Origin of the sequence: Maricaulis parjimensis (genome assembly GCF_016817355.1) — a bacterium.
GTDB classification, from domain to species: domain Bacteria; phylum Pseudomonadota; class Alphaproteobacteria; order Caulobacterales; family Maricaulaceae; genus Maricaulis; species Maricaulis parjimensis.
Window position 1 is genome coordinate 1 of the sequence record NZ_JADOTT010000001.1, and the last position, 57,671, is coordinate 57,671.

General features: G+C 64.0%; 48 protein-coding genes (1 of these 48 running past the window's edge). 28 read left to right on the forward strand and 20 right to left on the reverse strand.

Annotated features, from left to right (window positions below; all coding sequences use genetic code 11):
• Positions 1–313 precede the first annotated feature (313 nt).
• On the reverse strand, positions 314–577 hold the full coding sequence (gene rpsU / locus I0K07_RS15925) for a 30S ribosomal protein S21 (protein ID WP_138512595.1): 264 nt from the start codon (positions 575–577) through the stop codon (positions 314–316).
• 118 nt (positions 578–695) lie between these two features.
• Between rpsU and I0K07_RS00010 the strand changes: the two genes are divergently transcribed.
• Positions 696–1,373: a COQ9 family protein gene (locus I0K07_RS00010; RefSeq protein ID WP_203290616.1), complete on the forward strand. Its 678-nt coding sequence runs from the start codon at positions 696–698 to the stop codon at positions 1,371–1,373.
• A gap of 10 nt (positions 1,374–1,383) precedes the next feature.
• On the opposite strand, the gene prpE is transcribed toward I0K07_RS00010, so the two are convergent.
• The 3 genes from prpE to purE are packed head-to-tail and all read right to left on the reverse strand — an operon-like array spanning position 1,384 to position 3,832.
• The gene (gene prpE / locus I0K07_RS00015) at positions 1,384–2,196 is read right to left on the reverse strand and encodes a bis(5'-nucleosyl)-tetraphosphatase PrpE (protein ID WP_203290617.1); all 813 of its coding nucleotides are present in this window, start codon (positions 2,194–2,196) and stop codon (positions 1,384–1,386) included.
• A 38-nt stretch (positions 2,197–2,234) separates the two neighbouring features.
• Positions 2,235–3,314 carry a 5-(carboxyamino)imidazole ribonucleotide synthase gene (locus I0K07_RS00020; protein ID WP_203290618.1) on the reverse strand — a complete coding sequence of 360 codons (1,080 nt, stop codon included), beginning with the start codon at positions 3,312–3,314 and terminating at the stop codon, positions 2,235–2,237.
• Between the two features lie 5 nt (positions 3,315–3,319).
• Positions 3,320–3,832 carry a 5-(carboxyamino)imidazole ribonucleotide mutase gene (gene purE / locus I0K07_RS00025; RefSeq protein WP_203290619.1) on the reverse strand — a complete coding sequence of 171 codons (513 nt, stop codon included), beginning with the start codon at positions 3,830–3,832 and terminating at the stop codon, positions 3,320–3,322.
• Between the two features lie 158 nt (positions 3,833–3,990).
• Between purE and I0K07_RS00030 the strand changes: the two genes are divergently transcribed.
• Positions 3,991–4,737 carry a GGDEF domain-containing protein gene (locus I0K07_RS00030; protein WP_203290620.1) on the forward strand — a complete coding sequence of 249 codons (747 nt, stop codon included), beginning with the start codon at positions 3,991–3,993 and terminating at the stop codon, positions 4,735–4,737.
• Positions 4,738–4,743: 6 nt separating this feature from the next.
• Here I0K07_RS00030 and I0K07_RS00035 read toward each other — a convergent pair whose 3' ends face one another.
• Both I0K07_RS00035 and I0K07_RS00040 read right to left on the reverse strand, forming a co-directional pair.
• A complete protein-coding gene (locus I0K07_RS00035) occupies positions 4,744–4,956 on the reverse strand; it encodes a YdcH family protein (RefSeq protein ID WP_203290621.1) in 213 nt (70 codons plus the stop codon).
• A gap of 166 nt (positions 4,957–5,122) precedes the next feature.
• Positions 5,123–5,722, reverse strand: coding sequence for a UbiX family flavin prenyltransferase (locus I0K07_RS00040; protein ID WP_203290622.1), 600 nt, complete (start codon positions 5,720–5,722; stop codon positions 5,123–5,125).
• Positions 5,723–5,808: 86 nt separating this feature from the next.
• On the opposite strand from I0K07_RS00040, the gene I0K07_RS00045 reads away from it, so the two are divergent.
• From I0K07_RS00045 to I0K07_RS00055, 3 genes are all read left to right on the forward strand, one after another.
• Positions 5,809–5,997, forward strand: a complete 189-nt coding sequence (locus tag I0K07_RS00045) for a YdcH family protein (RefSeq protein ID WP_203290623.1) — start codon at positions 5,809–5,811, stop codon at positions 5,995–5,997.
• A gap of 89 nt (positions 5,998–6,086) precedes the next feature.
• A complete protein-coding gene (locus I0K07_RS00050) occupies positions 6,087–6,944 on the forward strand; it encodes a tetratricopeptide repeat protein (protein WP_203290624.1) in 858 nt (285 codons plus the stop codon).
• Between the two features lie 87 nt (positions 6,945–7,031).
• Entirely contained in the window at positions 7,032–7,829 is a 798-nt protein-coding gene (locus tag I0K07_RS00055; RefSeq protein ID WP_203290625.1) for an SDR family NAD(P)-dependent oxidoreductase, read from the forward strand.
• Between the two features lie 51 nt (positions 7,830–7,880).
• Here the strand turns inward: I0K07_RS00055 and ppa are convergent, their stop codons facing one another.
• The 3 genes from ppa to I0K07_RS00070 all read right to left on the reverse strand — a co-directional run bounded on the left by ppa (position 7,881) and on the right by I0K07_RS00070 (position 14,451).
• Positions 7,881–8,414, reverse strand: a complete 534-nt coding sequence (ppa, locus tag I0K07_RS00060) for an inorganic diphosphatase (RefSeq protein ID WP_203290626.1) — start codon at positions 8,412–8,414, stop codon at positions 7,881–7,883.
• An 89-nt stretch (positions 8,415–8,503) separates the two neighbouring features.
• The gene (gene gltB / locus I0K07_RS00065; protein WP_203290627.1) at positions 8,504–13,033 is read right to left on the reverse strand and encodes a glutamate synthase large subunit; all 4,530 of its coding nucleotides are present in this window, start codon (positions 13,031–13,033) and stop codon (positions 8,504–8,506) included.
• Positions 13,030–14,451 (reverse strand): NAD(P)-dependent oxidoreductase, encoded by a 1,422-nt coding sequence (locus tag I0K07_RS00070; RefSeq protein ID WP_203290628.1) that lies wholly within the window; start codon positions 14,449–14,451, stop codon positions 13,030–13,032. Before I0K07_RS00070 ends, gltB begins: the two co-directional genes overlap by 4 nt.
• A 431-nt stretch (positions 14,452–14,882) precedes the next feature.
• Between I0K07_RS00070 and moaA the strand changes: the two genes are divergently transcribed.
• From moaA to I0K07_RS00110, 8 genes are all read left to right on the forward strand, one after another.
• Entirely contained in the window at positions 14,883–15,899 is a 1,017-nt protein-coding gene (moaA, locus tag I0K07_RS00075) for a GTP 3',8-cyclase MoaA (RefSeq protein ID WP_238934357.1), read from the forward strand.
• Positions 15,900–15,903: 4 nt separating this feature from the next.
• The gene (locus I0K07_RS00080; RefSeq protein WP_203290630.1) at positions 15,904–16,155 is read left to right on the forward strand and encodes a MoaD/ThiS family protein; all 252 of its coding nucleotides are present in this window, start codon (positions 15,904–15,906) and stop codon (positions 16,153–16,155) included.
• Between the two features lies 1 nt (position 16,156).
• Entirely contained in the window at positions 16,157–16,630 is a 474-nt protein-coding gene (locus tag I0K07_RS00085; protein WP_203290631.1) for a molybdenum cofactor biosynthesis protein MoaE, read from the forward strand.
• A complete protein-coding gene (locus tag I0K07_RS00090; RefSeq protein WP_203290632.1) occupies positions 16,630–17,142 on the forward strand; it encodes a molybdenum cofactor synthesis domain-containing protein in 513 nt (170 codons plus the stop codon). The genes I0K07_RS00085 and I0K07_RS00090 overlap by 1 nt, the downstream gene beginning before the upstream one ends.
• Positions 17,139–17,618 (forward strand): cyclic pyranopterin monophosphate synthase MoaC, encoded by a 480-nt coding sequence (moaC, locus tag I0K07_RS00095; RefSeq protein ID WP_203290633.1) that lies wholly within the window; start codon positions 17,139–17,141, stop codon positions 17,616–17,618. The genes I0K07_RS00090 and moaC overlap by 4 nt, the downstream gene beginning before the upstream one ends.
• The gene (locus I0K07_RS00100) at positions 17,615–18,802 is read left to right on the forward strand and encodes a molybdopterin molybdotransferase MoeA (RefSeq protein WP_203290634.1); all 1,188 of its coding nucleotides are present in this window, start codon (positions 17,615–17,617) and stop codon (positions 18,800–18,802) included. The genes moaC and I0K07_RS00100 overlap by 4 nt, the downstream gene beginning before the upstream one ends.
• A gap of 76 nt (positions 18,803–18,878) precedes the next feature.
• Positions 18,879–21,368: a zinc-dependent metalloprotease gene (locus I0K07_RS00105; RefSeq protein WP_203290635.1), complete on the forward strand. Its 2,490-nt coding sequence runs from the start codon at positions 18,879–18,881 to the stop codon at positions 21,366–21,368.
• Positions 21,365–22,411 (forward strand): WD40/YVTN/BNR-like repeat-containing protein, encoded by a 1,047-nt coding sequence (locus I0K07_RS00110; RefSeq protein ID WP_203290636.1) that lies wholly within the window; start codon positions 21,365–21,367, stop codon positions 22,409–22,411. Before I0K07_RS00105 ends, I0K07_RS00110 begins: the two co-directional genes overlap by 4 nt.
• Before the next feature lie 80 nt (positions 22,412–22,491).
• On the opposite strand, the gene I0K07_RS00115 is transcribed toward I0K07_RS00110, so the two are convergent.
• From I0K07_RS00115 to I0K07_RS00125, 3 genes are all read right to left on the reverse strand, one after another.
• Positions 22,492–23,154, reverse strand: coding sequence for a TorF family putative porin (locus tag I0K07_RS00115; protein WP_203290637.1), 663 nt, complete (start codon positions 23,152–23,154; stop codon positions 22,492–22,494).
• A 264-nt stretch (positions 23,155–23,418) separates the two neighbouring features.
• Positions 23,419–24,756 carry an ammonium transporter family protein gene (locus I0K07_RS00120; RefSeq protein WP_203290638.1) on the reverse strand — a complete coding sequence of 446 codons (1,338 nt, stop codon included), beginning with the start codon at positions 24,754–24,756 and terminating at the stop codon, positions 23,419–23,421.
• A 559-nt stretch (positions 24,757–25,315) separates the two neighbouring features.
• Positions 25,316–25,696, reverse strand: a complete 381-nt coding sequence (locus tag I0K07_RS00125) for a YbaN family protein (RefSeq protein WP_203290639.1) — start codon at positions 25,694–25,696, stop codon at positions 25,316–25,318.
• 432 nt (positions 25,697–26,128) lie between these two features.
• Between I0K07_RS00125 and ilvD the strand changes: the two genes are divergently transcribed.
• Genes ilvD through leuB form a run of 9 tightly spaced genes read left to right on the forward strand, consistent with a single transcriptional unit; the run spans position 26,129 to position 36,509 of the window.
• Positions 26,129–27,862: a dihydroxy-acid dehydratase gene (gene ilvD / locus I0K07_RS00130; protein ID WP_203290640.1), complete on the forward strand. Its 1,734-nt coding sequence runs from the start codon at positions 26,129–26,131 to the stop codon at positions 27,860–27,862.
• Positions 27,859–28,884 carry a ketol-acid reductoisomerase gene (gene ilvC, locus I0K07_RS00135; protein ID WP_203290641.1) on the forward strand — a complete coding sequence of 342 codons (1,026 nt, stop codon included), beginning with the start codon at positions 27,859–27,861 and terminating at the stop codon, positions 28,882–28,884. The genes ilvD and ilvC overlap by 4 nt, the downstream gene beginning before the upstream one ends.
• Before the next feature lie 15 nt (positions 28,885–28,899).
• On the forward strand, positions 28,900–30,612 hold the full coding sequence (gene ilvG, locus I0K07_RS00140; protein ID WP_203290642.1) for an acetolactate synthase 2 catalytic subunit: 1,713 nt from the start codon (positions 28,900–28,902) through the stop codon (positions 30,610–30,612).
• 3 nt (positions 30,613–30,615) lie between these two features.
• Positions 30,616–30,918 (forward strand): ACT domain-containing protein, encoded by a 303-nt coding sequence (locus I0K07_RS00145; protein WP_203290643.1) that lies wholly within the window; start codon positions 30,616–30,618, stop codon positions 30,916–30,918.
• A complete protein-coding gene (locus tag I0K07_RS00150) occupies positions 30,900–32,489 on the forward strand; it encodes a 2-isopropylmalate synthase (RefSeq protein WP_203290644.1) in 1,590 nt (529 codons plus the stop codon). The genes I0K07_RS00145 and I0K07_RS00150 overlap by 19 nt, the downstream gene beginning before the upstream one ends.
• A 14-nt stretch (positions 32,490–32,503) precedes the next feature.
• Positions 32,504–33,460 (forward strand): branched-chain amino acid transaminase, encoded by a 957-nt coding sequence (locus I0K07_RS00155; protein WP_203290645.1) that lies wholly within the window; start codon positions 32,504–32,506, stop codon positions 33,458–33,460.
• Entirely contained in the window at positions 33,450–34,883 is a 1,434-nt protein-coding gene (gene leuC, locus I0K07_RS00160; protein WP_203290646.1) for a 3-isopropylmalate dehydratase large subunit, read from the forward strand. The genes I0K07_RS00155 and leuC overlap by 11 nt, the downstream gene beginning before the upstream one ends.
• On the forward strand, positions 34,876–35,454 hold the full coding sequence (gene leuD, locus I0K07_RS00165) for a 3-isopropylmalate dehydratase small subunit (protein WP_203290647.1): 579 nt from the start codon (positions 34,876–34,878) through the stop codon (positions 35,452–35,454). The genes leuC and leuD overlap by 8 nt, the downstream gene beginning before the upstream one ends.
• A complete protein-coding gene (leuB, locus tag I0K07_RS00170; protein ID WP_203290648.1) occupies positions 35,451–36,509 on the forward strand; it encodes a 3-isopropylmalate dehydrogenase in 1,059 nt (352 codons plus the stop codon). The genes leuD and leuB overlap by 4 nt, the downstream gene beginning before the upstream one ends.
• On the opposite strand, the gene I0K07_RS00175 is transcribed toward leuB, so the two are convergent.
• The 3 genes from I0K07_RS00175 to I0K07_RS00185 all read right to left on the reverse strand — a co-directional run bounded on the left by I0K07_RS00175 (position 36,506) and on the right by I0K07_RS00185 (position 41,739).
• Positions 36,506–37,486, reverse strand: coding sequence for an alpha/beta hydrolase (locus I0K07_RS00175; RefSeq protein WP_203290649.1), 981 nt, complete (start codon positions 37,484–37,486; stop codon positions 36,506–36,508). The genes leuB and I0K07_RS00175 overlap by 4 nt on opposite strands.
• A gap of 101 nt (positions 37,487–37,587) precedes the next feature.
• A complete protein-coding gene (locus I0K07_RS00180; protein ID WP_203290650.1) occupies positions 37,588–40,344 on the reverse strand; it encodes a TonB-dependent receptor in 2,757 nt (918 codons plus the stop codon).
• A 276-nt stretch (positions 40,345–40,620) separates the two neighbouring features.
• Complete coding sequence (locus I0K07_RS00185; protein ID WP_238934358.1) at positions 40,621–41,739, reverse strand: THUMP domain-containing class I SAM-dependent RNA methyltransferase; 1,119 nt, start codon at positions 41,737–41,739, stop codon at positions 40,621–40,623.
• Positions 41,740–41,933: 194 nt separating this feature from the next.
• On the opposite strand from I0K07_RS00185, the gene I0K07_RS00190 reads away from it, so the two are divergent.
• Positions 41,934–44,873, forward strand: coding sequence for a S8 family peptidase (locus tag I0K07_RS00190; protein WP_203290651.1), 2,940 nt, complete (start codon positions 41,934–41,936; stop codon positions 44,871–44,873).
• 217 nt (positions 44,874–45,090) lie between these two features.
• Entirely contained in the window at positions 45,091–47,643 is a 2,553-nt protein-coding gene (locus I0K07_RS00195) for an EAL domain-containing protein (protein ID WP_203290652.1), read from the forward strand.
• Positions 47,644–47,647: 4 nt separating this feature from the next.
• Here the strand turns inward: I0K07_RS00195 and I0K07_RS00200 are convergent, their stop codons facing one another.
• A complete protein-coding gene (locus tag I0K07_RS00200) occupies positions 47,648–47,875 on the reverse strand; it encodes a hypothetical protein (RefSeq protein WP_203290653.1) in 228 nt (75 codons plus the stop codon).
• Positions 47,876–48,101: 226 nt separating this feature from the next.
• Here I0K07_RS00200 and I0K07_RS00205 point away from each other — a divergent pair, with 226 nt between their 5' ends.
• The 4 genes from I0K07_RS00205 (at position 48,102) to I0K07_RS00220 (ending at position 53,371) form a co-directional block, all read left to right on the forward strand.
• On the forward strand, positions 48,102–49,595 hold the full coding sequence (locus I0K07_RS00205; protein ID WP_203290654.1) for a S10 family peptidase: 1,494 nt from the start codon (positions 48,102–48,104) through the stop codon (positions 49,593–49,595).
• A 118-nt stretch (positions 49,596–49,713) separates the two neighbouring features.
• Positions 49,714–50,193 carry an Lrp/AsnC family transcriptional regulator gene (locus tag I0K07_RS00210; protein WP_203290655.1) on the forward strand — a complete coding sequence of 160 codons (480 nt, stop codon included), beginning with the start codon at positions 49,714–49,716 and terminating at the stop codon, positions 50,191–50,193.
• A gap of 158 nt (positions 50,194–50,351) precedes the next feature.
• Positions 50,352–52,400, forward strand: a complete 2,049-nt coding sequence (locus I0K07_RS00215) for an amidohydrolase family protein (RefSeq protein WP_203290656.1) — start codon at positions 50,352–50,354, stop codon at positions 52,398–52,400.
• Positions 52,400–53,371 (forward strand): ornithine cyclodeaminase family protein, encoded by a 972-nt coding sequence (locus I0K07_RS00220; RefSeq protein ID WP_203290657.1) that lies wholly within the window; start codon positions 52,400–52,402, stop codon positions 53,369–53,371. The genes I0K07_RS00215 and I0K07_RS00220 overlap by 1 nt, the downstream gene beginning before the upstream one ends.
• Here I0K07_RS00220 and I0K07_RS00225 read toward each other — a convergent pair whose 3' ends face one another.
• The 4 genes in view from I0K07_RS00225 to I0K07_RS00240 are tightly spaced (each overlapping or abutting the next) and all read right to left on the reverse strand, a layout consistent with a single transcriptional unit that may run on beyond the window.
• Positions 53,372–54,865, reverse strand: a complete 1,494-nt coding sequence (locus tag I0K07_RS00225; RefSeq protein WP_203290658.1) for a S10 family serine carboxypeptidase-like protein — start codon at positions 54,863–54,865, stop codon at positions 53,372–53,374.
• A complete protein-coding gene (locus I0K07_RS00230) occupies positions 54,862–56,184 on the reverse strand; it encodes an APC family permease (protein ID WP_203290659.1) in 1,323 nt (440 codons plus the stop codon). The genes I0K07_RS00225 and I0K07_RS00230 overlap by 4 nt, the downstream gene beginning before the upstream one ends.
• On the reverse strand, positions 56,181–57,134 hold the full coding sequence (locus I0K07_RS00235; RefSeq protein WP_203290660.1) for an ornithine cyclodeaminase family protein: 954 nt from the start codon (positions 57,132–57,134) through the stop codon (positions 56,181–56,183). The genes I0K07_RS00230 and I0K07_RS00235 overlap by 4 nt, the downstream gene beginning before the upstream one ends.
• Positions 57,131–57,671, reverse strand: partial view of an aminotransferase class V-fold PLP-dependent enzyme gene (locus I0K07_RS00240; protein WP_203290661.1) — the end only. It continues 725 nt past the right edge of the window; the window shows 541 of its 1,266 coding nt (coding positions 726–1,266); its start codon lies off the right edge, out of view — the gene reads right to left on this strand; it ends in the stop codon at positions 57,131–57,133. The genes I0K07_RS00235 and I0K07_RS00240 overlap by 4 nt, the downstream gene beginning before the upstream one ends.

Consider the following 57,671-nt stretch of genomic DNA (forward strand, 5'->3'; position numbering starts at 1 on the left):
GGCATTGCAGACGATCCGGCGGGGTGTCTGGATTTGAAGAAAGTCGAGATGTCCCGCAGGACCGTCTGCAACCCGGTGAAGCGGATTAAGCGACGGTCCGGCCGGACCCGCCTCAGCGCCACCCTGTTCCGGTCCGGTGAGCTCGCCGGGGCCGGGACAGTGGGGAGAGTCTAGGCGCGGTCTGAAGGGGTGAGGATAAGGCGGCGGTTATCCCTCGCCCATCAAGGGCGAAAACCCACCCCCAAACAAACAAAAACGCCGCGCCCTTTCGGGCACGGCGCTTTTGCGAAATTCATCGTGAGTCTGGCGACCCTTAGCGACGACCGCCACGCTTGGCGATAAGGCCTTCGCGCTGTGCCCGCTTGCGGGCCAGCTTGCGCGCACGGCGAATGGCTTCAGCCTTTTGGCGAGCCTTCTTCTCCGACGGCTTTTCATAATGATTGCGGCGCTTCATCTCGCGGAAAGTACCTTCCCGCTGCATCTTCTTTTTCAGCGCGCGGAGCGCTTGCTCCACATTATTATCGCGCACAACGATCTGTACGATGGCTCTCTCTCCATTATCTGGACGCGAGAACAATCCTCACGTCGCTAGTTCGCCAGAGGCGGGGCTACTACCAGAGCTGCGACGTCGTGTCCACACTGCCAACACATACAGGTGTGGTGACGATGCACGCGGCGTGGTCTAGAAACAGGTCATGACCGAGACAGCTACGAATTCCCGCTCGCACAAGTATACCACACGCGAGGCCCTTCTCCAGCCCATGCTGGCGCATGCGGCCTTTGATGGCTGGAGCGCGGCAAGTTTCGAAGCGGCGCGCCGGGACGCCGGTGTCAGCGCTGGCGAAGCCGAGCTCGCCTGCCCGCGTAAAGAACTGGATTTGCTGGCACATTGGTCACGCAAACTGGACGAGGCCGTGCTCGATGCGGTCAAGTCGGCCGACCTGTCGACGATGAAGATCCGCGAGCGGGTCCGCTTCGGCGTGATGGCCCGTCTGGAAGCCATCGGTGAACATGAGGAGGCCGCAAGGCGCGCCCGTGCCCGCCTTCTCCTGCCTGATGCCGCCGTGGAAGCGCCCCAACTGCTTTGGGCGACGGCTGACACGATCTGGCGGGCCATTGGCGACACATCGACCGATGTGAACTTCTATTCCAAACGGACGATTCTCTCCGGCGTATACGGCTCCACCCTGGCCACCTGGCTGGGCGAGGCCGATGCGGAAAAGCCGGAGGCCCAGGCCTTTCTCGATCGCCGCATCCAGAATGTGATGAATTTCGAGAAGACGAAGGCCCAGCTTCAGAAAATGACGGCGGATTTGCCGGACATGGCCGGCCTGCTCGGCAAGCTGCGCTACGGGCCCGGCCCGCGGACCTAGACCGCTCCCACTAGCCGTCCGGACCGTTGGTCGGCCAGCGCGGCGAGTTGAACCATTCCTTGTGGGCCGGCACCTGGAAGAGCTTGCGCTCGGGCCAGGTCAGGGCGGTGAGATGCCCGCCGAAACAGCAGCCCGTATCAATACACAGGACATTATTGCGCTCACGCACATCGGGCTCGGCGACATGGCCGTGCACCACGGTGGCGGGACCGGAATAATTGCGCGCCCAGTCGAGCCGGATCGGCAGGCCGTGCTCATCGCGCTCCCCGGTTGTCTCGCCGAACATGGCAAAGCTGCGAACGCGCTTGCCCGTCTCGCCATGCATGTGGGCGTGCAGACCGGCATGGGCGACCACCAGCTGTCCCCGGTCCAGCACGAGATGGTCGGGCAGGGTGTGCAGGAAATCGGTCACCGCATCGCGGAACTGCCGCGTCTCGCGGGAAAACTGCTCGATCGTGCGCTCGATCCCGTGGGACAGAACAACGGAATTGCCGACCAGCCAGCGCCGGAATTTGTCATCATGATTGCCGACGACGGCATGTCCGCGCCCGGTCTCGACCAGATGCATGGCCAAGCGCAGCACATCCGGCGTCCGGGGCCCCCGGTCCACCAGATCGCCCAGCAGGACCGGCTTGCGGCCTTCCGGGTGCGTCACCTCATAGGCGCGCTGACCTTCCGGGCCGTCGAATTCCAGCTGGTAGCCCAGCATGTCGAGCAGGATTTCCAACTCGCCGGCACAGCCATGCACATCCCCGATCAGGTCGAACGGGCCCACATCGTCAAAATGCGTATCCGGCGGAAGGGGTGACAGGTCTGAAGGCATGCCCCGAGTTTGGACGCAGCCGGTCCGAGATCAAAGCCCTAAAGCGGCGATAACCGGTTCACATGACCCATTTTCCGGCCGGAGCGGACTTCGCGCTTGCCGTAGAGGTGGAGCCGCGCAGCCGGGTCGGCGGACAGGGCTTCCCAGGCCAGTGCATCCTCGCCGATCAGATTGGTCATCACACAGGCGGAATGCGGCGCCGGGTCACCCAACGGCCAGCCGGCGACGGCCCGCATATGCTGTTCGAACTGGCCGCAGCCGCAGGCATCCATGGTCCAGTGACCGGTATTGTGGACGCGCGGCGCGATCTCATTGACCACCAGACCCGCCTCGCCGAGGTCGAACAGCTCAACCGCGAACACGCCGACATGCTCCAGCCCATTGCCGATCGCTGTGGCGATTTCCAGGGCGCGGGCCTGGATGGCGGCATCGACGCCGGACGCCGGCGCGGTCGAAGTCTTCAGGATGCCGTCGCCATGGACATTCTCGGCAAGCGGATAGGCGCTCACATGGCCATCCACCGAGCGCGCAGCGACAACAGAGAGCTCACGCGTGAAGGCGGCGGCGCCCTCCAGGATGGCCGGCTGCTCGCCAATGGCTTCCCAGGCGGCGCGGGCATCGCTGCCATCGCGGATCCAGGCCTGGCCCTTGCCGTCATAGCCGAAGCGGCGGGTTTTCAGCACGGCCGGCACGCCCAGCGACTCGATCGCCGCTTCCAGCGAGTCGATATCATCGACCTGCGCGAAGGGGACGGTGGCGACGCCGGCGCCATTGATGAAGGTTTTCTCGATCAGACGGTCCTGGGTGAGTTCCAGGGATTTGCTGCCCGGGCGCAGCACGGAAACACGGGCCGCGGCCGCCACGGTCTCGACCGGGACATTCTCGAATTCATAGGTGATGGCGTCGCAGCGGCGAGCGAAAGCCTCGACCGCGCCGAGATCATCCCAAGGCGCACAATAGGACCGCGCGGCAACCCGGCTGGCCGGACAATCCGGCTCAGGCTCATAGACATGCACGTCGAAGCCCAGGGCGGCGCCGGCCGTGGCCAGCATGCGGCCCAGCTGGCCGCCGCCGAGAATGCCGATGGTGGAACCGGGGGCGAGCGGGCCGTTGGTCATGTCGTCTAGTCCTCGACCGTCACCGGGACACTGTCCGTCTGGGCCTGGCGCCAGGCGTCCAGGCGCTCCGCCAGCGCCGGATCCATCAGGGAGAGGATCGAGGCCGCAAGCAGGCCGGCATTTTTGGCCCCGGCATCGCCGATGGCCAGCGTGCCGACCGGCACGCCGCCGGGCATCTGGACGATGGAGAGGAGACTGTCCTGACCATTGAGGGCCTTGGACTTAACCGGCACACCCAGAACCGGGAGCGAGGTCATCGAGGCGACCATGCCCGGCAAGTGCGCGGCACCGCCGGCCCCGGCGATGACAACCTTGAAACCCTGCTCGCGCGCGGATTTGGAAAACGCCACCAGGCGATCCGGCGTGCGGTGGGCCGAAACGACTTGGGCCTGATAGGCAATGCCCAGCTCGTCGAGCATGGCGGCCGCCTTCTTCATGGTCGGCCAATCCGAACGCGATCCCATGACAATGGCCACGTCGGCCGTCTGCTGGGTAGATGTCGGCGAAAACTCGCTCATGACGCTTCCTGGTCAGAAAAGGAAGCGCGGGACCTTACCGTCAGGGCTGTGGAGGTCAAGACAGGCCTGTCAGACAAGGCGTTTTCTTTTCCGGCTTGAAGGTTTCTTAACCACACGTCTGCAGCTTGGAATCGAATAGATTCGAACTGGAACGAGCCATGCGCATCGGACCCTTGAACTCAGGCGGGAATGTTTCGCGGACCGGGAAATCGGAGTCCGGAAAATCGTCTGCGCGTTCGGGCGGTGCCAGCTCGGCCTCTGCGCCCCAGGATGCCGCCTCGATCATGGGCGTCCCGGAAGCGGAACTGACCCCCAATGTCCAGCGCGCCCTCCTCTCCCTGATGGGCGAGGTCGACCAGCTGCGCAAGGAAACCGAGCGCCTGCGCGGCCGCGTGCGCGAACTGGAATCCCTGGCCGATCATGACGTGCTTCTGCCGGTCCTGAACCGCCGCGCCTTCCTGCGCGAAGTCTCCAAGGCCCTGGCCCTGGCCGAGCGCCATAATGCACCGTCGGCCCTGGTCTATATGGATCTCAACGGGTTCAAGGCGATCAATGATGCGCATGGCCATGCGGCCGGCGATCAGGCCTTGCACCATGTGGCCCAATTGCTCACCGCCCATGTCCGCGAGACCGATGCGGTCGGTCGCCTGGGCGGTGATGAATTCGGTATCGTCCTGACCCTGACCGGACAGGACGGCGCTGAGGCAAAAGCCGCTGAGCTTGCTGAAATCATTGAAAAAACACCCTTCAACTACAAGGGTGAGGCGCTCCATGTCGGCGCGGCCTGGGGCTGCCGCCCGCTGCAGGCGGGTGGCCAGGCCGAACAGGCGATGGCCGAGGCGGATGCCGCCATGTATGCCCGCAAACAGGCCCAGAAGGCCGAAGCGGATCGCCGCCGCGCCTGATCCGGATCAGGCGATGATGTCAGGGGTGAGCTGGTCCTCGACCTCGGCAATCTGGTCTTTCAGACGCAGTTTTTCCTTCTTGAGACGCGCGAATTTGAGCTGGTCAACGACGCCATTCTCGGCGAGCGCATCGACTTCGCGATTGAGCGCCTCATGCTCGGCGCGCAATTCGGCCAGACGTTCAACAAGCGCCTCTTGATCGGGCGAAACTCCGTCCATTCCTGGGCCGTCTCTTTGCTGTTTCGGACAATAAAACCGGTCTGCCGAGCCCCGGGACCGGCGAGCCAGTCGCGGATGCCCGGTAAGCGGGGCGCGCACAATAGCGGCATTCGTTTCGCGAATAAATGCCTTGCGAGCGCTGCATGTGCGAAGGGTAAATTTCCCGCTAGCGGCGTCCGCCTTCGAGGTCCTCGCCCCAGCGCCGCGTGCCATCCCAGTCCAGATCGAACAGGTCGAGCGCGCGTCCGACAGACTGGTTGACCAGATCGTCGATCGTCTTGGGCATGGCGTAGAAGGCCGGCAGGGGCGGACAGATCACCGCCCCCATCTCCGTCAATGTCTCCATCGTGCGCAGGTGACCCAGATGGAAGGGCGTCTCCCGGACCATCAACACCAGGCGCCGCCGTTCCTTGAGGACGACATCAGCGGCCCGGGTCAAAAGGCTGGAGGTCACGCCGGTGGCAATCTCGGACATGGTCCGCACCGAACAGGGCGCGATCAGCATGCCCCGTGTCCGGAAGGACCCCGAAGCGATCGGCGCACCGACATCGGGCATTTTGTAGACATGGTCGGCGAGGCTGCGAAAGTCGCGGATCGACAGGTCCGTCTCATAGCCCAGCGTCATTTCGGCCGCCTTGGACGCGACCATATGGCTTTCGATCCCGAGCTCCCGCAGGGCTTCGAGCGCACGAATGCCATAGATCAGCCCGGACGCACCGGACACACCCAGTATCAGCCGCTCTGGCGACGGGTCCGCCTTCACCATCTTCTAACCCCGAAACGTTTCGTGAGTAGACATAGTGCGGAAAACTGCTTCAATCGAGGGTCCCATACCAGTAGAGGAGACGTTCCATGTCCATCGAAGCCCGCATCCGTGAGCTCGACGCTCGTCACACGCGCCTGGATTCCGAGATCGATGATCTCAAGAAGCATGCGTCCGCGGACTCTCTGGAGGTGGCCCGACTTAAGAAGGAAAAGCTCCGAATTAAGGAGCAGATCGAGTCCATGCGAATGTCGGTCGAGGCCGAACCAGCCGAATAGGCGACACGATCTGCAATGCAATTCAGGGCGGCCTTCTGGCCGCCCTTTTCGTAGGTTAGACTGGTTCAGAGTGGAATGGAGACAGGCCCATGCGGCAGCTTGCAGCCCTGATTGTGATGGCAGGCCTCGCGGTGTCCGGCGCACACGCGCAGAAGAACGGCGATGTGTCAGCGTGCATGCTTGGCCAGCTGGCCCTGTCTGACGCGGAAACAGAAACCGCTATCGAGCAATTCGAGCTCTGCCTGGAAACCGAAGACCTGACGCCCGATCAGGAAGTCGGTGTCTATGCGGCCATGGGTGCTGCCCTGCTCAATGAGGCGCGCTATCGCGAAGCCCTGAGCGCCTATAATTTCGCCTTCGCCATTATCGACACCCAATTGGCCGAAGTGGCCGAGCCGACGCTTTGGCGCAATCGCGGCATTGCCCGCCTGCAGCTGGGCCAGACCGAGGCGGCCCTTGCCGACCTGCAGCGCGCAGCGAACGAAATTCCCGATGATGTGATGACCCAGCTCAATCTGGGGATTCTCTACCAGGATCTGGGCCGGTCCGCTGACGCCGTAGTGGCCTATGACCGGGTGGTCCGTCTGGAACCGGACTGGATGGGTGCCTGGATCAATCGCTCCAGCGCCCTGCTGGACGCCGGCATGACGGGCGCTGCCGTGGAAGATGCGCGTCGCGCCGTCGAGCTGGAGCCGGACAATGGCACCACGCTGAACATGTTGTGCTGGACCCTGATCCAGGATGGCCGCGCCCAGACCGCCCTGCCCCTGTGCGAACAGGCCGTGGCCCTTGAGCCGGAGAGCGGCGCCATTGTGCACTCCCACGCCACCGCGCTGGAGGCCCTCGGCCGGCTGGATGAAGCCCTGCCGCTTTACCGCCGCGCCTGGCAGCTTTCTCCGGAAGACCCGGAAATCACCGAAGATTACCAACGCACGCACAATCCGTAATCCGGGCGACGGGCTCCGGCCATTGCCACACGCCCGGACCCGTGCAAGGTCTCTCCCCGGACGAATGATCAGGAAGAGGATCGGATCATGGGTGACAGGGTCGCCATTGTGACAGGCGGAGCCAACGGGATCGGCAAGGCCTGCGCCCGCCGCTTGTCGGAAGACGGTTTCCTGGTCGTGATCGCCGATGTCGACCGCGAAGCCGGCACTGCCCTGGCAGACGAGCTGGGCGCGGAACGCGAAAAGGCCCTCTTCGTCTCCTGCGATGTGTCCGACCGGCTCTCGGTGAACAATCTCCTGTCGGAAACCCGCTCCGCCTTCGATCGGCTGGACGTTCTGGTCAACAATGCCGGCATTGTCGCCAAGGGCGACATTCTGGACCTTTCGGAAGCGGATTTCGACAAGGTGATCGGCGTCAATCTGCGGGGCTCCTTCCTGGTCGCCCGCGAGGCAGCGCGCCAGATGGTCGAGCAGATCGAAGAAGCTGGTGAGCGCACGGAAGATGTGCGCCGGCGCTATGCCATCATCAACATGTCGTCGGTCAATGGCGTCATGGCGATCCCGGACCAGCTGGCCTATTGCGTCTCCAAGGGCGCGATCAACCAGATGACGAAATCCATGTCGCTGGCGCTGGCCAAGTATGGCATCCGGGTCAATGCGATCGGCCCGGGCAGTATCAATACGGATGTGCTGAAATCGGTGAACGACAATCCTGCCGCCATGGCCAAGATCATGTCGCGGACGCCGCTGCAACGGATCGGTGATCCGGACGAGGTGGCTTCGGTCGCCTCTTTCCTGGCCTCCAAGGATGCCAGCTATATCACCGGCACCACCATTTATGCCGATGGTGGGCGACTGGCGATGAACTATACAGTCAGCCCCTAAGAAAAAGGCCCCGCCAAAGCGGGGCCTGATCCGATTTCACAAGGTCGGGGCCTAAGCCTTGGCTTTGGCGCGCTCGATCGACTCGCTGACCAGCTGACGGGCCTTGGCGGCATCGCCCCAGCCGATCACCTTCACCCATTTATTGGGTTCCAGATCCTTGTAGTGCTCGAAGAAGTGCTTGATCCGCATCAATTGCGGCGGCGGCACATCGCCATACTCTTTCACCTCGTCATAGAGCGGCGAAAGCTTGTGGTGCGGCACGCAGAGGATTTTCTCATCCATGCCGCTCTCGTCTTCCATCATCAGCACGCCGATCGGGCGGGCGCGCACAACGCAGCCCGGCACCAGCGTCGTGTGGCCGATGATCATGACGTCGATCGGATCGCCGTCTTCAGACAGGGTGTGCGGCATGAAGCCGTAATTGCACGGGTAGGACATCGGCGTGTGCAGGAAACGGTCGACGAACAGCGTCCCGGCATCCTTGTCCATTTCATACTTCACCGGCTGACCGCCGACCGGGACTTCAATAATGACGTTGATGTCCTCGGGGGCGTTTTCACCCAGAGAAATTTTGTCGATCCGCATGGGACGCTCCTTGCAGCAATTCGTGCGCTCTCATACGCCGGAAGCGTTTGAGAACCAATGCCCTTGTTGCACTGCAATAGGGTTTTTCGTCAGGCCGTCCGGCTTTCATTGGCCGGTTGCAGGCGTGCGCGCTCGCGTTTGACCACTTCTGCACCGCGAAGATGCACGAAATCACCGCGCACCGTTTCCCAGCCCGCCAGGAGGCGGGCCGCAACGATCGACCCGGTGGCCTCTGCATGCGCCTCGATCAGCGCCTTGCATCGGGCTTCCGCCTCACCCTCCAGATCGAAGACCAGAACGGTTTCCGGATTGAGCCGGGCGTCCAGGCGACGGTCCGGGTCATAGACAAAGGCATCCCCGCCCGTCATGCCGGCGGCGAAATTATCGCCCACCGAGCCCAGGATGACAGCCGTACCGCCGGTCATGTACTCGCAGCCATTCGTGCCGCAGCCTTCGACCACCGTCTCGGCGCCAGAATTGCGGACCGCAAAACGCTGACCGGCCCGGCCGGCGGCGTAGAGACGGCCCGATGTGGCGCCATAGAGACAGGTATTGCCGATGATGGAATGGTCCTCATTGGCACTGGAGGCACCGCCATGCGGGCGTACGATCAGGGTCGCACCGGACAGGCCCTTGCCGACATAATCATTGGCATCACCATCCAGTTCGATCCGCAGCCCGCGGGCCGAGAAGGCCCCCAGTGACTGACCGGCCGAACCGCGCAGGCGCAGGGTGAGGTGATCCTCGCCCAGACCGTCTGCGCCGAACCGTGTCACGATCTCCGACGAAGTCCGCGTACCCACGGCGCGATCGGTATTCTTCACGCCATAATCCAGCTGCATCTTCTCACCCCGGTCAAAAGCCGGGGCGGCATCGGTGATGATCTGTTCGTCCAGGCTGGGCGAAACCGCATTGCGCTGGGTCCGCGAAGAGCGCGCCGGGCGTTCCACGGCATCAGCGCGGGACATGATCACCGACAGGTCGAGATCATCCAGGGCTTCCGATCCGCGCGAGACCTGGGTGAGCAGATCGGCACGGCCGATCACATCTTCCAGTGAGGTCGCACCGAGCCGCGCGAGGATCTCGCGGACATCCTGGGCGAGGAAGGTCATCAGATTGACGACGTGGTCCGGGAAGCCGCCGAAACGGGCCCGCAGGTCATCATCCTGGGTACACACACCCACCGGGCAGGTATTGGAATGGCACTGGCGCACCATCAAACAGCCCAGCGCGATCAGCGAGGCCGTACCGACACCGAATTCCTCAGCCCCCAGCATGGCCGCCACGACAATGTCGCGACCCGTGCGGATGCCGCCATCGGCGCGCAGGGTCACACGATCCCGCAGCCCGTTGAGCGACAGCATCTGGTGGGCCTCGGCCAGGCCAAGCTCCAGCGGCCCGCCGGCAAACTTGATCGAGGTCAGGGCCGCGGCACCCGTCCCGCCGACCGAGCCGGAAATATTGATGATATCGGCATTGGCCTTGGCCACACCGGCCGCCACAGCACCGACACCGGCCGCTGCCACGAGTTTCACACCGACCCGGGCGCGCGGATTGATCTGTTTGAGATCATAGATCAGCTGCGCCAGATCCTCGATCGAATAGATGTCGTGGTGCGGCGGCGGCGAAATCAGGCTGACACCCGGCGTGGCATGCCGCATGCGGGCGATGAAGTCCGTGACCTTGAAGCCCGGCAGCTGACCGCCCTCGCCGGGCTTGGCGCCCTGGGCCACCTTGATCTCGAATTCACGGCACTGGTTGAGATATTCCGCGGTGACACCGAAACGGCCGGACGCGATCTGCTTCACGGCCGAATTCATGTTGTCGCCATTGGGCATCGGCGTGTAGCGCGTGGGATCCTCGCCACCCTCACCGGAGACCGATTTGGCACCGATCCGGTTCATGGCGACATTCAGCGCCCCGTGCGCTTCCGGAGACAAGGCCCCCAGCGACATGCCCGGCGTGACGAAACGGCGGCGGATGCCATTGATGGATTCGACACGGTCCAGGCCGATGGACGGACCGATCCGGCGCATGTCGATCAGATCACGCAACTGGATCGGACCCTGTTGCTCGACACTGTCGCGATAGCGCTTCCAGGCATCGGCATCATTCTGGCGCACGGCCGCCTGCAGCTCGGTGACGACCTTGGCCGAAAGGGCATGGCGGTCACCGCTGGCGCGCTGACGGTAGAAGCCGCCGATCGGCAGGCGGGCCTCACCGGTCCAGGCCTTCTTGTGCAGGTCCAGCGTGCGGGCCTCCAGACCCGGCAGGCCGATCCCGGAAATCCGGCTGACCACGCCCGGCAGATAGGCTTCCACCAGCGCCCGGGACAGGCCGAGCACTTCGAAATTACAGCCCCCGCGATAGGAGGAGATGATGGAAATCCCCATCTTGGAGAGGATTTTCAGCAGGCCGCCATCCAGCGCTTCCTTGAGACGGCGTGCGCGGGTGCAGGCCCAGGCGTCCCCGCCCTGGGTCTCGCGGCCGGCCGTGATGGTGTCAAAGGCGAGATAGGGGTTCACCGTCGTCGCGCCGAGCCCGATCAGCACCGCGGCATAATGCGAGTCAAAGCATTCCGCAGCGCGCACATTGAGCGAGCAGAAATTGCGCAGACCTTCGCGGGTCAGGGTGGAATGCACCGCCCCGGCCACGAGGATCATCGGCAGAGCCACATTGGCCGCGTCCTGGCGGTGATCGGTCAGCACCAGATGGGCCGCCCCGTCACGGACAGCCGCCACAGCTTCTGCAATCACCTTGTCCAGCGCCTTGCGGAGGGCTTGCCCGTCTCCGGTCGCATCCTGGGTGGACAGGAGACAGTCAATCTCCTTGACCGCGCCGCCCATATGCTCGCGCCAGCGCTCATAGGCGCCATTGGAGAGGATCGGACTGTCGAGCACCAGAACAGAGGCCCGTTCTTCGCCCTGGGCCAGGATATTGCCGAGATTGCGGAACCGGGTTTTCAGCCCCATCACCCGGCCTTCGCGCAGCGGGTCAATCGGCGGATTGGTCACCTGCGAGAAGTTCTGGCGGAAGAAATGCGAGAGCGGGCGGTAGGTTTCCGACAGCACAGCCAGAGGCGCATCATCGCCCATGGAACCGACGGCTTCCTTGCCGTCTTCCGCCATGGCGTTGAGCACGAGCTCGATGCCCTCAAAGGAGAAGCCCGCCGCTGCCTGATGGCGCAGGCGTGCGTCCTCGTCAAAGACCTGCGGCTCCGCACCCGGCCCGATGACCGGTTCGATATCTTCCAGCTCACCCAGCCAGCGGGCATAGGGATGCTGTTCGCTCAGCTCGTCGAGGATTTCGTGCTCGCGATAGAAACGGCCTTCCTCGATGTCCAGGGCGATCAGGCGACCCGGCGTGATCTGGCCGCGCTCGATGACCTTGTCCTGGTCGATCGGTGCCATGCCGGTTTCCGAACCTGCGACCAGAACACCGGATTCCGTGATGGCATAGCGCATCGGGCGCAGACCATTGCGGTCCATGCCGGCAATCGCCCAGCGTCCATCAAAGGCGGCAATCGCGGCCGGCCCGTCCCAGGGCTCCATGACCGAGTTGCAGTATTCATACATGCGCGCCCAGCCTTCCGGCATGACATCGGCACGCTTGGACCAGGCCTCGGGGATGAGGATGGTCTTGGTCATCGGTGCTGACCGGCCGGCACGGACCAGGATTTCGAACGCTTGGTCGAGGGCGGCACTGTCGGACGCGCCGGACTGGATCACCGGCCGCACATCGCGCTCTTCACCCGGGAAAGCCGTCTCCACAATGTGGACTTCGTGGCTCTTCATCCAGTTGATATTGCCGCGGATCGTATTGATCTCGCCATTGTGGGCGAGCATGCGGAAAGGCTGGGCCAGACGCCATTCCGGGAAGGTGTTCGTGGAATAGCGCTGGTGGAAGATCGCAAAGGAGGACACGAATTCCGGGTCCTGCAGATCGCGGTAGAAGGCGTCGATATCCTCGGCCCGGAACAGGCCCTTATAGATGATGTCGCGCGAGGAGAGCGAGCAGACATAGGTGTCGCGCAGGTTTTCCTCACGGGCCCGGCGCTCGATACGGCGGCGGACGATATAGAGCATGCGCTCCACACTCTCGATGTCACGGCCGCGCGGATCGCGGAACAGAACCTGTTCAATCTCCGGCAGGGTGGCGCGGGCCTTGTCGCCCAGTACCGACGTGTCGACCGGCGGCTGGCGCCAGCCATAAAAGGCAAAACCCTCGCGCAGGATTTCCGCCTCGATGATCGCACGGGCGCGCTCGCGGGCGGCAAAGTCGGTCCGCGGCAGGAAGACCATGCCGACGATGACATCGCCGCGCTCCGGCTCGTGACCGGTGCGGGCAACAGCGGCCTTGAAGAAGGCCTGGGGCACGCCGACACGCAGGCCGGCACCATCACCCGTCTTGCCATCGGCATCCACGGCACCGCGGTGCCAGACAGCCTTGAGCGCATCAATGGCGAGCTCGACGATCTCACGGCGGGCCTGCCCTTTCATGTCGGCGATCAGGCCGACACCGCAGGCATCGCGTTCGTCCTCGGGGCGCCACAGACCGGACGCTTCCAGCGTATTCAAACCGGCCTGAACCTTGGCCTTGTTCCAGGATTGTTGGGTCATTCGGCTGCTCCCAGAACCTGCAGTCGATTATCAAGGTAGGAGGTGATGGACCGGGCGGCATCCATGCCGTCGCGGATCGCCCACACCACCAGCGAAGCGCCCCGATGCAGGTCGCCCGCAACGAAAACTCCGTCCAGACTGGTCATCTTGGTCGCGGTGTCGCCTTCCACACGCCCGTCGCGATGGACGGAGAGGTCGGGTGCAGAAAAGGCTTCCGGAATGTCTTCCGGCGAGAAGCCCAGGGCAGAGACCACCATGTCGGCGGCCACGTCGAAGGTACGGCCCGGCTCCGGCTCGGGCGCGCGGCGGCCGGAGGCATCCGGTGCGCCCAGGCGCATGCCCTGGACCCGGACAGCCTGGATGGCTTCACCCTTGGTGAGCACAGCCAGCGGCGAGGCCAGCCATTCAAACACGACCCCCTCTTCCTCGGCATGTTTCACTTCGCGGGCAGACCCCGGCATGTTCTCGCGGTCGCGGCGATAGAGGCAGGTCACGGATTTCGCGCCCTGGCGGATCGCGGTGCGGACGCAGTCCATCGCGGTGTCACCGCCACCGATCACGACGACATTCTTGCCCTCGGCATTCAGCGTCGGATCATTGTCGCGGACATCGCCCAGATCATCCCGGTTGGAGCGGGTGAGATAATCCAGCGCAGCGATCACGCCATCACCGGATCCCGGGCAGGTCAGTTGCCGCGCAGCATAAACGCCGGTCGCGAGCAGGACGGCATGATGCTTTTCACGCAATTCCGGCAGGCTGGCATCGCGTCCCACTTCGAAATTGAGTTTGAATTCGACCCCGCCCTCGGTGAGCCGGTCGAGACGGCGCTGGACGACAGACTTGTCGAGCTTGAAGCCCGGAATGCCATACATGAGCAGACCACCGGCGCGATCGGACCGCTCATAAACGGTCACCTCAAACCCGGCTTCACGCAGGCGCTCAGCCGCGGCCAGGCCGGCCGGTCCGGAGCCGACAATCCCGACACTCGCGCCGCGCGCCGGGCCCACCTTGATCGGCTCGACCCAGCCTTCACTCCAGGCCGTATCGGTAATGTACTGCTCCACGGAGCCGATGGTCACGGCGCCGTGTTTGGATTGTTCAATAACGCACGAACCTTCGCACAGACGGTCCTGCGGGCAGATACGGCCGCAGATTTCCGGCATGGTCGAGGTCGCGGCGGAAGTCTCATACGCCTCGCGCAGACGGCCTTCGCCGGCCAGCATCAGCCAGTCGGGAATATTGTTCTGCAGCGGGCAACCCGACTGGCAGAAGGGAATGCCGCATTGCGAACACCGAGACGCCTGGCCGGCGGCTTTCTGAGGGTCGAACGGGCGATAGATTTCCTTGAAATCCTTGCGCCGTTCCGTCTCAGAACGCTTCTCCGGGTAGGCTTGGTCGATATCCACAAATCTAAGCAATCCGCTCTCCTCCTGGTTCGCGAGCGCGACAATCCAGCACAGTCTTCGCGTCTGCACAAGACGGAGCACTGCGGTGATATTGGTACATTTTGCCGCAATAGTGTGTATTGCAGAATCTATTTGCGCGAAATTAGCTGAAATATCGAGCGGACAGCACGAATTACTCTTTCAATCCCACCCGTTCCACCGCGATGCAACACAACGAATCCGTGCCCGCAAAAGAACTGACCGGACATCGTCCCGCATATCCGCAAACGGCACGTGGATGCTGCCAGACACGGTCTGGCCACCGGAGGATCGTTTCGCCTGCCACGATCACCCCTGCGCAAACCTCCGTGAGGTGGCATCGATTTCAGACCCCGGCCCGTCTAGATTTGTCGAAAGGCGGAACCGAAACCGGTCCCGTGCATCACCTGCGAGGAGCTGACGGCTTGGACGGAAGCCTGACATCAACCCAGACACGCCCACTGATCGACCGGTTCGGGCGGGAAATCCGCTATCTGCGCCTGTCGGTGACGGACCGGTGCGACCTGCGCTGTGTCTATTGCATGGCCGAGCGGCCGGACTTCCTGCCCAAGGCGCAATTGCTGACGCTTGAGGAACTCAGCGCGATCGCGGAACACTTCGTGGCACGCGGCGTCCGCAAGATCCGGATCACGGGCGGCGAACCCCTGGTGCGCCGCGACGTGGTGCAACTGATCGAACATCTGGGCCGGCATGTCGGCTCGGATCTGGACGAGCTGACCCTGACCACCAATGCCACGCAATTGACCGGGCTGGCCGAGCGGATTGCCCGGGCCGGGGTCAAGCGGATCAATGTTTCCCTCGATACGCTGGACGCCGACCGCTATGCCCGGCTGACGCGCGGCGGACGCTTGCAGACCTGTCTGGACGGGATTGCGGCCGCCAAAGCCGCCGGCCTCGCCGTGAAGATCAATGCGGTCGCGCTCAAGGGCGAGAATGAGGACGAGCTGGCAGACCTCATCGCCTGGGCGCATGGCGAAGGCTTCGATGCCACCTTGATCGAAGTCATGCCGCTGGGTGATGTGAGAACGGACCGGGCCGATCAATTCCTGCCCCTGACCGCCGTGCGCGACAAACTGTCGGAACGCTGGACGCTGACCGATCTGCCGGACCGGACGGGCGGCCCGTCGCGCTATGTCCGCATTGCGGAGACGGGCGGCCGGCTGGGCTTCATCACCCCGCTCACCTCGAATTTCTGTGCCGGCTGCAACCGGGTCCGCCTGACCTGTACCGGCGAGCTCTACACCTGCCTGGGCCATGAAGGCGCGATCGACCTCAAATCGGCCTATCGCAAGGACGGGCTGGCCGGACTGGAATCCTGTCTGGACCAGGCCATGGCGACCAAGCCGGAACGCCATGAATTCGATGTCCGGCGTGGTGCGGCCCCTGCAGTTTCGCGCAATATGGCCCGCACGGGAGGCTGAAGGAATGAAGATCACGATCCGCTATATGGCCGCCCTGCGCGACCGGATGGGGCAGAGCGAATGCGTTCTGGACCTGCCGGACACGATCACGGACAGCGCAGCCCTCACCGCCCATTTGCGCGCCGCCGACCCGGCCGCCGAAGCGCTGGAACACCCCTCCATCCGCCTGATCCGCAATGACGAGATCGTGGCGAAACCGGTGGCACTGGAAACGGGCGATACGCTGGCCTTCTGCCCGCCCTTCACCGGGGGCTGAGATGGCGCGCATCACGGTGACAGTATCTTCCTTCCCGATTGCCTGTGGCGACTTGCTGGACAGGCTGGCCGGTGATGATGCCGATTGCGGCGGCGTGGCGAGCTTCACCGGACAGGTCCGGGCCGAACCGGGCCTGGTCGCGCTGGAACTGGAGCATTATCCTGGCGTCACCGAGGACGCCCTCACCCGGATCGCCCGGAGCGCCGCGGACCAATGGTCCCTGCACCAGGCCATCATCCATCACCGGGTCGGCCGTATGGAACTGGGCGAGGTCATCGTTTTCGTGGCCGCTTCGGCCCCCCATCGCCGCGCGGCACTGGACGCCACAGCCTATATGATCGACATGCTGAAAACCGACGCCCCCTTCTGGAAACGCGTGCACACTCAAGCTGGCTCCCACTGGGTGGAAGCGCGCGACACGGATCGCGAGGCCGCCGCCTTCTGGACCGACACACTGGCAAGCGAGGACGCTTGATGACTGATGCACTCGGCTTTGCCGTCCTGACCATTTCCGATACGCGGGATGAGACCACCGACCGGACCGGTCCCTGGCTGCGCGAGCAGATCAGCGCGGCCGGACACGCTGTGAAGGCGCATGCCATCATTGCCGATGATGCGGCCAATATCCGCAAGGCCTGTAAAGACCTGATCGCTGATCCGGACATCCACTGCATCATCACAACCGGCGGCACCGGCCTGACCGGACGCGATGTGACGCCTGAAGCCATCCGCCCCCTGCTGGACAAGGAAATCGACGGGTTCAGCGTGGTCTTCCACATGATCAGCTATCAATCGGTCGGTGTTTCCACCCTGCAGTCACGCGCCCTCGCCGGCATTGCCGGCGGCACCTATCTCTTCGCCATTCCCGGGTCGATGGGCGCGGTGAAAGATGCGTGGAACGGCGTCCTGAAAGCCGAGTTCGATCCGGCGCACAAACCCTGCAATCTGGTGGAAATCCTCCCCCGGCTGACGGAGCATCTGGCATGAGCGGACTGACCCATCAGGACGAAGAGGGCCGCGTGCGCATGGTGGATGTGGCGGACAAGCCTGTCACTCAGCGCCGGGCGGTCGCGACGGCCCGCATCTCGATGAGCGCTGACGCCTTTGAGGCCGTCCTCAACGGCAATGGCCCCAAGGGCGATGCCCGCCATACGGCCGAGCTGGCGGGGATCATGGCGGCGAAACAGACGTCCAGCCTGATCCCGCTTTGCCACCCCTTGCCGCTGACCAAGGTGCACGTCTCTGTCGAACCGGGCGAAACCGGCGTGTTCGAGATTCGCGCCGAGGTTCGCACAGACGGCAAGACCGGCGTGGAAATGGAAGCCCTGACAGCCGCCTCGGTGGCCGCGCTGACCCTCTATGACATGGCAAAGGCCCTGGACAAATCCATGCAGATCGACGCGGTCCGGCTGGAAGAAAAACAGGGCGGCAAGTCCGGCGATTACCATCGGGACGCTTCATGATCACCCTGGATCAGGCGCACGCCATCCTGCAGCAAACCCTCGCGCCCTTGCCGATGATCGCCTGCCCCTTGGGCGATGCGAACGGGCAGGTGCTCGCCGAACCGGTTCGGGCCCGGCTGACCCAGCCGCCTTTCCCGGCCTCGGCGATGGATGGCTATGCGGTGCGCTCGGCCGACCTCAACAGCCATACGGTCAGCCTGTTTGTGGTCGGCGAATCGGCAGCTGGCCATGCGTTTGAGGGCCGACTGGGCGAGGGTCAAGCGGTGCGCATTTCCACCGGGGCCGTCCTGCCCGAAGGCGCGGATCAGATTATCATCCAGGAGAACACGCGTCGCGATGGCGAGCGTGTGATCACGGCCCAACCTGCTGGGGCCGGGGCGCATATTCGCGAGGCCGGACAAGACTTTGAGACCGGACAGCTCCTGCTTGAGCGCGGCCATCGACTGACACCGGATGCGCTCTCCCTGATCGCCGCGTCGGGCCATGACACCGTGCCGGTCGTCCGCCGCCCGAAGATCGGCATCCTGGCCAGTGGTGACGAGCTGGTGGAGCCGGGCCGGACACCTTCTGCCGGCCAGATCATCAATTCCATCACCAGCGGATTGTCGGCCCTGATCGCCCAATGGGGGGCGGAACCCGTCTATCTGGGGATTGCCGGTGACACGGAGAAATCCATTGCAGACAAGCTGGATACGGCGCCGGAACTGGACTTGATCGTGCCGGTCGGCGGGGCTTCGGTGGGCGAGCATGACCATATGCGCCGGGTGATCGAAGCCCGGGGTGGCGTGTTGAAATTCGAGAAGATCGCGGTCCGTCCGGGCAAGCCGACCTGGTTCGCGATGATGCCGGACGGCACGGCGATGATCGGCCTGCCGGGCAATCCGGTTTCAGCCCTGGTCATGGCGCGCCTGGTCCTGCGCAATGCGGTCCGGATCCTGCGTGGGGAAACGCCGCACACACCGCGCATTTTAATGAAACTCACGGCCACAATGCCGGCCAATGGCGATCGCGAGACCTATGTTCGCGGCGTCCGCAATGATGACGAGAATTGCGTCACCCCGCTGCCCAGACAGGACTCCGCCATTCTCACCACGCTCGTCACCGCCAATGCGCTTATCCGCCGGACGATCGGTGCGCAGGCGGCGGACAAGGGCGAGGTCATCGAGGTCATTGCGCTGGACTGATCGCACCGCGATTGCGTGACACCGGGAGGGCCAGACGATAGCCTGCGAGCCTGTCTTGGGGTCAGGAGTCTTGTCCATGAAAACCGGTTTGATCTGGCGCGCAGCGGCGTGTGCGCTGTCGCTTTCATTCGTCCCGTCGGCACTGGCCGAGGACTGGGCCACGGAAACGGCGGAGCTGGAGCGTCGCGACGGTTTCCTGCCGCTGCAGATCGATGAGGCGGATGGCCGGGTCCTGGTGGAACTCGCCGCGCAGGAAGACGGTTCGCTGGGCCGGATGATCTATACGGCCCGCCTGACCTCCGGCCTGGGCTCCAACCCGGTCGGGCTGGACCGGGGCCTGGGCACGAACTCCCAGATCCTGCGTTTCTTCCGCGTGAATGATGAAGTCTTCGCGGAGTTCGAGAATACCGGCTATCGCGCCATCGGTGCCGAAGCGGACGAAGCCAATGCCACCCGCCAGTCCTTTGCCCGTTCGGTGATCTGGAGCACGGATATCGTCGCCGAAGCGGATGGCCGCGTGCTGATCGACCTGTCCGGCTTCCTGACGCGTGACCCGGTCGGAACGGCCAGTCAGCTCTCGCGTTCGGACCAGGGCAGTTTCTCCGTCGACCAGGGCCGCAGTGCGCCGCTGACGGATGCCGCCCTCTCCTTCCCCGAGAATACCGAGATCGATGCCCTTCTCACCCTGCAATCGAGCAATCCGGGTTCCGAAGTCCGCGCTGTCACGCCGGATCCGCAATCGGTGACGCTGACCGTGCACCACTCCTTTATCGCCCTGCCCGAACCCGGCTTTGAAATCCGCGAGGCGGATGCGCGCGCCGGCAGTTTCGGTGTCGACTTCTATGACATGGCAACACCGCTGACCGACCCGGTACGCCGCACCTATGCCCTGCGTCACCGGCTGGAGCGTGTCGATCCGTCGGCCGAAAGCGGACCGGTGGTCGAACCGATCGTCTATTATCTGGACCGCGGCACACCGCCGCTGATCCGCGATGCGCTGATCGAGGGTGGAAACTGGTGGGCCCAGGCCTTTGAGGCCGCCGGCTATGAAGACGCTTTCCGCGTGGAACTTCTGCCGGAGGGCGCCCATCCGCTGGACGTGCGCTACAACATCATCCAATGGGTGCACCGTCAGACCCGCGGCTGGTCCTATGGGGCTTCAGTCTATGACCCGCGCACCGGCGAGATCATCAAGGGCCATGTCATCCTGGGCAGCCAGCGCGTGCGTCAGGACCGGATGATTTTCGAGGGCCTGCTGGGCGTTGCCGAGACAGGCAGTGGTTCGGCTGATGATCCGCTGCAAATCGCGCTGGCCCGTATCCGCCAGCTCTCCGCTCACGAGATCGGCCACACGCTGGGCCTGGCCCATAATTTCGCGGCCAGCGTCACCGACCGCGCCTCCGTGATGGATTACCCGGCCCCGCTGGTCTCGATGGATGCCAGCGGCGCGTTCGACCTGTCGCAGGCCTATGACACGGATATCGGCGAGTGGGATTCCGTCGCGATCCGCTGGCTCTACGGCGAGTTCGGCGAGGGCGAAACCGAAGCTGCCGCCCTGGAAGCCATCCTGGCGGACGCCCGCGCCCAAGGCCTGCACTACATCACCGACCGCCATGCCCGAGGCAATAATTCCGGTCACGTCCTGGGCAATCTCTGGGACAATGGGCCCGACCCGACGGCCATGCTGACCGAGACGATGGCCATCCGCGCCGCGGCGCTGGACCGGTTCGGCCCGCAGGTTCTCGCTGAGGGTCAGCCGACCAGCTCCCTGCGCGATGTCTTCTCGCCGCTCTATCTCTATCACCGCTACCAGGTGGAAGCGGCGGCCAGCGCCCTGGGCGGTGCCGACTTCGCCTATGAGCGCAATGGCGACATCAATGCCGGGATCACGCCGACCGATGCCGCCACGCAGCGGGCCGCCCTGACGGCCCTGCTCGCCACACTGACACCCGAAGCGCTGGACATTTCCGACTCCACCCTGGCGCTGATGGCCCCCTCGCCCTTCGCTGATTATGACGCGGCGGCCACGCGGGAATTGTTCGATTCGCCGGCCTATCCGGCTTTCTCACGCCCCGTCGCCGCAGCGGCCGCCGCCCGCATCTCCTTCGAGGCCATGCTGTCACCGGGCCGCATGGCGCGGATGGCCGACCAGGCTGCACGCGATGCGGAACAGCTGTCAGCCAGCGAAGTGCTGGATGCGATCGAGGCACAGATTTTCTCGGCACCGCGCAATGAAGCGGAACGCCTGCAGCCGGTCCGCGCGGCGATCCAGACGGAATATGCCGATCAATTGCTCGACCTCGCAGCGCAAGGCGCGCCGGAAGTCGCCGCCCTGGCCCGTCAGCGTCTGGAAGTGATCGCCAGCCGGGAACCGGGCCGCCGCAGCCGGGGCGCGGCAGCGGCGCACCAACTATGGCTGGCCCGCTCCGTGGAGGCTGGCCTGGCCCTGATTGATGACGGCGAAACCGGGGATATTTCCGACACGTCGATTCCGCCGGGCAGCCCGATCGGGGCGGATTCCTGCTGGCATTGCGACAGCAGCGCCCTTTTGGGACTGGACCGTTGAGCCTGCGCGCCGCCCTTCTGGGCGCCAGCCTCATGGCCGGCCTGACCGCCTGCAGCCAACCCGCCGATCCGCTGGCCGGCGTGACACTGGACGTGCAGCAAAGTGGTGTGACCTCCAGTCTGCGCGGCCTGTCCGTGGTGAGCGACAGTGTGGTGTGGATCGGCGCGCCGGACGGCCAGGTCCTGCGCACGATTGATGGCGGAGACACTTGGTCGGTCTTCACGATCGCCGCGGCCGAGGGCGCAGACCTGCGCTCGGTCCACGGCTTCTCGGCAGACCGCGCCCTCTTCTTCACGGCCGGTCAGCCCGCCCGCCTGTTCGAGACCCGCGATGGCGGCCAGAGTTTCCAGCCGGTCTGGGAGGACCCGACCGGCAATGCCTTTTTCGACAGCCTGGCCTTCTGGAGCCCGGATATCGGCCTGGCCTTCTCCGACCCGATACCCGGCGGCTTCCTGATCTTGAGAAGCGTGGATGGTGGCGCCAGCTGGACCCGGGTTCCCGGCACACCGGAACCCCTGGAGGGCGAAGCCGGTTTTGCCGCCTCGAACGCCTCCATTGCCGTGGGGCCGGATGGCTGCGCCTGGATCGGAACCGGCGGCGGCGAGATCGCCCGGGTCCTGCGGACCTGCGAGTTTGGTGCGGAATGGGATGTGGTGGACACGCCCATGGCGGCGGGATCGCCGGGCGCCGGCATTTTCGCCCTGACCTATACCGGAGAGAAACTCATTGCCGCCGGCGGCGATTATCAGAACCCGGACGCGACCGACGGCAATCTGGCCTGGTCGGATGATGGCGGAAACAGCTGGGAAACACCGCTGGCACCGCCCGGCGGCTACCGCTCTTCCGTGACCAATTTCCCGCTGGCCGAGCCGGCCCTGATCGCGACCGGCCCCAATGGCACGGACATTTCCCGCAATGGCGGCGAGATCTGGACCCCCTGGCCGGATCTTCCCGGCCACCACGCCATCGCATTTGCACCGTCAGGCCGGACCGGATGGGCAATCGGGTCGGATGGCCGGATCACCCGGATCAATCTGCAATAGGCCAAACGAAATCGGGCCCGGCTTGGCCGGGCCCGATAACACGCGAGACACACTCACTCGGAGCTTGTCAGGTGGCTGAATCAGCCACCAAAGGATTGCGAGAAGGTGACGAAGAAACCGTCATCGCCGCCATCAGAGGCTTTGAAGTAGCGCAGGTCCCAACCAACATTCTCGAACACCGTGCCGGAAACACCGATCTGGTAGTCTTCGTAATCGGCGGCCGGCAGGTCGTCGAAACGGCTGGCGCCGACGCGAGCGTCCAGGGAGACCGGGCCGAGTTCGATGGCCGCACCGGTGGAGACATAGAGGCCTTCACCGATCTCACCGTAGAATTCCGGCGAGTAGGCAATGTCGATATCCCAGGCGACCGGGCCGAAGGAGCGGCTCAGATCACCGTAGATTTCGACGAAGTTCTGACCGTCCGGGCTGTCCGGATAGGCGTAGTAGATGACGCCCGTGTCAAAGCCGAAGCCACCGGCTTCCCAGCCATAACCGGCGTAGAAGTCCATTTCCAGCGTGGTGTCGTCGGAGAAGTCGACGCTGGAGGCCCAGACGCCGCCATACAGGCCGGACTCGGTGGCGACATCGAAGCCGCCGGACACGGCCGGACCGTCACCGGTCTGGGAAATGCCGCGGAAGACATAGTTGGAACCGATGGCGATATTGCCTTCGATCTGGGCGAAAGCCGGAGCGGACATTGCTGCCGCCGCGGCCAGGGCAAGTGTAAGGATTTTGGCTTTCATAACTTTACTCCTCGTTGGATCTGGGCGCCCTTGAGAGGCGCTTGCCGGTCGGTCTGGACCTGAGTTGTCCCGTGGCCTTCAAACTGACCGGCGCTGATTTCAATCCCTGGCTTGGGCTGGGTTTGGATATTCGAGTCCTGCCAGGTTTCAATTCCGTTGACTTGACTTGGGGTTCGTCTGGACCGGCCCCGGGTTGGCCGGCCGGTGCGGCGGGAGGCTTCGCCTCCGCTACACCAGCCGTCATCCCCGTTGTTTGGCCGGGGCCTACGCCTTTCCCTCAGCAGGAGAGGCGAAGATGGAACCAGCCGGAGCACCGAGTTCGGAGAGGTCACCACCGACCACTTCCGCATCCGGCGACAGACGCACACCCAGGGTGATCTTCAGGACCAGCCACACCACGAAAGAGGTGATGAAGACGAAGGCACCGATCGCTCCGACACCAACAGCCTGACCGAAGAAGGTCGCGTCGGAATTGGTGAGCGGAACCGCCATCGTGCCCCAGATACCGGCGAACAGGTGGACCGGGATGGCACCGACGACATCGTCGATCCGCACGGCTTCCAGCAGTTTCGCACCGAAGGTGGCGATCACGGCACCGACAGCGCCGATGGCAATGGCTTCCAGGATGGTCGGCGTCAGCGGCTCGGCGGTGATGGACACCAGACCGGCCAGGGCACCGTTCAGGCAGTAAGCCAGATTGGCCTTGCCGCCGCCCAGGACGAGCGAGAGCAGGTAAGCCGTCACGACACCGGCCGCAGCGGCCATATTCGTGTTGGCGAAGATCTGCGAGATGGCCACGGCGTCAGCAGCCGAGCCCATGGCGAGCTGGGAGGCACCGTTGAAGCCGAACCAGCCGAACCACAGGATGAAGGTACCCAGTGTGGCGAGCGGCAGGGAGGACGGAACCATCGGCGTGGCGTTCGGACCGAAGCGGCCGGAACGGGCACCGATCAGGATGGCACCGGCCAGAGCGGCCCAGCCACCCGTGGAGTGCACCAGCGTGGAACCAGCAAAGTCGGAGAAGCCGAACTGGGCATCGAGCCAGCCACCACCCCATTCCCAGGAACCCTGGACCGGGTAGATCACGGCGGTCAGGACGACCACAAAGAGGAAGAAGGAGCCCAGCTTGACGCGCTCGGCGACCGTACCGGACACGATCGAGGCCGCCGTGGCGACGAACACCATCTGGAAGAACCAGTCAGACGCAGCCGCGTAGCCGGTCTCCAGCGAAATCACTTCGTCGCTGGCGAGCTCGGACGGGCCCCAGATCGCCGGCATGCCGAAGTAAGGCGTCTCGCCGCCATACATGATCTGGTAGCCGACCAGGTAGAACATCAGACCGGCGATGGAGTAGAGCGCGATATTCTTCAGACAGATGGCTGCGGCGTGCTTGGTGCGCACGAAGCCGACTTCCAGCATCGCGAAACCGGCGGCCATCAGCATCACAAGGAAGCCACCGATCAGGAAAAGAAGTGTGTTGAACACGAAGGCGGTCTCTTCCGAAACCTCGGCGCTGGCCGAGCCGGAAACAAGGGCCCCCGTGGCAAGCGCGATCAGCGCGCCCCCCAAAAGTTTTTGTCGCATATTCGTCTTGCCAATCATTGGGATCTCCCGCTCTGGCAACTCGTCCCTAGGACCCGCGAAGCACGCACGCGCACCGCAGGCGGAGCCCCCCAGCCGGGTTGCCCACTTGAAGTTCAAAAAGGGGATCGGATGACTGCGCACGAAATGTGCACGAATACGCCAGAATTCGTCCTGGCAAACACCACCTGACCCGCATCACCCGAAGGCGATGACGGACCCAATCAGCACGCTCTGTGGATGGCCGCATGGCTGCGGCTCTTGGTTTGACGACTTTATGACGGCCCGTGTTGCGCTGCAACAAATTTCTCAGACGCCATTAAATCGGGAAGCAAACACCACATTCACCGAATTTTCACCCGCTTTATGCAACAAACTTCCAACTTCGGAGAAAAGAGCTGGCGGCCGCAGCCGCCAGCAGTTCAATCCACAGAGTCGCGACATGATCGGATGCCGCGGGGAAATCTCCGGACGCTGGCCGCGGATGGGTCAACCGGATTCCTGCATATTTTTACCGCGCCAATTGGCTTGCTCGATATTGAGACAAATTGCTCGAAATGAGAGCAAGCTGAACCGCGGCTCAGCTTTTGTCCCGCGCCGGACCGTTCGGACGGGTCAGAATGAAGGTCGCTGCAGCAGCCATGCAGAGCAGCTGGATCAGGATCAATTGCAGGCGCAGGCCTATCAGCACACTGAGCAATAGCGCCGCCACCATGACCAGGATGGCACTGATCTTCGCCCGCGGACGAATCGCGCCGTAGAGCTGCCAGTCCCGGATCAGCGGTCCGAAACGCGGATGATGGACGAGCCAGTCATGCAGGCGCTTCGAACTGCGCGCGAAACAGAAACAGGCCAGAAGGAGAAAGGGTGTGGTCGGAACGAGCGGAAGGAGAATTCCGATCACCGCAAGTGCGAGAAAGACCCCACCGCCGAACAGCCAGAGGACGCGGATCAGCCCCATTCGGAAATCCTTTTGTAGGCCGGATCAACCGGCACCGAAATCCTGACTGGAATAAGCGTGCTCACAACATCGTCCCGCGGTATTTTTTTGCCACGATATTCACTTTCCGCATCCGCGCTGCAGTAATTTTCCAAAACGGGGGTTGCAATCTTTACCATCTCCAGTCACGTTGCAGCGCAATAGGAACACGGACACACCGTCATGCCGACCAACGCGATCACCCTGCTGGCCACGCCGGCCGCCGCCCCGAAGGGCGTGCGGGTGCTCGAGCTCGGCCTCCTCCTTCTCGTACTTGTACTCCTTATTACCAGCTCCATAACGGGAGTGGCGTAAGCGCCTGCCAAAAAGGGACCGACAGTCCAGGCAGACACGAAAAAGCCCCGCTCCCGATCACGGAGCGGGGTTTTTCGTTTTGCCTTCACGGAAATCTTGATGACCGACACACCGAAGAAAATCTCTGACGCCATTACCCAGGGGCCGGCCCGCGCCGCCGCCCGGGCCATGTTGCGTGCCACCGGCATGGAAGACGCAGACTTCGACAAGCCGATGATCGGCGTGATCAATACCTGGACCACGGTGACGCCGTGCAACATGCACCTGGCCGACCTGGCCGAGCCCGTGCGCGAAGCCGTGCGCGAAGCCGGTGGTCATCCGGTCGACTTCAACACGGTCGTGGTGTCCGACGGCATCTCCATGGGATCGGAAGGCATGCGCGCCTCGCTGATCTCCCGCGAAGTGATCGCCGACTCCATCGAACTGGCCACGCGCGGCCATTGCCTGGACGGCGTTGTCATCCTGGTCGGTTGCGACAAGACCATCCCGGCCGCAGCCATGGCGCTGGCCCGCATGGATGTGCCGGGCTGCATCCTGTACGGCGGCACGATCATGCCGGGCCGTCTGGGCGACAAGGATTTGTCGATCCAGGACGTGTTCGAGGCCGTCGGTGCCCATGCTGCCGGCACGCTGGACGATGAAGGCCTGAAGGATGTCGAGAAGGCCGCCTGCCCCGGTGCCGGCGCCTGTGGCGGCCAGTTCACCGCCAATACGATGGCCACCATCCTGTCCGTGATGGGCTTCTCGCCGATGGGTGTGAACGACATCCCGGCCCCGCACCCGGACAAGCCCGCCGCCGCCGCGCGCTGTGGCAAGCTGGCCGTGGAACTGGCCAAGTCGGGCACACGTCCGCGCCAGTATGTGAGCCAGGCCTCGCTGCGCAATGCCGCGATCGCGGCCTCGGCCTCGGGCGGTTCGACCAATGCCATCCTGCACCTGGCGGCCATCGCGGCGGAGGCAGGCGAGCCCTTCTCCATCGACATTTTCGACGAAGTGTCCGCAATCGCGCCGGTGATCACCGATCTGAAGCCGGGCGGCCGCTTCCTGGCGCACCACATGTTCCTGGCCGGCGGCACGCGCCTGTTCTTCCAGCGCCTGGTCGAAGCCGGCCTGCTGACCGACACGCCGACCGTCACCGGCCGTTCCCTGTTCGAGGAAGCCGCCGAAGCGGTCGAGTCCAAGAACCAGCGCGTGATCTATTCGGTCGACAATCCGGTCAAGCCGGATGGCGGCTTCCGCATCCTGTACGGCGATCTGGCACCGGAGGGCGCGGCCCTGAAACTGTCCGGCCATTCGCGCACGGAATTTTCCGGCCCGGCCCGTGTCTTCGAGAGCGAGGAAGCGGCCTTTGCCGAGATCGAGGCCAACAGGATCAAGGCCGGCGATGTCGTCATCATCCGCAATGAGGGCCCCAAGGGCGGTCCCGGCATGCGTGAAATGCTGGGCGTCACGGCAGCCCTGGTCGGCCAGGGCCTGTCCGAGGATGTCGCCCTGATCACCGATGGCCGCTTCTCCGGCGCCTCCAAGGGTTTCGTGATCGGCCATGTCAGCCCGGAAGCGGCTGCCGGAGGCCCGATCGGCCTGATCGAGGAAGGCGACATGATCCGCATCGACGTGGCCGGACGCCGCATCGATGTCGAGGCCGACCTGGCCGCGCGCCGCGCCAGCTGGGTGCGCCCGGAACCGAAATCCATTGGCGGCGTGTTCGCCAAATATGCCGCGCTGGTCTCTTCGGCCTCGCGCGGTGCCGTCACCATTCCGACCGGTGCGTCTGCGCCGGCCGGCCCTTCTTCATCCGATACACAAGCATCCAAGCAGGAGATCAACGCATGACCGCGTCTGCATCCACCCCGGCCCCCAAGCGCGCTGCCTTTGAGGTCGACACCACCGCTTTCAAGTCCAAACCGATTGCGGTGATCGGCTATGGCAGCCAGGGCCGCGCCCACGCCATGAACATGAAGGATAGCGGCTGCGACGTGATCGTCGGCGTGCGTCCGGGCGGAGCGGGTGAGAAGAAAGCCCAGGCTGACGGCCTGAAAACGGCGACCCCGGAAGAGGCCACCAAGGCGGCCCATCTGATCGCCATCCTGACGCCGGACATGTCCCATGAGGAAGTCTATCGCGAGATGGTCGCTCCCAATCTGGACGCCGGTGACACGGTGTTGTTCGCCCACGGCTTCTCCGTGCATTTCGGCCGCGTGAACCCGGCTGACAATATCAATGTCATCCTGGTCGCACCGAAAGGTCCGGGTGATCTGGTCCGCCGCGAATACGAGATCGGCCGCGGCGTGCCCTGCCTGTTCGCCATCCACCAGGATGCCAATGGCAAGGCCCGCGAAATGGCGCTGAGCTACACGGCCTGCATCGGCGGTGCGACGGCCGGCGTGATCGAGACGAATTTCGCCGAGGAAACCGAGACCGATCTGTTCGGCGAGCAGGCCGTGCTGTGCGGCGGCGCCACCGAGCTGGTCCAGGCCGGTTTCGAAACGCTGGTGGAAGCCGGCTACCAGCCGGAAGTCGCCTATTTCGAATGCCTGCACGAGCTCAAGCTGATCGTCGACCTGCTCTATGAGGGCGGCATGGCGAAGATGCATGAATTCATCTCCGAGACCGCCATTTACGGCGATCTGCGCTCCGGTCCCCGCGTCATCAATGAAGAGACCAAGGAACGCATGCGCGAAGTTCTGAAGGACATCCAGGACGGCACGTTTGCCCGCGACTGGATCACCGAGAACCAGGCCGGCAAGCCGCAATACCAGGCCCTGCTGCGCAAGGATCTGGAACATCCGATCGAGAAAACCGGTGCCGCCCTGCGCGCCGACATGCCGTGGCTGCAGCCCGGCGCCAATCAGTAAAGACCCGAGCGTATCATGACCGCCCTGCCCGCAACCGATCCCCATACCGACACGCCGTCGGCCGCAGCCCAGCCCAAGCAGACCGGGGCGCATGCTGTCGTGCGCACCCTGGAAGCCCTGGGTGTGGAGCGGGTATTCGGCTATCCGGGCGGGGCGATCATGCCCGTTTATGACGCGCTGACCGGCTCGTCGCTGAAACACATCCTGGTCCGTCATGAGCAGGCGGCGGCCTTTGCTGCCGATGCCCAGGCGCGCCTGACCGGCAAGGCCGGCGTGTGCATGGCGACCTCGGGTCCGGGCGCCACCAATCTGCTGACCGGCATCGCCAATGCCTATATGGACAGTGTTCCCATGGTCATCCTGACCGGCCAGGTCCCGTCGGGCCTGATGGGCACGGATGCCTTCCAGGAAGTGGACGTGTTCGGCATGTCCATGCCGGTCGTGAAACACTCGATCATCATCCGCGATGCCGAACGCATCCCGGAACTGATCGCCGAAGCCTTCGACATTGCCGAATCGGGCCGCCCCGGCCCGGTGCTGATCGACATGCCGAAGGATATCCTTCAAGCCGAGGCGTACCCCACCTTACCCCCAGTGTCTCGGCCCACAGCAGGGCCGTCCCGCGCCGATCAAGCTGATGTCGATGCGGCGACAGCCCTGCTGTCCCAATCCAAGCGCCCCGTCCTGTATATTGGCGGCGGTGTCGCCCTGGGCGGTGCCGTTGATGCCGTCCGCGCCTTCATGGACCGGACCGGCATCCCCGCCGTTGCCACGCTGAAAGGCCTGGGCTGTCCGCATCCGGACGCGCCGGACTATCTGGGCATGCTGGGCATGCATGGCGGCCGCGCCGCCAATGTCGCCGTGGACGAGTGCGATCTGCTGATCTGCTGCGGCGCCCGCTTTGATGACCGGGCCACGGGTCGACTGGACAGTTTTGCCCAAGGCGCCCGCATCATCCACATGGACCTGGACAGCGCCGAGATCGGCAAGCTGCGCGCCGCCGATGTCGCCATGGCCGGCGATATCGCCGACGCGCTGGACCGGATGGATCCGGGCTATCTGGACATCACCGAATGGCGTGAAGAATGCCGCGACCGCAAGGCGCGCCATGAATTCCGCTATGACGCGCCGGGCAATGGCGTCTATGCGCCAGCCATGCTGAAACAGCTGTCCGAAGCGGCCGGAGATGATTTCGTCGCCGCCTGCGATGTCGGCCAGCACCAGATGTGGGTGGCCCAGCATTGCCGCTTTGCCCGCCCGGAAGCGCATCTGACCTCTGCCGGTCTGGGCGCGATGGGCTATGGCCTGCCCGCCGGGATCGGTGCGGCCATGGAACGCCCGGATTCAAAAGTCGTCACGATCACCGGTGATGGCTCGATCATGATGAATATCCAGGAGCTGGCGACCGCCCGCCGCTATGGCGTGCCGATCCGGATCCTGTTGCTGGACAATGCCTCCCTGGGCCTGGTGCGCCAGTGGCAGGAATATTTCTTCGACCAGAATTTTTCCGAGATTGACCTCTACGACAATCCCGACTTCGCCGAAGTGGCGCACGCGTTCGGCATCGAGGCCTTCACCGTTCACAGCCGTGAAGAAGTGCCCGGTGCCATCGAGCGCCTGCTCAATTCGCGGGGCCCGATCCTGGCCCATGTGCTGATCGACCCGCGTGAAAACGTCTGGCCGCTGGTGCCGCCGGGCGCATCCAATGCCGACATGATGGAGGACTGAGACATGTTCGATACGCTGTGCGTTGAACTCGCCGAAACCGAAGGCGCCCTGATGCGTCTTATCGGCCTTGTCGAGCGTCGCGGTTTCACCATCGCCACGTTCGAGAAAAGCGAAGCCCGTGACGGGTTCGCCACCGTGACCATGCGCCTGACGGCGCGCGATGGCGTGCGCAATCCGGACATCCTGTCCCGCCAGATCGGCCGGCTGGTCGATGTCCGCGCCATCTTCACCCCGGAAATTGCCGCGGCCAGCCAGGCCGCGCATGCCCCCCATCAATGGAGCCAGGCATGTCCGCCCCGAATCTGACCCCGATCACCACGCCGCAGCCGGACCGTCTGCGGATTTTCGACACCACGCTGCGCGATGGTGAACAGGCTCCGGGCTTCTCCATGTCGCCCGGCGAAAAGCTGGAAATGGCCCACATGCTGGCCGCCATCCGCGTCGATACGATGGAAGCCGGCTTTGCTGCCGCCTCCCCCGGCGATGCCGAAGCCATCCGCCGCATTGCCGATGAAGTGCGCGGCCCGACGATCTGCTCCCTGGCCCGGGCCAATGAGCAGGATATCGACGCCGCGGCCTATGCCCTGGAGCCGGCCCAGCGCAAGCGCGCCCACATCTTCCTGGCGACCAGCCCGATCCACCGCGAAGCCAAGCTGAAAATGTCCCGGCACGAAGTGCTGATGGCGATCGAGCGCACGCTGAACCATGCGGCCGATTATTTCGACGAGATCGAGTTTTCCGCCGAGGACGCGCTGCGCACCGAACCGGAATTCCTGGTGGAAGCCCTGTCCTGTGCCGCCGCGAACGGCGCGGACGTGTTGAACGTACCGGACACGGTCGGCTATTCCGAGCCGGACGAGATCTACAAGGTCTTCAAAATGCTGGTCGAACAGGTCGAGCGGCCGGAGCATGTGATCTTCTCCGCGCACTGCCATGACGATCTGGGCCTGGCCGTCGCCAATTCCCTGGCCGCCGTAAAAGCGGGCGCCCGCCAGGTGGAATGTGCCCTGAACGGGATTGGCGAACGCGCCGGCAATTGCTCGATGGAAGAGATCATCATGGCGCTGAATGTCCGCGCCGACATCTTCCCGGCTGTCAGCCATGCGCAGGCCAATGCGATCTGGCCGGCCAGCCAGCGCCTGTCCCGCATCACCGGAACCGCCGTCGCCCCGAACAAGGCGATCGTCGGCAAGAATGCCTTTGCCCACGAGGCCGGCATCCACCAGCACGGCATGCTGGCCGACCGCCGCACCTATGAGATCATGACCCCGGAAAGCGTTGGCGCTCCCGGCTCGTCGCTGGTTCTGGGCAAGCATTCGGGCAAGCACGCCCTGTCCCAGCGCCTGACTCAGCTGGGCTATGCGCCCGGTCCGGACGAGCTGTCGCGCATCTTCACCCAGTTCAAGGCGGCAGCCGACGAACATGGCGAGATCAATGATGCCGACCTGACCGCGATCATGGAGGGCTATTCGGCCTCCGGTTCGCAATGGACGGTGCTGCGCACGGAGCTGCGCACCACGGCCGGCCGCAAGCCCAAGCAGTTTGCCCGCGTCGAGCTGGAACACCCCACGCGCGGCCGCATCTCCGACATTGCCTCCGGCGATGGCCCGGTGGCCGCCGCCTTTGCGGCGGTGGAACGGATCACCGGCTACAAAACCGATGTCATCAGCCTGGAAACGCGCCTTCGCACGCATGAGGGCCATCGCGAATTCGTGGCCGATATCGAGGTGGAAATCGACGGGCGGCGCTTTACCGGCCGGGCCCGCGGCCCCGACATCGTAACCGCGGCCATCGACGCCCTTCTCTTCACTCTTGATCGTGGCGAGGCCAAGGCCAAAGCCGACTCCCAGAACACACAAGCGGCTCAGGCCGTCTGACCAGGACACCTATCATGGCTATTCAAGAAACCGATTTCATCTGGCGCAATGGCGAACTGATCGACTGGCATGAGGCCCAAACCCATGTCCTGAGCCACGCCCTGCATTACGGCACGTCCGTCTTTGAAGGCATTCGCTGCTACAACACGCCCAATGGTCCGGCGATCTTCCGCCTGTCCGACCATATCCGGCGCCTGTTCGACAGTGCCAAAGTCTACCACATGCCCATCCCCTACACCCAGGAAGAGGTGGAAGCGGCCTGCCGCATGGTGATCCGCTCGAACCACCTCAAGGATGCCTATATCCGCCCCATCGCCTTCTTCGGCTATGGCGGGATCGGCGTTCTGCCGGGCAAGGATTCCAAGGTCGACGTCAATATCGCCGCCTTCCCCTGGGGTGCCTATCTGGGCGAGGACGCCCTGTCCAAGGGCGTGAATTGCTGCATTTCCAGCTGGAACCGTGCGGCCCCGAACACGATCCCGACCGGCGCCAAGGCTGGCGGCAATTATCTGTCCTCCGTTCTGATCAGCCATGAAGCGCATTCGCGCGGCTTTGACGAAGGCATCGGCCTGGACGTGAACGGCCTGGTCTCCGAAGGCGCTGGCGAGAACATTTTCGTCGTCTCCGACGGTGTCATCCGCACGCCCCCGACCTCGGCCTCCATCCTGTCCGGTCTGACCCGCGACTCGGTGATCAAGCTGGCCGAAGCGGAAGGCTATGATGTGCGCGAACAGACCCTGTCGCGCGAGAGCCTCTATGTCGCCGAAGAGATCTTCTTCACCGGCACGGCTGCGGAAATCACTCCGGTCCGCTCGGTTGACGGTCATGTCGTGCGCTGTGGCGGCCGCGGCCCGATTGCGGAGAAAATGCAGGAACGCTTCTTCGGCCTGTTCACCGGCGAAACGCCGGACCGCTGGAACTGGCTGCAGCCGGTCGCAGACGGATCGATGGAGGTCCAGCATGTCGCCTGAGGATGCAGCTTCGGCGCCGCGTTCCCTGTTTGAAAAACTGTGGGACGCACACCTGGTGAGAGCCGAGACGCCGGACACGCCGGCCATGCTCTATATCGATCTTCACCTGGTACACGAGGTCACCTCGCCGCAGGCCTTTTCCGTACTGGCCGAGCGCGGTCTGAAAGTGCGCCGTCCAGACCGGACACTGGCGACGATCGACCATGCCACGCCGACGCTGGACTTTGCGCCGGGCGAAACTCCGCCCTATGCGACCGAAGCGGCCCGCAATCAGGTGGAAACCCTGCAGGCCAATACCCAGGCCCAGGGCATCACCCTGCATGGCTGGGACAGCCCGCATCGCGGTGTGGTCCATGTGATCGGTCCGGAACTGGGCGCGACCCAGCCCGGCATGACGATTGTCTGCGGCGACAGCCATACCGCCACGCATGGCGCTTTCGGGGCGCTGGCCTTCGGCATCGGCACGACCGAGGTCGGCCATGTCCTGGCGACGCAGTGCCTTTTGCAGCGCAAGCCGAAATCCATGCGCATCAATGTCGAGGGTGAAACCGCTCCCGGCGTCAGTGCCAAGGACATCATTCTCGCCATCATCGCCGAGATCGGCGTCGATGGCGGCACGGGCTGTGTGATCGAATATGCCGGCTCGGCCATCGAGGCGCTGGACATGGATGGCCGGATGACGGTCTGCAACATGTCGATCGAGGCCGGTGCCCGCGCCGGCATGATCGCTGCGGACGAGACCACTTTCGCCTGGCTGAAAGGCCGCGAGCGCGTGCCCTCCGGTGCGGATTGGGACAAGGCGGTCGAGGCCTGGTCGGACTATCGCAGCGATCCGGGTGCGCATTTTGACAAGGAAGTCATGATCGACGCCGCCAAGATCCGGCCCATGGTCACCTGGGGCACAGCCCCGGATACCGGGATCGCGATCGATGCACCGGTACCGGACGCGCGTTCGGCTTCCCACGCCAAGGCGCTCAACTACATGAAGTTCGAGGCCGGCATGCCGGTCTCGGGCGCCAAGGTGGACCAGGTCTTCATCGGTTCCTGCACGAATTCGCGGATTTCCGATCTGCGCGCGGCCGCTGTGATCATGTCCGGCCGGAAAGTCGCCGCGGGCGTTCGCGCCCTGGTCGTCCCCGGTTCGGTGGCTGTGCGGGCCCAGGCCGAAGAGGAAGGTCTCGACCAGATCTTCATCGCGGCGGGGGCCGAATGGCGCCAGCCGGGCTGTTCCATGTGTATCGCCATGAATGGCGACAAGGGTGAGCCGGGTCAGCTGATCGTGTCGACCTCGAACCGCAATTTCGAAGGCCGTCAGGGCCCCGGTGCCCGCACCGTGCTGGCCTCTCCGGCGACCGCGGCGGCTTCGGCCATTGCGGGCCATGTTATCGACCCCGCCACATTGACGGAGCCGGCCCATGCCTGAGCAATTCAACACCCTGACGTCGCGCACTTTCGTGATCGATCAGGAAGACATTGATACCGACCAGATCATCCCGGCCCGTTTCCTGACAACCACCACGCGTGAGGGTCTGGGCAAGCTGGCCTTCCATGACTGGCGCTATGACAGTGACGGCAAGCCGCTGGACAATGTCTCGCTCAATTCGCTCGATACCGGCACGCACAAGGTTCTGGTGGCCGGGCGCAATTTCGGCTGTGGCTCCTCGCGCGAGCATGCCCCCTGGGCGCTCTATGATTTCGGCTTCCGCGCCGTGATCGCCTCGGAGATCGCCGATATTTTCCGCTCGAACTCGGCCAAGAACGGCCTCGTGCCCATCGTGGCACCGCCGGAAGCCCATGACTGGCTGATGGCGCATCCCGATGTCGAGATCGAGATCGACCTGGCCAATCAGAGCGTGAAACTGGGCAATGGTCCCAGCTTCCTGTTCGAGATCGAACCCTTTGCCAAGCATTGCCTGATGGAAGGCACGGACCCGCTCGGCTTCCTGACAGCGCAGTCCGACGCCATCGACGCCTACGAGAAACAACACGCATGACTTACAAGATTACGCTTCTGCCCGGTGACGGGATCGGTCCAGAAATCACCCAGGTGGCCCGCGCCGTCCTGGACCATGTCGCTTCCCTGTCGGGCTTCTCCATCAAATTCACCGAATGCGCCTTCGGCGGTGCCTCGATCGACCAGTATGGCGAACCGCTGACCGAGAAGACGCTGAAAGCCTGCCAGTCCGCCGATGCGGTCTTTCTGGGCGCGGTGGGCGGTCCGAAATGGGATCACGCGCCGGAGCGTCCGGAGATGGGGCTTCTGGCCCTGCGCAAGGCGCTGGGTGTCTATGCCAATCTGCGCCCGGCGGCCGTGCATCCGGCCCTGGCCGACAAATCCCCGCTACGGCCCGATCTGGTCGCCGGCACGGATGTGCTGATCGTGCGGGAGCTGACCGGCGGCATCTATTTCGGCGAGCGCGAGCGGACCGAAGACAAGGCGTCCGACAAATGCACCTACACGCGCGCCGAGATCGAACGCATCGCCCGGGTCGCCTTTGAACAGGCCCGCCTGCGCCGCGGCAAGCTGACTTCGGTGGACAAGGCCAATGTGCTGGAAACCTCCAAACTGTGGCGGGCCGTGGTGACCGAGATGGGCCAGCGCGACTTCCCGGATATCGAGCTGGACCACATGTATGTCGACGCGGCGGCCATGCACATGCTGCGGCATCCGGCGAGCTTCGACGTGATGGTCACGGAGAACATGTTCGGCGACATCCTGTCCGATGAAGCCTCCATGCTGCCCGGCTCGATCGGCCTGTTGGGCTCGGCCTCGCTGGGCGATCAGCGTCCCGGCCTGTTCGAACCCATCCATGGCTCTGCGCCGGACATTGCCGGCCAGGACAAGGCCAATCCGTTCGGCGCCATCGAGGCGGCGGCGCAATTGCTGGAGAGCCTGGACGAGATCGAGGCGGCCAAACGCGTCCGCGCAGCGGTGAATGCCATGCACGAAGCCGGCGAGTGGACGGGGGATCTGGGCGGCAGCCTGACCTGTTCCCAGGCCGGTGTGAAACTGGTCGAGCGGCTGGAAAGCCAGGCGGTGGCGGCCTAGTCGGCCGCCGCCTCCTCACCCATCAGCCCGTGCCGCCCCATCCAGGCGGCCACCAGATCCGGCCAGACCGCGACCGGCAGACCCGTCGTGTAGCGAATGCCGAAGCCGTGCCCGCCCGTGTCGAAAACATGGAGTTCCGTCGGCACACCCAGCGGCTGGAAGGCGGTGAACACGTCCATCGCATTGGGCAGGGGGACGGATGTGTCATCGATCGCGTGCAGGATGAAGAGCGGCGGCGCATCGGCGCGGGCCGCTTGCGCGATGTCATAAACCGCCAGCACATCCGCGGAGGGTTCCGGCCCCACCAGCCGGTCGCGCGAGCCTTCATGCACGGCCGGCCCGGACAGGCGCGTCACCGCATACATCAGCATGGACGCGTGCGGTTTGGCGGACAGGGCATCTGCCGCATCGCGCGGCGCATAGACCGCGGCGTCAAACCGCGTGGTCAGAGAACCGGCGACATGCCCGCCCGCGGAAAAGCCGATCACGCCGACGCGGCCGGGATCCACGTCATACTCGACCGCCTGTGACCGGATCAGCCGCATCGCCCTCTGGGCATCCTGCAGCGGGACATCTCGGCCATTCTCATGACCTTCATGGGGCAGGCGATAGATCAGGATGAAAACCGTCACGCCGTGTTCGTTCAGGGCCTCGGCGCTTTCATAGCCTTCCTTGTCCAGCACGACGCGCTGATAGCCGCCGCCCGGGATCATCAACAGGGCAGAACCATTGGGATTGTCCGGCCGGAAGACCTGAAGGCGCGGCTGGGTGATCTGCGCGACATAGCGGTCGCGGATCACATCCGGCTCCTCACTGCGCTCGACGATGATCTCGTCCAACTGCCCGGCCAGAGCCTCGCTGCCGGGTGCCGGAGCATTGGGCCAGAGCGCGATTTCCCCGTCCGGCTCGCGATGCTGGGCCAGGGCCGCAGCGGGCAGGCAGAACAGGATGAAAACAAGTCCCAGGGCGTAGCGCATGGCGTGTCTCCTCAGTCAGGTTCCGGTCCGGAAAGCGGATAAAAAAGGGGCCTGGCAGACCATGCCTGCCAGGCCCCATCGCTCGGAGGAAGTCAGTCCGATCAGAAGCTGGCGCGAATACCGAACAGGTATTCCGTACCGGTGTGGTGATAGACATTCGGCAGATTGCCGGTGTCATAGATCTGGTGCTCGAACTCGTCCGTCAGATTGATCGCCTCGAAGGTGAGATCGATCATGTCGTTGAGGACATAGGACGAGGCGAAGTCGAGATTGAAGCTCGAGTCCACGCCACGCTCATTGCGGCCGTTCGAGCTGGCATTCCGCGTCACATAGGCATCGCGGTAAGCCGCCGAGATGCGCGCCGACAGACGGTCATCCTCATAATAGAGGGTGGCGTTGTAGGCGTTCGGCGAGAAGCCGATGATCTCGTCACTGTCGACATAGGTGTAATTGCCCTGGAAGCCGAAATTGTCGAACGGTCCCGGCAGGAAGGTGAAGGGCTGCTGGTAGGCGACTTCGAAGCCCTGAATGGAGGCGCTGCCACCATTCGACACCTGGCTGATCTCGACGAGCGGGTCACCGCCAGCCTGGATCAGATTATAGAGCGGGCTGGAGGCCGGCGGCAGATTGGCCGGGAGGCCGGACGTGCTGTAGGGCACTTCCACCGACTGGGAGCTCGTGAAGAAGCTGTCGACATCCTTGTAGAAGATGGAGACGGCGAACAGGGCTTCTTCCGCGAAATACCATTCGAACGACGCGTCATAGGTGGTCGCACGATAGGGATCGAGACCCGGATTGCCGGCATTATAGCGGAAGGGCGGGCCGTTGAAGCTGTCCAGCGAACCACCCGGCGTCAGATTGCCCAGGGACGGACGCGCCATCACCTTGGCCGCCCCGAAGCGGACCACGATCTCGTCGGTGAAATCAAAGGCCAGGTTCAAGGAGGGCAGCGTGTCTTCATAGCTGCGCTCGACGGTCACTTCGGTCCCGCTGACCAGGCCGGTCGCCGTGGTCGTGGTTTCCACATAACGCACACCGATATCACCGCGCACCGGGATATCACCCAGCATGGCGGAGAAGTCGGCCTGGATGAAACCACCCAGATCCTCTTCGCTCACCGCGCGCTGATTGCCGGCCCGAACCGTACCCGGGATCGAGTAGATGCCGACGGCGGCTGCCGCAGCCGGGATGTTGGGAACCAGCCAGGCCGTGTCATTGCCGTTCGGCATGCCCAGGCCCGAACCGAAACCGGTCAGGACAGAGTAGAGGCCCGACGTGATCGGCAGACCCGAAGCGCCAACCGGGCAGGACACGCCCGGCAGGTTACAGACGATGGAACCATTCGTGCTCTCACGGCGGGCTTCCTGGGTTTCAAAGTCGAACTGCTTGAAGCTCAGCCCACCGGACAGGGTCCAGCTGTCATTGAGATCGTATTCCAGGCTGCCGGCGAAAGTGTCGAAGCCATTGGTCACGGACTGCGGACGATCCCGGATTTCGGTAAAGGCGAACTGGCTCGGATCCGTCACATCCAGCGAACCGAAATCAATCGACGGCGTCTGGAGGTTATTGCGGAAGTCGTAGGCATAGCCCGTCACCACACCGACGGCGTCGAACAGGATCGTCGTCTGGATCGGATTGTCGAATTCGGACTCAACCGTACCGGCGAGAAAATTACCGCGCAGGCGATCGGAGAAGTCGTGATCGATGTTCAGCGTGAACTGGGTGAACTCGGTGGAGAGTTCGTCATAACGTCCTTCCGAACGGATCGGATGCGTGCCGTTAGAGTTCGGGCTGACATCGAAATTACCGCTATCGATGATGTTCAGACCGCTGTTCACGGTGAAGCTGTTAACGTCGAACCGGCCCTGCTGGGAGCGCATGAAGACTTCCAGGAAGTTTTCCGTGCGCGTCGCGTCAAAGCTGGAATAGAGGGCATCCAGAGAGACGGTCGTGTTGTCACTCGGGCGGAATTGCAGACCCCCGGTGATACCCAGGCGCTCCTGCTCATTGGTCAGGCGGCCATAGCGCGGAATGCGCGGGTGATAGACCAGGGAGCTGGAATTGATGCCGGCGCAATCGGGACCGGCCGGGCAGGCCGCGCCATTGACGGAGTTGAAATTGCCGTCATCCCAGCGAACCGTGGAGAAGCCTTCCTCGATGATGGTGCGGTCGGTGTAGGCGATGGACAAATTGGCGCCGAAGGTCTGGTCATCATTGGACCAGGACACCAGGCCGGCAATACGCGGGCTGGTCTCTTCGGACAGGCTGTTATAGCCGATCTGGCCGGAGAAGGCCGCGGTCAGGCCCGGATCGTAATCGAAAGCACGGGCCGTGAAGAGATCGACCGTCGCCCCCAGCGATCCCTCATCCATGGAAGCCGACGTGGTCTTCGTGACGCGGATCTCGTTGAAGAGATCGGACGCGAACGTGTTGAAGTCGAAACCCCGGCCGCGGTTGGAACCGCCGGATGCGTCCGAACCACCCGTGGTGGACAGCGCTTCCATGCCGTTGATGCGCACGCGGGTGAAGTCGGCGCCCAGACCACGAACCGTGATCTGGCGGCCTTCACCGGCCACGCGATTGATCGAGATGCCCGGAATGCGCTGGATGGATTCAGCCAGGTTCAGGTCCGGGAATGCCGCGATGTCTTCCGCAACCACGGCGTCGACCACGCCGTTGGAGTCACGTTTCACATCGAGGGCAGCGGCCAGCGACTGGCGAAAGCCGGTCACGGTCACGACGTCGTCGGTTTCCTGCGCCTGAGCGGCACTGCCCAGGGCGGTCCCCATGACCAGGCTGGCCATGGCGCAGCCCGTCAAAAGGCGCAATTTGCCTGTCGGCGTCTTGGTAGTTTTCATAATGTCCTCCCCGCATGCGGCCGGTTTCCGGTCCGCTGGTCTGTTCCGATCCTGAGCCACCGGAACCGATGTCGCTTATGACACCGGTAGCATTTTCGGTCCCGGGCATCCACTCCCAAATGGAGTAACAAACACAGAGACGATGCCGGCAGCTTGGATGAGCCGCAGACTGCACAACAATGACACCGGTGGCAATTGCTTTTTCAATTTTTGCTTGCTGCAGCGCAACATACGCTTGCGAGTCCTGCTATACTTGAAGGATAGCTCTCAGAAAGCTCAGCTCAGAGCGTTGGTCCGGTAGAGCCGGATTTTCAAACCGCCATGATCCACCGGACGCCCGGGCGGCAAAAACGGCAGGCGAGTCGCGCGGGCCAGGGCCGCATCACTGGTCACCAGACCCACGCGCCAGCCGGAGAAGGACTTCTTCAAACCGACGCCCAGCGCATTATAGAGTCCCATCAGCGCTTTCCGGTTACCGATCCGGGCCCCATAGGGCGGATTGATGATCACCAGACCCGGCTCCAAGTCCGGGCGGACCAGTGCGCGAGCATCCCCGGTCTGGAAATGCGTACAGGCCGCCAATCCGGCCCGTTCGGCATTCGCTTCACTCATGCGGATGGCACCGGCATCCCGGTCCTGGCCCCAAAAGACCGGGTCGGGCAAGCGGACCGGCATGGCGGCTTTCATTCCTGCCCATTGCGTCGCATCGAATGTCCGCAAATGCTCAAAGGCGAAATGCCGCTCCCGGCCGGGCAAGAGGCCCGCCGCCATCTCTGCGGCCTCGATGACAAATGTGCCGGAGCCGCACATCGGATCGAAAACGGATTCCTGCCCGTCATAACCACAAGCGCGCAGGAAGAGTGCGGCCAAATTCTCGCGCATCGGGGCCTTGTTGACCTCCGCCTTGAAACCGCGCCTGTGCAGGAGCTCACCGGACGTATCCAGGCTGATCGTGCAGACATTATTGTCGATGCGCACGCGCACGGTGACCAGCGCGTCCTCCTGAATGGGGGCGCCCAGGCCTTCCCGGATCGCGGTTTCCACGCGCTGGGCCGCCGCCCCCGCATGATAGATTTTCGAGCCGCGACAGCTGGCCTCCACCCGCACCGGCTGGTCGGCCCGCAGCACCGATGCCCAGTCGACCTTGCGGGACCGCTTGTCCAGCTGGGCCAGGTGAACGACGCGGAAACTGTCGATACGGGCCAGGATGCGGCTCGCCCCGCGCAAGGACAGATTGGCCCGCCACACATCCGGCCAGCCGCCGCGGAACACGACGCCGCCGGGCACGCTCTGCGGAGACGCAAATCCGCAAGCCGCCACTTCACCGGCCAGTTCCGCCTCCAGGCCCGGCGGGCCCGCGCAGAAAATCTCGAAATCCATATCGGACTGGGTCAACTCATCCGCCAATTCTGCCCGTCATTTCCCCGGTCACGCCGGACCGGACATTAAGCCCCGAGAAACCATTGGGGAAGTTAAGGGTTTGGAAACTAAGAAAATTTGCAACTGCTTATCTCAAATGCCCCAGATTGTCCCGGTACGCCCAAGAAAGGGCTTTGTCGGGACGAAGCCCGAATTAGGGAGTTGGGGACATGACGAAGAAGCAGAACCTTCGCCAAACGAGCGCCGCACTGGCACTGACAGCCGCACTGCTGCCGGTGACAGGCTTGAGCGCCGCGCAGGCTCAGGAGTCAGAGGACACGGACAATAGTTCCGGCGTCTTCATTCTGCCCTTCCATGGTGACATCAATCCCTTCTTCCATGGTGATATCGATCCGTTCCACGGCGACATCTCGCCCTTCCATGGCGACATCAATCCGTTCCACGGCGACATCAATCCTTTCTACGGCGATATCAGCCCGTTCTGGGGTGACATCAATCCCTTCTGGGGCGACATCAACCCGTTCCACGGCGATATCAGCCCCTTCCATGGCGACATCAATCCCTTCTGGGGGGATATCGAAGCCTTCCACGGCGATATCGAAGCCTTCCATGGCGACATTAATCCCTTCTGGGGCGATATCGCGCCCTTCTGGGGTGATATCGGTCCGTTCTGGGGTGATATCAGCGCCTTCTGGGGCGATATCGACGCCTTCAGCGAAAGCTCGGCTGGCGATTACGGCTCGCTGGCGGACCAGCTCAATTCCATGTTTGCCCAGGCCGAGGCCGTGTTCGGGTCCGCCATCGAGGCGCAGACCGGCTCCAGCTTCCGCGATGCCTTCCTGGCTGACCTGCTGGCCAAATACGGTTTCGACCCGTCGGATCCGGAAAGCCTGGACGGTGTCAGCGCCGAAGACCGCTCGCGCTTCTTCCTGGACTTCTATGACGGCCTGATGGGCTATACCGGGATCGACCATGTCGACCACTGGATGCCTGCCATCAATTGGAGCCCGGCCCTGTCGCAATCCGTCGGCGGTGGCGATGGCACGGTTGTCGGCCTGCTCGACTTCTCCTTCGACGCATCCGAACTGCTCACCGTGCGCACCCAGCGCGGCGATACCAGCTGGATGAATTTCAATCACGGTGCCGCCGTGGCCAGCCTGATCGCCGCGCCGATGGACGGCCAGGGCGTGATGGGCCTGGCGCCGGAGAGCACGCTGATCAGCTATAATCCGTTTGATGAAACGCTGACCTCGAACTGGAATGATGTCCGCGAAGGCGTCCTGGCCCTGGTTCACCAGAATGCCAGCGTCATCAACATGTCCCTGGGTGTGCCCGGCTGGACCTTCCACCAGGATTGGGCTGACATCCTGTCCGATCGCAGCATCCGCCGCCAGGCGGGTGACACACTCTTCGTTTTTGCCGCCGGCAATGATGGCGTCACGCAGACGCGAAACGTCGATTGGAGCAGTGTCTGGAATGCCTCCAACCTGCTGATCGTCGGCTCCGTCGATCCGAACGGCCGCATCTCGCGCTTCTCCAACACACCGGGCACGGCCTGCCTGACGATCTACGGGCAATGCTATCGCGGCAATCGCCTGATGGACCGCTTCCTGGTGGCACCGGGTGAGCTGATCCTGGTCTCTGATGGTGAGGGCGGCGTGACACGCCTGTCCGGCACGTCCTTTGCCGCGCCTCTGGTGACCGGGGCTGCCGCCCTGGTGCAGGGACGCTGGGAATGGCTGAAAGCCCATAATGTGGCCGATGTCCTGTTGCGCTCGGCCACGGACCTGGGGGCCGAAGGCGTCGACGAAGTCTATGGCTGGGGTCTGCTGAACGTCGATGCGGCCCTGCGCCCGCTGGATGGCAGCAATCTCTATGTCGTCGATTCCCGTGGCCGCCTGCGCAATATCAATCGTCTCGGCGTTTCCGCCGGTCGTCTGCAAGTGCACGCCCAGGACGCCACCATCACCCTGTACGAGCCACTGGGCTGGACCTATCGCGACTTCCAGGTCTCCTATAATGAGCTGATGGCCAGCTCGGATCTGAGCGAGAGCCAGAAAGCAGCGATCACGGAGATCTATCTGGCCGAGCGCGCCCGCTCCGGCGAAGCCGGATTCGCCGATACGGTGGAAACCGGCCGCCTGGTCGACCGTTCGGGCAATCTGACGGTCACGGCCTTCGCTTCGGCGGCTGACCCGTATCAGCGCCTGTCCAATCAGGACCTGCCCTTCCAGGCCGGTCTGGAGATTGCCGACACGGCCTCCGGTCGCAGCCTGCGCCTGGGCATGGGTGAAGGCGCGCTGGCGCTGAACCGCCAGTCCGGCTTCCAGCTCTTCTCCGATCACCGCCCGGAAACCGGCGGCGTCAATCCGGTCCTCGGCTTTGCCTCGGGCGGTGCCTACATGCTGTCCAGCTGGCATGTGGCCGGCGCGACCCGGATGACGGTCGGCTTCAGCTCGACCGACGAGGCCCATGATTTCGTCAACCCGTTCACGGGTGAGGAACAGGCCATCCAGGGCGGACTGCCGTCCTACCAGGCCGCCGCCATGGTCGCGGATCTGAACCACACCCTGTCCGACAGCCTGTCGGTCAACATCACCTATACCCATCTGGAAGAGCAGACCGGCTTCCTGGGCGCCCAGGCGCCGGGCGCCATCGGCTTCGAGGGCGGCGCGAATACGGATGCCGTCAGCGTCGGTGCTGAAGCGGATCTGTCCGGATATGTCCAGCTGTCGGCCTCGGCCACGCTGGCCCGCACGGCCTCAACCGAGTTCAGCGACAGCGTCCTGAGCCTGAGCGAGGACGCTCTGTCCACCGCCTTCCAGGTCACGGCCCTGCGCCGCGGCGTGTTTGCCGAAGGCGATGCGGTTCGCCTGTCCGTGGTGCAGCCCCTGCACCTGGAAGACGGCACGCTGACCTATATGGCCGGCGAGATCAGCGACCGCAGCACGGGTGCCATCTCGACGCAGACCCAGGAATGGGCGCTGGGTGGAGAACGGGCCGTCTATACCGAGCTTCTCTACGCCTTGCCGCTGTTCAGCGAACGGGCCGACCTGTCCGTCTTTGGTCGCGCCAGCCTGAACGGCAATACCGGCCCCGAAAGCGAAACCTCAATGGCGAGCGGTCTGCGCTTCGACCTTCGCTTCTAACCCGCTTCATCCGAAGAGCGAGAGCCGTCCTGACCTTGGCGTCAGGGCGGTTTTTGTTTTCTCAACTAACCAACCCCCTAATAAAAGCTTGAGAATTCGCCGAGAATTTCTGCCGAAGATTGGGCTGACTTTAACGAAATCCGACTAGGCTGCATTCTGGTTTTCAAGTCGGGTGGCCCCTTCTGTGTTCTGGCGTGTCGTATTTCTGGGCGTGAGCTTGGCGCTGTCTCCGGTTGCTGTAACAGCAGCTGCGAGCGCGCAATCGGCTACCGAAACGCCGGACACATTCTACAGCCTGATCGAAACCGCCCGGTCCTCCATGATGCGGGCGCCGCAGGACGCGCTGGATCTGGCCGATGCCGCCGAGCAGCAGCTGGAAACGGATGTTTCGCCGGCGGATCACCCCCAGGCACGCGCCACGCTGAACTGGCTGCGGTCGGAAGCCCTGACCCGGCTGGGACGTCCCGTTGAAGCCGAGCCCTACGCTCAACAGGCCCTGCGTGACCTCGGCGACAATCCGGAAGCGACCCAACTCTATGCCGACATTCTGGTCGCGATGGCCCGGGTCGAGCGGATCACCGGCCGCTACGGCCTCGCGCTGGAGCATTTCCAGGCGGCCTATACGGTCTATCGCCAGATCGACGCGCCGCGCAGCGAAGCCATCGTCCTGCTGTCGATCGCCTCCATCTATCGTGACGCCCACCAGTATGAGCGCGCGGTCGACTATTTCCTCGATGCCTCCAACCGCTATGACGCGGACCCGTCGCTGGAACTGGCGGCCCACAATAATCTGGGCAATGCCTATCGCGAGATGGGTGATTTCGAGGCCGCGCTGGACCATTTCACGCAGGCCCGGAACATCGCCATCGAGCTGGACAGCGCCATGCTGGAAGCGCGGATCCTGTCCAATCTGGCGGCGCTGTATGTCGACATGGGTGATTTCACAGCCGCCGACGAGGCGCTGGATACCTCCTTCGAACAGATCGGACCGGACGGGGCCGACTGGGCCCGCTTCCTCTGGGGCGTCCGCGCGCAAGCCGCCTTTGGCCGCGGCGAGGTCTCTGCCGCGCAAGCGATGATCGGCCGCACCTTCGACGACCAGAATCTGGAAGAAACCACCCAGTCCTTCCGCGAGTTCCACGAAGCCGCCGCCGACATTTACGAAGCGGCCGGACAGACCGCTGCCGCCCTTCCCCATTTGCGGGCCTTCAAACGCCTGGATGACGAGGCACGCGCCGTCGCCGCCTCTGCCAACAATGCGCTGCTGGGCGCCCAGTTCGACTTTGCCGAACAGGAATTGCAGATCGAGCAATTGCGCTCCGAAAGCCTGCAGCAGGAACTGACCCTGGCCGACACACGCGCCCGCCAGCAGCTCTACATCGTGTTCGGCCTGTTGGGCCTGGCGGCCATCTGCCTGGTGTCGGGCGGGCTCTATTACCGTGTTCTGCGCCAGCGCAATGCCGTGCTGCGCGATGCGCTCTATCGCGACATGGAAACCGGACTGCCCACCCGTTTCGCCGCTGAAAGCCGCGTTGAAGCCCTGGATTTGACCGGCATGGATCCGGTCGTGATGGCGCTGGGCATTGACCGTTACCAGCATCTGGAAAGCGTGCTGGGCTTTGACCGCATGGCCGAGCTGACCCGCGTCGTTGCCGACCGGCTGAAGCAGGATGAGGATGTCGACATGGCCGTCGTCCTGTCCCGCGGCGCGCTGGGCATTGTGCTGACGCGTCCGGCGATGCGCTCGCTGGAAGAGGTCGCCCAGGAACTCCAGTCCCTGTTGGCCGAGCCGCTGCATGTGGATGATGTCACGCTGGACGTCGCCGTCACGCTGGGCGTGGCCAGTGATGAGAGCCGCAATGCCTGTACCCGGGAAGCCATGCTGGCCGTTGAACAGGCCCGCGAGGCGAACCAGTCCTTCTGCATGTTCGATGCGGGCAAACAGCAGGATCACAGCGATAATCTCACCCTGATGAGCCGCATGCTGGCCGCCACGTCGAGCGGTCACATGCAGATGCATTATCAGCCCAAACTCCACCTGAAGTCCGGGGAGTTCCGCGCCGCCGAAGCGCTCGTGCGCTGGAATGATCCCGAGCGGGGTTTCATCCCGCCGGATGCCTTCATCGGACTGGCCGAGGAAACCGGGCGGATCCGCGAATTCACTGAATGGTCGCTGGACCGCGTCGTGACGGACCAGAAGAGTCTGATGGCCCGGGGTCAGGACATCCAGATCTCGATCAATATTTCCGGCGCCCTGATTTCCGATCCGGACTTTGGCCGCATCGCCCTGGACCGGGTGGCAGCGGCGCGCGGCCGGATCTCGTTCGAGATCACCGAGACGGCTGCCATGGGCAATCCGGAACGAGCCCTGCAAACACTGCGCATGTGGCGCGATGCCGGCATCAAACTGTCGATCGATGATTACGGCACCGGCCTGTCATCCCTGGCCTATCTGCGCTCGCTGCCGGCCGAGGAATTGAAGCTGGACCGCGCCTTCGTCAGCAATATCGCCTCCTCGCAGCGTGACCGCATGCTGGTGAAGTCCACCACAGATCTGGCCCATGCGCTGGGTCTGGAAATGACGGCGGAAGGCGTGGAAGACGAAGCCGGACTGGCCCTGCTGAAAATGCTCGGCTGCGACTGGGCCCAAGGCTATCTGATGTCCCGCGCGCTGCCGCTGGACGCGCTGCGCCACTTCCTGGCATCGCATACGGAAGGCTGGGTCGTGACCTCGGGCAGCCAGAAGGGCCGTTTCAACTCGGTAACCTGACGGGTCAGTCGCGTCCCCAGAAATGCCACCAGGCCGGTTCGGTCTCCGGGCTGAGCCCCAGCCAGTCGCGCACCTGGCGTTCCGCCGGTTCCAGCATCTCCCAGGCCGGCAGCCAATCCTCGATCATTTCGTCCGCCTTGGGTGACACGACCGAAGCGATGAAGGCCAGGCCGATCACCGTGACCAGGATGGTCAGCAGCGGTTTGAAGATATCCGACAGGAATTTGAACATGTTGATCTCCCCCAGAAGCGGGAGACTAGCACAGCACCGAAGACCGGCCAGAGAATTCAAACCCGGCGCATACCGGCCCCTGTCCGCGCATAAGCCATTCGCCCAGCCGATACTGCGTGCATGAATTTCCCTGGCATTTGCGCGAAAGCGGCGCGAAACGGGCAGGCAATCCGCGCACAGCGGCGCTAGTCTGGGACGAAACATCCCAGACACGCCGGATACGATCATGCTCATTTCCGCCCTGCCCCGACTGTTCCGCCCGCTTGGCCTGGCCATTGTGCTGGGCGCTTGCACCCTGTCCGACAGTGCGGCCCTGCAGCCGGAAATCCTCAACGCGAACACCCGCCATGACGGCGTGTTCGGTGGCGAGCCGGTATCATTCGACGCCCTGGTGGAACGCACATCCCTGCCGGCGAACGAACTGGCCCCAGCCGTGGACATGGTCAGCTTCGCCTATCTGCGCGTCGATGCTGCCGAACCCGCCGAACGTCCCGTCATCTTCCTGTTCAATGGCGGGCCGGGCGCCGCCTCCTCCTGGCTGCATATGGGGGCGATGGGACCGGTGCGGATCAATGCACCCCAGGACCCGGCCGCGCCGGTAGCGGATGGCCAGGCACCGCTCGCCAATATCCATTCCCTGATCGACATCGCGGACCTGGTCTTCATCGATCCGCCTGAAACCGGTTTCAGCCGCATTGCCGGTGAGGCCGATCCGGGCCGTCTCTACACCGTGCAGGGCGATGCGGATGTCTTCGTCCGTTTCATGCAGACCTGGCTGGCCGATCACGACCGGACCGGCGCGCCCGTCTACGTGCTGGGCGAGAGCTATGGCACGATCCGCGCGGCCGCGATTGCCGGCCGCTTGGCCGATAGCGATCCGCTGGACGGCGTGATCCTGATGGGCCAGGCGGTCAACATGATCGAGACCTCCCAGCGCCAGGGCAATGTCCTGTCCTATGCGACCAATCTGCCGACCCTGGCGGCGGTGGCGGCGTGGCATGGCCGGGCCGAGACACAGGGCCAATCCATCCCGGACTTTGTGGATACGGTCTACGACTGGGCGATGACGGATTACCTGTCCGCCCTGATCCGCGGCAATCAGCTGAGCGAGGCAGAGCGCAATGCTGTGGCACAGCGGCTGGAGGCCTATACCGGCCTGTCGGCCGAGACCTATATGGCCAATGGGCTGATCTTCCCGAAAATGCGGTTCCTGACCGCGCTGCTGGCCGATGAAGGTCAAATGGTCGGGCTCTATGATGCGCGCTATGCGGGACCGGCACCGGGTCCGGGGCGTCCCTATCAGGACCCGTACGGACCGGTCTCTGCCCTGATCCCGGCCGCGCTGGAAGACCATCTGAGCGACACGCTGGGCGTCAGCCTGGCCTTTGACGACTATATCCCGCTGAGCCGCGCCGTTTCCGGAAACTGGGTCTATGAACCGACCGGCGGAATGGGCGGCCCCTTCGACGATTATGACTATACCGGCATGCTGGAAGTCGCCTTTGCCGCCAATCCGGATTTCCGCCTCATGATCGGCACCGGCCGCTACGACCTGACCACAACACTGGGCCCGGCCCGCTATCTCGCGGACCAGATCCAGACCGGCGGCGGCCATGTGGAAACGCATGAATATGAAGGGGGACACATGGCCTATACCAATCCGGACGCCCTCGAGGCCTTCTCGGACGATCTGCGCGCCTTCATCGCCGCCCCGGAGTGAACGCCGTTCAACTCACGCATTGATTATCCACCGCCGAGCTGTAATTGTGCCCGCCGAGTTCCCCGGAGCGCAGTGGATGTAAATCCAATGCTCTCCCAGTCGGTATGAAGGTATTACAATGCAACAGCCCCTCGATGCGATCGATGTCCGTATTCTCGAGCATCTCCAGAAGGACTGTTCCATCTCAACGGCCGATCTGGCCGAAAAAGTCGGCCTCTCCCAATCCCCCTGCTGGCGCCGCATCCAGCGCCTGCGCGAGGAAGGCTATATCCGCGCCCAGGTCGCCTTGCTGGACCCGGAAAAGCTCGGCGTGAAACTGCATGTCTTCGCCCAGCTGAAAATCTCCTATCTGGACGATACCGACCGGCAGAAATTCATGCGGGCCGTGCTGGCCATACCGGAAGTCGTGGAATGCTATTCCATCCTGGGCGAGCGCGATGCGCTCATCAAGGTCGTGGCCCCGGATATCAAATGGTATCAAGAGTTCATCTTCGACACGATCCTCAAACTCCCGGGCGTCGAGGATGTCAGCTCCATCGTGGCGCTGTCACAGATGAAAAACACGACCGCCCTGCCGGTGAAGATGCAATACACCTGAGCCTCGCCGGAGGACGCATAAATTCGCCTCGGGGCTAACACCTGAAACATAGGTTTGCCCTATGCCGGCAAAGACGCGCGCCATAAGGCAGTTTTCTCCGGCCGACCTTGCATAAACTGCGCACCTGTTATCCTGCGAACCCGATTGCGGAGTCCGTCATGCGCCTTTCCCTGTCTTCCCTGCCCCTTGCCATCACTGCGCTGAGCCTGTGCCTGGGTCTGGGCAGCCCTGCACTGGCACAGACCACTGACACTTATGTGGTCATCCAGGCGGGCGAGACAGTTGGCACGCTGACTGCCACGACCGATGGCTCCCATATCGCCCTGGAATACGGCGTGCGCTCCAACGGGCGCGGCGCCCGCAATACCCAGGAGATCGAGCTTAATGCCGATGGCATTCCGGTATCCTGGCATGTCACGGGCAATTCCCTGTTTGGCGACCCGGTCGAGGAGCGCATGACCCAGACGGGCGGTGTGCTGAGCTGGGAGAGCCAGTCGGAGCATGGAAGTATCGAGGTCGACGCCCCGCAGCTCTATATCGTCAATGATGGCAGCCCCTGGAGTGATGGCCTCTACGTCCGTGCCGTGCTGGCGTCCGGCGGCGCCAGTCTGCCGGTGGCTCCGGCGGGCACGCTTTCGGTCGAGGAGATCGAGACCGGTCTGGAATTTGACGGTGTGGACGGCGCCCGCGTCTTCCGCCTGACCGGCCTGGGCCTGGGGTCCGGCTATGTCCTGCTGGATGGCGAGGACCGGCTGGTTGCGAATTTCTCCGGCGGCATGACGATCCTGGAAGAGCATCAGGACCTGGCCGCCACCCTGTCCGGCCTGCGTGCCGAGATGGAAAACGCCCATCTGGAAGCCCTGCAGGATCAACTCGCCCACACATTCGACCAGCCGGTCGTGATCCGGAATGTGCGCATATTCCAGCCCGATGCGGGCGTCCTCTCAGAACCCTCTGCCGTAACCGTTTTCGGCAACAGCATCACCGCGATCCAGCCGGACGAGACCGCCTGGATCGGCGAGGATCATCTGGTGATCGATGGTGAGGGTGGCACGCTGGTTCCGGGCCTGCATGACATGCACGCCCATCTCGGGGCCGACCGGGCCCTGCGCTATATCTCGGCCGGGGTGACCAGTGTTCGCGACATGGGCAACAGTCCCGACGGCGTCCTGCGTCTGGTAGACCGGATCGAGAGCGGCGAGATTGCCGGCCCGCGGGCCATGCTGTCCGGCATGATCGAAGGACGGAGCGATTACTCCGTCCATACCGGCATCATTGCCGCCTCCCTGGACGAGGCGCTGGAAGCGGTACGCTGGTATGCCAGCCATGGCTATTGGCAGATCAAGATCTACAACTCCGTGCCGGGCGAATGGATCGCCCCCATGGTCGAGGAAGCCCATGAATGGGGCCTGTCGATCACCGGTCATGTCCCGGCTTTCGTGACGCCGGACTATGCCATCGAGACCGGCTATGCCGACATCGCCCATATCAACCAGCTCATGCTGGGCTGGATGCTGGAAGAGGGTGAGGACACGCGCACGCCAATCCGCCTGACCGGCATGCGCCGCGGGGGCGATCTCGACCTCAATTCAGAGCCGGTCCAGCGCACGATCCGCCTGATGCAGGAACATGGCACTGCGCTGGACACGACAGCCGTGACCCTGGAACTCCTCATGATGTCGCGCTCCGGCGAGTTCTCCCCCTCCTCGCGCGGCCATGTCGAGCACATGCCGGTCGGCGTGCAGCGCAGCCGCCGCCGCGCCTTCGTGACCATCAATGACGAGGAGGATGACCGTGAATACACGGAGGGCTTCCAGGCCCTGCTGGACACGCTCAACCTGCTCGACCAGTCCGGCATCCGCCTCCTGCCGGGCACGGATAATGGTTATGGCTTCACCGTGCATCGCGAGCTGGAACTCTATGTCCGGGCCGGCATTTCCCCGGCCCGCACCCTGGCCTATGCGACCCTGGAAGCGGAACGTCATATGGGGCGCGACGCCTGGCTGGGCTCGATCGAAGTGGGCAAGCGCGCCGACTTCATCCTGGTGCCGGGCAATCCGCTGGAAGACATTTCCGAGATCCGCCGCATCCGCCTGGTGATGAAGAACGGTGTCGCCTATCTGCCCGCCGAGATGCACCGCGCCATGGGGATTGATCCCTTTGTTGAACCGGTCGCACTGCCGGCAGCGCAGGAGGACGACGAATAATGCGGGTCATCAGCCAGTCATTCGTTCGCGAACACCTCACCTATCCGGCCGCCATCCGCTTGGTGCGCGCCGGCATGATGGCGCTCTCGAACGGGCAGAGCATTCAGCCACTGCGCTCCATCGTGCACATGGCCGAGGGGCGCATGTTCGGCGTGATGCCCGGCGCGCTGGGCGAGTGGCAGGATTTCGGTGCCAAGCTGGTGAGTGTGTTTCCGGGCAATTTCGCCGCCGGTATCCAATCCCACCAGGGCGGCATCCTGATGTTTGAGCCAAAGACCGGCAGCCCGACCGCCCTGATCCATGCCGGCGAAGTGACCGGCATCCGCACCGGCGCCGCCAGCGCCGCCGCGACCGACGCCATGGCGCGTCCGGATGCAGAGATACTGACCCTGGTCGGTTATGGCGAACAGGCCGTCTCGCATCTTCACGCCATCGCTGAAATCCGCACACTGAAAACCGTCTGGGTTACCGGGCGCTCGGCGGACAAGGCGGAGGCGTTCGCCCGGACCCAATCCCGGCTGACCGGGCTGGATGTCCGCGCCGAACCGGATATCGACCGCGCGGTGTCCCGGGCCGATATCCTCTGCACGGTGACGGCTGCCACCGAACCGGTCGTGACCAGTGACCATGTCAAACCGGGCACGCATATCAATGCGGTCGGATCGAGCTATGCCGGACCGGTGGAAATCGACAATGCCCTGGTGGCCCGGTCCCGCTTCATTGCGGATCACCGTGCCGGCGTGCTGGAACAAGGTGGTGAATTCCGCTCCGCCAAGGCCGCCGGCCTGGTGGACGACGACCATGTCGTCGGAGAGATCGGACAGGTCTATCTCGGCCAGCTGGATGGCCGGACCTCAGCCGAAGAAATCACGGTCTACAAATCCCTCGGGCATATCGTGCAGGATCTGGTCTGCGGCCAATTCCTGCACGCCAAGGCCGCAGAACTGGGCCTGCCCGAACTCGATTTCTGATCAGTCCCCGTCCAGAACGAGGAATTCCCGCACGGCCTCGCCCAGAAGGGCCCGATTGGCCTCGCCCACGAAGACGGAATGCCCGGCCGGGAAATAGGCCGCTGTCAAACGATCCGCCGGAACACCCGCCTGCACCAGGCCATGACGCCCCGCATAGGCCGGCGTGGACAGGTCGTAATAGCCGGCCGCCCAGAACAGGCGCAGATCCGGGTCCGCGTCCATCGCCTCGGCATAAAACGCGTTCGTCCCGCCAAAGCCGGTGAACCCGTCCGGACCCCAATCCCAGGCGCGATTGACGTCCAGATTGAGGGCGCGATAGGGCGTGGCCGGCTCAAAACCCAGCCAGTCCTGGAAATAGGCTTCCACGATGGAGGCATGGACCGCCGGATCAAATCCGTGGGCACTTTCCAGGCCGGACGTGTCGACACTGTCGGGATGATAGGACAGGCCCGGATCATCATAGGGCGGGCGTTGTTCCGGCGCGTCGAGCGAGCGCGTGGCCCGCGTGTCCAGCTGTCCGGTCCGCACGCCTTCATCCTCCAGCAGATGCAGCATGAAATCGCGATTGCTCAGCCGCAGATCGAGGCTGGCGATACAATCCGCCGGCAGGCCGATCCAGGCCGACATCTCCTCTGCCAGGGCCTGAATGTCGGCGTCTGACAGGGCCTCCCCCTCATTCAGGGCCGGCCAGTAGCGCGTTTCGACAAACTCGACCGCGCCTTCGAATACGTCTTCCGCGGTACGGCCGGTCTGATCGATACGGCCATGATACCAGGCCGTCGCCGCCATGGTGGGGAAGCGCACCGCATAGGAGAGATCGCCTTCGCGCATGTCGGCAACCAAGGCAAAGAGAAGGATGCCGTCAAAATGCAGGTCCGGCGCGACCCGCGTGATCTCGCCAGCCCGGACCGTGCCATAGGACTGACCCAGCAGATAACGAGGCGAGGCCTCGCGGTCATGGCGTTTCAACCAGGACTCGATCACCGCCGCAACAGAGACAGCATCCCCGTTCGGGCTCCAGAATTGCGCGCCATCGGCCTCGCTCTCGGGCACGGAATAGCCGGTGCCGACCGGATCGATGAACACCAGGTCGGCCACATCCAGCAGACTGTCCGGATTGGGCGCCAGGACAGCCTCATCGCCCTCGCCAAACCGGCGCTGCGGGCCGAAGGCGCCGAAATGCAGCGGCGTGGTCGAGGCTCCCGGACCGCCATTGAACAGGAAGAGGACCGGCCGGGTCTCCGGATGATCGCCATCCGCCAGATAGGTCGTGGTCACCATGCGACCGGCAATCTCGCCATCCGCGCCAGGCAGGAGGGTGGTTTCCACCAGCGCCGAGTAGCTCACCGGAACGCCATTGAAGACGCCGTCATGCTCGCTGAGCGCGCTGGCCCCGGTGGGCAGGCCTGTATCGCGGGGCGTGGCCGGCTGGGCACAGGCCGCCAGGGCCAGGCAGGCGGTGGCGGCGAGAAAGCGGGTCGGGATCAATTTCATGCATCGGGCTCCTGTCCGGCCGCCGCTTTGGTCCGGTGGCGGATGATGTAGACGATCGCGCCGACCAGGCCCCAGCCGGCAAGAATGAGATAGGGCCGCCAGTCCGTGGAAATCCCCAACAGGGTCACGCTGATGGCCATGACGATACCCAGCACGGCCCAGACCTCGACCGCCTTGGCAGACAGTTTGAAGGCGGACTGTTCATGCAGATCCGGGCGCGTCCGCACGATGCGGATCGCGGACAGGCAGGTGGTGCAGTATTTCAGCAGAACCGGAATGTTCACGGCCAGGAAGAGCGCGGCCAGATTCACCGGGAAGAGCAGGCCGACCATGCAGGCCATGAAGGCCGCAGCCAGCGCGAAATGCGGTGTGCCGAATTTGGGGTGCACGCGGCCGAAAAATTCCGGCAGCGCCCCGGCCCGTCCCATGGCGTAGAAGGAGCGGCTGAACGTCATGCACAGCGCGTTGAGCGAAGTGCCGATGGCGGCGATGGCGGCCAGGGCGACAATCGGACGGGCGCGTTCTTCACCCACCAGCACAGCCACGGCATCGAGGATCGGGGTCTCGCTGGCGCCCAGGGCCTGCGGTCCCAGCAGGCCCAGACAGACCCCGGCGACCAGTGTGTAGACGACCACTGAGGTGATGATGGCCGCCGCAATCCCCAGCGGAATATTGCGGCGTCCATTGCGCACTTCGCCGCCGACTTCCGTGGCGGCCTCGATCCCGAAGAAGAGGCCCACCAGGAGCGGGATGGTGGCGAGAACCCCGCCCCAGCCTTCCGGCATGAAGGGCGCGAAGGCGGCCGGCTCGACCGATGGCGCGCCGGCCACGGCAAAAATGCAGAAGAAGACCACGAGCGCGGCCATGAGCACGGTCTGGATCGACGCCGCCAGGGCCACGCCGAACAGGTTGAGCCCGAACACGATCACGAAGAGGCCCGCCATCGCTGCCTTGGTTGGAACTGGGATGAGAAAGGAGAGATACCGCACCAGGACAAGCGCCAGGATGAACATCGCGCCGACATTGCCGGCAATGCGCAGCCAGACGATGGCGAAGGCCAGCTTTTCCGACACGAAACGGCGGGGCCATTCATAGGACGCCCCGGAGGTCGGCAGGGTGGAGCCCATGAAGGCATAGGTCACCGCAATCACGAACATCGGGATGGCGGCGAGCGGGACGGCCAGCAGCATGGCCGGACCGGCCAGTTGGGTGGCCGGCGCGATCACGGAGAAGATCGACACGCCGATCGCCGTGCCCAGGCCCAGGGCGATGACAGGCAGGAGGCCGACGCCCTGTTTCAACTGACGCAACTCACTCATTGGGGTCTCCGCAGGGATTGGTAGAGCCAGGCCACGGCAGACAGGTCCTGCACGGCGTGACCAAGGGATTTGAAGACGGTGATGTCGGTTGCGGACTGGCGGCCCGGTGCCTCACCGGCCATGACGGCGCCGATCTCGGCCTCCAGCCGGTCCGCGCTGTAGCGCCCGCTTTCGATGGCCCGCAGGAGCTCGCCGCCATGCGCTTCGACATGCGGACGATGATCGGGAAAGACGCGGGCCTTCACCAGAAGATCGGTATCGGTTTCCGCCGCCATCGGGCCGGAGGATCCGACCAGGTTCACATGCGTGCCGGGACGCACCCACGCACCGGGCAGGACCGGCTCACGCGACGCCGTCACCGTGCAGATGATGTCGGCCGCCTCGACCGCGTCCCGGACTGAGGCGCACGCCCGGACCGGATAACCCGCCTCGCGCAGATCGGCGGCCAGGCCGTCTGTCTTGGCCGGATCGCGGCCCCAGACGGTGACAGCGTCCAGCGTCCGGACACGGGCCAGCGCATCGATATGGGCGCGGGCCTGCAGGCCGGTCCCGATCAGCGCCAGACGCGAGGCATCCTTGCGGGCCAACACATCCGTCGCAGCAGCGCTCATCGCGGCGGTCCGGATCCGCGTGATCTCGGACGCATCCGCCACGCAGACGGGCTTGCCGCTGACCCGGTCGAACAGGATCACGAGGCCCTCATGCGCCTTGTGGTCGGCATGGGCATAGACACTGACCAGTTTGGCACCGAAGCCCTGCTCGCCGGTCAGCGCGCCTGGCATGAGCGCAAAGGTCTGCCCCTCGCCCAGCGCGATGAAGGAGCGCAACAGCTCGCCCTCCTCTGCCGAGGACAGGCCGGGCATGACCTCGCGCATCAGGCGGATGCACGTCTCCATGTCCAGCGATTGCCGGACTGTGCGGGCATCGAGAAAGAGCGGGCTGTCCGTCAAGAAAGCGCCTCGAGCACGCGGTCGATATCCGCTTCCGAATTGAACACGGACGGGGAAATGCGCAGGCGATGGCGCGACAGGGAGACATGCACGCCGGCCGCGTTGAGACGCTCATAAAGGTCTGCCCGGGCATTCTCGCGGGCCCAGGCGATGAGCGGGCCGGTACTGTCTTCCGGCGTCAGCGGTTCAAAGCCCAGGCGCGGCATTTCCCGGCGGGCCTTCTCGATCAGGGGCTGGCGCCAGGCCTGGATGTTCGCGATGCCCCGGCCGGCCAGATAGTCCAGCGACCAGTCCAGATGCGCGACCCCGGTATTGGAATAGGTGCCCATGGCAAACAGGCCGGTCGCATCATCGCGCGCGCCCGTCTCGAAAGGCTCATCACCCGGCGGATCATAGGGGTAGGCATGGCTGGCGAAGCTGGCGAGCTGCTGATAGCCGGCCTGCGGACGCTCCAGCTGCCCGATCAGATCGCCGCGGACATACATGAAGCCCAGCCCCATATCGCCCATCATCCATTTGAAGCTGGAATTGGCCATG

What these genes read in the sequence shown, in the direction of transcription:
- purE (WP_203290619.1), bottom strand. Translation starts at nt 3,832, where the DNA reads ATGAGCGAGTTTTCGCCGACATCTACCCAGCAGACGGCCGACGTGGCC.
- I0K07_RS00125 (WP_203290639.1), bottom strand. Translation starts at nt 25,696, where the DNA reads ATGGGGCTGATCCGCGTCCTCTGGCTGTTCGGCGGTGGGGTCTTTCTC.
- I0K07_RS00200 (WP_203290653.1), bottom strand. Translation starts at nt 47,875, where the DNA reads ATGTTCAAATTCCTGTCGGATATCTTCAAACCGCTGCTGACCATCCTG.
- leuD (WP_203290647.1), top strand. Translation starts at nt 34,876, where the DNA reads ATGCCTGAGCAATTCAACACCCTGACGTCGCGCACTTTCGTGATCGAT.
- leuC (WP_203290646.1), top strand. Translation starts at nt 33,450, where the DNA reads ATGTCGCCTGAGGATGCAGCTTCGGCGCCGCGTTCCCTGTTTGAAAAA.
- I0K07_RS00175 (WP_203290649.1), bottom strand. Translation starts at nt 37,486, where the DNA reads ATGCGCTACGCCCTGGGACTTGTTTTCATCCTGTTCTGCCTGCCCGCT.
- I0K07_RS00010 (WP_203290616.1), top strand. Translation starts at nt 696, where the DNA reads ATGACCGAGACAGCTACGAATTCCCGCTCGCACAAGTATACCACACGC.
- leuB (WP_203290648.1), top strand. Translation starts at nt 35,451, where the DNA reads ATGACTTACAAGATTACGCTTCTGCCCGGTGACGGGATCGGTCCAGAA.
- ilvG (WP_203290642.1), top strand. Translation starts at nt 28,900, where the DNA reads ATGACCGCCCTGCCCGCAACCGATCCCCATACCGACACGCCGTCGGCC.
- I0K07_RS00210 (WP_203290655.1), top strand. Translation starts at nt 49,714, where the DNA reads ATGCAACAGCCCCTCGATGCGATCGATGTCCGTATTCTCGAGCATCTC.
- I0K07_RS00225 (WP_203290658.1), bottom strand. Translation starts at nt 54,865, where the DNA reads ATGAAATTGATCCCGACCCGCTTTCTCGCCGCCACCGCCTGCCTGGCC.
- I0K07_RS00090 (WP_203290632.1), top strand. Translation starts at nt 16,630, where the DNA reads ATGACTGATGCACTCGGCTTTGCCGTCCTGACCATTTCCGATACGCGG.
- moaC (WP_203290633.1), top strand. Translation starts at nt 17,139, where the DNA reads ATGAGCGGACTGACCCATCAGGACGAAGAGGGCCGCGTGCGCATGGTG.
- I0K07_RS00180 (WP_203290650.1), bottom strand. Translation starts at nt 40,344, where the DNA reads ATGAAAACTACCAAGACGCCGACAGGCAAATTGCGCCTTTTGACGGGC.
- I0K07_RS00035 (WP_203290621.1), bottom strand. Translation starts at nt 4,956, where the DNA reads ATGGACGGAGTTTCGCCCGATCAAGAGGCGCTTGTTGAACGTCTGGCC.
- I0K07_RS00205 (WP_203290654.1), top strand. Translation starts at nt 48,102, where the DNA reads ATGCTCATTTCCGCCCTGCCCCGACTGTTCCGCCCGCTTGGCCTGGCC.
- I0K07_RS00155 (WP_203290645.1), top strand. Translation starts at nt 32,504, where the DNA reads ATGGCTATTCAAGAAACCGATTTCATCTGGCGCAATGGCGAACTGATC.
- prpE (WP_203290617.1), bottom strand. Translation starts at nt 2,196, where the DNA reads ATGCCTTCAGACCTGTCACCCCTTCCGCCGGATACGCATTTTGACGAT.
- I0K07_RS00105 (WP_203290635.1), top strand. Translation starts at nt 18,879, where the DNA reads ATGAAAACCGGTTTGATCTGGCGCGCAGCGGCGTGTGCGCTGTCGCTT.
- I0K07_RS00045 (WP_203290623.1), top strand. Translation starts at nt 5,809, where the DNA reads ATGTCCATCGAAGCCCGCATCCGTGAGCTCGACGCTCGTCACACGCGC.
- I0K07_RS00220 (WP_203290657.1), top strand. Translation starts at nt 52,400, where the DNA reads ATGCGGGTCATCAGCCAGTCATTCGTTCGCGAACACCTCACCTATCCG.
- I0K07_RS00230 (WP_203290659.1), bottom strand. Translation starts at nt 56,184, where the DNA reads ATGAGTGAGTTGCGTCAGTTGAAACAGGGCGTCGGCCTCCTGCCTGTC.
- ilvC (WP_203290641.1), top strand. Translation starts at nt 27,859, where the DNA reads ATGACCGCGTCTGCATCCACCCCGGCCCCCAAGCGCGCTGCCTTTGAG.
- gltB (WP_203290627.1), bottom strand. Translation starts at nt 13,033, where the DNA reads ATGACCCAACAATCCTGGAACAAGGCCAAGGTTCAGGCCGGTTTGAAT.
- I0K07_RS00120 (WP_203290638.1), bottom strand. Translation starts at nt 24,756, where the DNA reads ATGATTGGCAAGACGAATATGCGACAAAAACTTTTGGGGGGCGCGCTG.
- I0K07_RS00145 (WP_203290643.1), top strand. Translation starts at nt 30,616, where the DNA reads ATGTTCGATACGCTGTGCGTTGAACTCGCCGAAACCGAAGGCGCCCTG.
- I0K07_RS00190 (WP_203290651.1), top strand. Translation starts at nt 41,934, where the DNA reads ATGACGAAGAAGCAGAACCTTCGCCAAACGAGCGCCGCACTGGCACTG.
- I0K07_RS00115 (WP_203290637.1), bottom strand. Translation starts at nt 23,154, where the DNA reads ATGAAAGCCAAAATCCTTACACTTGCCCTGGCCGCGGCGGCAGCAATG.
- I0K07_RS00080 (WP_203290630.1), top strand. Translation starts at nt 15,904, where the DNA reads ATGAAGATCACGATCCGCTATATGGCCGCCCTGCGCGACCGGATGGGG.
- I0K07_RS00020 (WP_203290618.1), bottom strand. Translation starts at nt 3,314, where the DNA reads ATGACCAACGGCCCGCTCGCCCCCGGTTCCACCATCGGCATTCTCGGC.
- I0K07_RS00050 (WP_203290624.1), top strand. Translation starts at nt 6,087, where the DNA reads ATGCGGCAGCTTGCAGCCCTGATTGTGATGGCAGGCCTCGCGGTGTCC.
- I0K07_RS00040 (WP_203290622.1), bottom strand. Translation starts at nt 5,722, where the DNA reads ATGGTGAAGGCGGACCCGTCGCCAGAGCGGCTGATACTGGGTGTGTCC.
- ilvD (WP_203290640.1), top strand. Translation starts at nt 26,129, where the DNA reads ATGACCGACACACCGAAGAAAATCTCTGACGCCATTACCCAGGGGCCG.
- I0K07_RS00055 (WP_203290625.1), top strand. Translation starts at nt 7,032, where the DNA reads ATGGGTGACAGGGTCGCCATTGTGACAGGCGGAGCCAACGGGATCGGC.
- I0K07_RS00215 (WP_203290656.1), top strand. Translation starts at nt 50,352, where the DNA reads ATGCGCCTTTCCCTGTCTTCCCTGCCCCTTGCCATCACTGCGCTGAGC.
- I0K07_RS00030 (WP_203290620.1), top strand. Translation starts at nt 3,991, where the DNA reads ATGCGCATCGGACCCTTGAACTCAGGCGGGAATGTTTCGCGGACCGGG.
- I0K07_RS00085 (WP_203290631.1), top strand. Translation starts at nt 16,157, where the DNA reads ATGGCGCGCATCACGGTGACAGTATCTTCCTTCCCGATTGCCTGTGGC.
- I0K07_RS00150 (WP_203290644.1), top strand. Translation starts at nt 30,900, where the DNA reads ATGTCCGCCCCGAATCTGACCCCGATCACCACGCCGCAGCCGGACCGT.
- I0K07_RS00100 (WP_203290634.1), top strand. Translation starts at nt 17,615, where the DNA reads ATGATCACCCTGGATCAGGCGCACGCCATCCTGCAGCAAACCCTCGCG.
- ppa (WP_203290626.1), bottom strand. Translation starts at nt 8,414, where the DNA reads ATGCGGATCGACAAAATTTCTCTGGGTGAAAACGCCCCCGAGGACATC.